The organism is Arthrobacter sp. 2RAF22 (genome assembly GCF_052115325.1).
Classification (GTDB): Bacteria; Actinomycetota; Actinomycetes; order Actinomycetales; family Micrococcaceae; genus Arthrobacter.
On the sequence record NZ_JBFRGL010000003.1, the window covers coordinates 1 to 55,116 of the forward strand.

At 64.9% G+C, this 55,116-nt stretch carries 60 protein-coding genes (1 of these 60 only partly in view); 18 read left to right on the top strand and 42 right to left on the bottom strand.

Features of this window, described 5'->3' with window-relative positions; translation table 11 throughout:
• Positions 1–291: 291 nt before the first annotated feature.
• The 20 genes from AB4068_RS04575 to dacB form a co-directional block, all read right to left on the bottom strand.
• Positions 292–1,740: a DHA2 family efflux MFS transporter permease subunit gene (locus AB4068_RS04575; protein WP_441432786.1), complete on the bottom strand. Its 1,449-nt coding sequence runs from the start codon at positions 1,738–1,740 to the stop codon at positions 292–294.
• A 138-nt stretch (positions 1,741–1,878) separates the two neighbouring features.
• The gene (gene panC / locus AB4068_RS04580) at positions 1,879–2,781 is read right to left on the bottom strand and encodes a pantoate--beta-alanine ligase (RefSeq protein WP_441432787.1); all 903 of its coding nucleotides are present in this window, start codon (positions 2,779–2,781) and stop codon (positions 1,879–1,881) included.
• Between the two features lie 2 nt (positions 2,782–2,783).
• The gene (locus AB4068_RS04585; RefSeq protein ID WP_441432788.1) at positions 2,784–3,734 is read right to left on the bottom strand and encodes a Rossmann-like and DUF2520 domain-containing protein; all 951 of its coding nucleotides are present in this window, start codon (positions 3,732–3,734) and stop codon (positions 2,784–2,786) included.
• Positions 3,727–5,220, bottom strand: coding sequence for a PH domain-containing protein (locus AB4068_RS04590; protein WP_441432789.1), 1,494 nt, complete (start codon positions 5,218–5,220; stop codon positions 3,727–3,729). The genes AB4068_RS04585 and AB4068_RS04590 overlap by 8 nt, the downstream gene beginning before the upstream one ends.
• The gene (locus AB4068_RS04595; protein WP_441432790.1) at positions 5,217–5,729 is read right to left on the bottom strand and encodes a PH domain-containing protein; all 513 of its coding nucleotides are present in this window, start codon (positions 5,727–5,729) and stop codon (positions 5,217–5,219) included. The genes AB4068_RS04590 and AB4068_RS04595 overlap by 4 nt, the downstream gene beginning before the upstream one ends.
• A complete protein-coding gene (locus AB4068_RS04600) occupies positions 5,710–6,231 on the bottom strand; it encodes a DUF3180 domain-containing protein (protein WP_059388929.1) in 522 nt (173 codons plus the stop codon). Before AB4068_RS04600 ends, AB4068_RS04595 begins: the two co-directional genes overlap by 20 nt.
• Positions 6,232–6,234: 3 nt before the next feature.
• Positions 6,235–6,774: a 2-amino-4-hydroxy-6-hydroxymethyldihydropteridine diphosphokinase gene (folK, locus tag AB4068_RS04605; protein WP_284990225.1), complete on the bottom strand. Its 540-nt coding sequence runs from the start codon at positions 6,772–6,774 to the stop codon at positions 6,235–6,237.
• The gene (gene folB, locus AB4068_RS04610) at positions 6,771–7,130 is read right to left on the bottom strand and encodes a dihydroneopterin aldolase (protein WP_059388928.1); all 360 of its coding nucleotides are present in this window, start codon (positions 7,128–7,130) and stop codon (positions 6,771–6,773) included. The genes folK and folB overlap by 4 nt, the downstream gene beginning before the upstream one ends.
• 29 nt (positions 7,131–7,159) lie before the next feature.
• Entirely contained in the window at positions 7,160–8,065 is a 906-nt protein-coding gene (gene folP, locus AB4068_RS04615; RefSeq protein ID WP_441432791.1) for a dihydropteroate synthase, read from the bottom strand.
• 8 nt (positions 8,066–8,073) lie between these two features.
• A complete protein-coding gene (folE, locus tag AB4068_RS04620; RefSeq protein WP_284990223.1) occupies positions 8,074–8,742 on the bottom strand; it encodes a GTP cyclohydrolase I FolE in 669 nt (222 codons plus the stop codon).
• Between the two features lie 10 nt (positions 8,743–8,752).
• On the bottom strand, positions 8,753–10,822 hold the full coding sequence (ftsH, locus tag AB4068_RS04625) for an ATP-dependent zinc metalloprotease FtsH (protein ID WP_441432792.1): 2,070 nt from the start codon (positions 10,820–10,822) through the stop codon (positions 8,753–8,755).
• A gap of 238 nt (positions 10,823–11,060) precedes the next feature.
• Positions 11,061–11,591, bottom strand: a complete 531-nt coding sequence (locus tag AB4068_RS04630) for a hypothetical protein (protein ID WP_307054118.1) — start codon at positions 11,589–11,591, stop codon at positions 11,061–11,063.
• Positions 11,591–12,112 (bottom strand): hypothetical protein, encoded by a 522-nt coding sequence (locus AB4068_RS04635; protein ID WP_441432793.1) that lies wholly within the window; start codon positions 12,110–12,112, stop codon positions 11,591–11,593. The genes AB4068_RS04630 and AB4068_RS04635 overlap by 1 nt, the downstream gene beginning before the upstream one ends.
• Before the next feature lie 176 nt (positions 12,113–12,288).
• On the bottom strand, positions 12,289–12,858 hold the full coding sequence (locus AB4068_RS04640) for a signal peptidase I (protein WP_441432794.1): 570 nt from the start codon (positions 12,856–12,858) through the stop codon (positions 12,289–12,291).
• Complete coding sequence (locus AB4068_RS04645; RefSeq protein ID WP_172465591.1) at positions 12,855–13,430, bottom strand: SipW-dependent-type signal peptide-containing protein; 576 nt, start codon at positions 13,428–13,430, stop codon at positions 12,855–12,857. Before AB4068_RS04645 ends, AB4068_RS04640 begins: the two co-directional genes overlap by 4 nt.
• A 66-nt stretch (positions 13,431–13,496) precedes the next feature.
• On the bottom strand, positions 13,497–14,081 hold the full coding sequence (locus AB4068_RS04650) for a SipW-dependent-type signal peptide-containing protein (protein ID WP_059388925.1): 585 nt from the start codon (positions 14,079–14,081) through the stop codon (positions 13,497–13,499).
• A 187-nt stretch (positions 14,082–14,268) separates the two neighbouring features.
• On the bottom strand, positions 14,269–14,820 hold the full coding sequence (gene hpt / locus AB4068_RS04655) for a hypoxanthine phosphoribosyltransferase (protein WP_059388924.1): 552 nt from the start codon (positions 14,818–14,820) through the stop codon (positions 14,269–14,271).
• Between the two features lie 31 nt (positions 14,821–14,851).
• Entirely contained in the window at positions 14,852–15,889 is a 1,038-nt protein-coding gene (gene tilS / locus AB4068_RS04660; RefSeq protein WP_441432795.1) for a tRNA lysidine(34) synthetase TilS, read from the bottom strand.
• A gap of 122 nt (positions 15,890–16,011) precedes the next feature.
• A complete protein-coding gene (locus AB4068_RS04665; protein ID WP_253257327.1) occupies positions 16,012–17,115 on the bottom strand; it encodes a zinc-dependent metalloprotease in 1,104 nt (367 codons plus the stop codon).
• Positions 17,116–17,192: 77 nt separating this feature from the next.
• On the bottom strand, positions 17,193–18,557 hold the full coding sequence (gene dacB, locus AB4068_RS04670) for a D-alanyl-D-alanine carboxypeptidase/D-alanyl-D-alanine endopeptidase (protein ID WP_441432857.1): 1,365 nt from the start codon (positions 18,555–18,557) through the stop codon (positions 17,193–17,195).
• Between the two features lie 313 nt (positions 18,558–18,870).
• Between dacB and AB4068_RS04675 the strand changes: the two genes are divergently transcribed.
• The 3 genes from AB4068_RS04675 (at position 18,871) to AB4068_RS04685 (ending at position 21,187) form a co-directional block, all read left to right on the top strand.
• Positions 18,871–19,395: an inorganic diphosphatase gene (locus tag AB4068_RS04675; RefSeq protein ID WP_441432796.1), complete on the top strand. Its 525-nt coding sequence runs from the start codon at positions 18,871–18,873 to the stop codon at positions 19,393–19,395.
• 42 nt (positions 19,396–19,437) lie between these two features.
• Positions 19,438–20,037: a hypothetical protein gene (locus AB4068_RS04680; protein ID WP_441432797.1), complete on the top strand. Its 600-nt coding sequence runs from the start codon at positions 19,438–19,440 to the stop codon at positions 20,035–20,037.
• 67 nt (positions 20,038–20,104) lie between these two features.
• On the top strand, positions 20,105–21,187 hold the full coding sequence (locus tag AB4068_RS04685) for an FUSC family protein (RefSeq protein WP_284990217.1): 1,083 nt from the start codon (positions 20,105–20,107) through the stop codon (positions 21,185–21,187).
• Positions 21,188–21,264: 77 nt separating this feature from the next.
• Here the strand turns inward: AB4068_RS04685 and AB4068_RS04690 are convergent, their stop codons facing one another.
• Both AB4068_RS04690 and serS read right to left on the bottom strand, forming a co-directional pair.
• Positions 21,265–22,110, bottom strand: coding sequence for an HAD family hydrolase (locus tag AB4068_RS04690; RefSeq protein ID WP_059388920.1), 846 nt, complete (start codon positions 22,108–22,110; stop codon positions 21,265–21,267).
• 302 nt (positions 22,111–22,412) lie between these two features.
• Entirely contained in the window at positions 22,413–23,693 is a 1,281-nt protein-coding gene (gene serS / locus AB4068_RS04695) for a serine--tRNA ligase (RefSeq protein ID WP_441432798.1), read from the bottom strand.
• A gap of 111 nt (positions 23,694–23,804) precedes the next feature.
• Here serS and AB4068_RS04700 point away from each other — a divergent pair, with 111 nt between their 5' ends.
• The gene (locus AB4068_RS04700) at positions 23,805–24,851 is read left to right on the top strand and encodes a diacylglycerol/lipid kinase family protein (protein WP_307054123.1); all 1,047 of its coding nucleotides are present in this window, start codon (positions 23,805–23,807) and stop codon (positions 24,849–24,851) included.
• A 45-nt stretch (positions 24,852–24,896) separates the two neighbouring features.
• Here AB4068_RS04700 and AB4068_RS04705 read toward each other — a convergent pair whose 3' ends face one another.
• From AB4068_RS04705 to AB4068_RS04715, 3 genes are all read right to left on the bottom strand, one after another.
• The gene (locus AB4068_RS04705; protein WP_078107002.1) at positions 24,897–25,115 is read right to left on the bottom strand and encodes a hypothetical protein; all 219 of its coding nucleotides are present in this window, start codon (positions 25,113–25,115) and stop codon (positions 24,897–24,899) included.
• A 129-nt stretch (positions 25,116–25,244) separates the two neighbouring features.
• Positions 25,245–26,192 (bottom strand): prephenate dehydratase, encoded by a 948-nt coding sequence (gene pheA, locus AB4068_RS04710; RefSeq protein ID WP_306964385.1) that lies wholly within the window; start codon positions 26,190–26,192, stop codon positions 25,245–25,247.
• A gap of 31 nt (positions 26,193–26,223) precedes the next feature.
• The gene (locus AB4068_RS04715; protein ID WP_059388916.1) at positions 26,224–26,550 is read right to left on the bottom strand and encodes a rhodanese-like domain-containing protein; all 327 of its coding nucleotides are present in this window, start codon (positions 26,548–26,550) and stop codon (positions 26,224–26,226) included.
• 83 nt (positions 26,551–26,633) lie between these two features.
• Here AB4068_RS04715 and AB4068_RS04720 point away from each other — a divergent pair, with 83 nt between their 5' ends.
• The 3 genes from AB4068_RS04720 to AB4068_RS04730 are packed head-to-tail and all read left to right on the top strand — an operon-like array spanning position 26,634 to position 30,356.
• Positions 26,634–27,377 (top strand): Type 1 glutamine amidotransferase-like domain-containing protein, encoded by a 744-nt coding sequence (locus AB4068_RS04720; RefSeq protein WP_441432799.1) that lies wholly within the window; start codon positions 26,634–26,636, stop codon positions 27,375–27,377.
• Complete coding sequence (locus AB4068_RS04725; protein WP_441432800.1) at positions 27,370–28,827, top strand: amidase; 1,458 nt, start codon at positions 27,370–27,372, stop codon at positions 28,825–28,827. The genes AB4068_RS04720 and AB4068_RS04725 overlap by 8 nt, the downstream gene beginning before the upstream one ends.
• A gap of 50 nt (positions 28,828–28,877) precedes the next feature.
• Positions 28,878–30,356 (top strand): peptide MFS transporter, encoded by a 1,479-nt coding sequence (locus tag AB4068_RS04730; RefSeq protein WP_370872292.1) that lies wholly within the window; start codon positions 28,878–28,880, stop codon positions 30,354–30,356.
• A gap of 82 nt (positions 30,357–30,438) precedes the next feature.
• Here the strand turns inward: AB4068_RS04730 and AB4068_RS04735 are convergent, their stop codons facing one another.
• Positions 30,439–31,035: a DUF4190 domain-containing protein gene (locus tag AB4068_RS04735; protein WP_441432801.1), complete on the bottom strand. Its 597-nt coding sequence runs from the start codon at positions 31,033–31,035 to the stop codon at positions 30,439–30,441.
• 208 nt (positions 31,036–31,243) lie between these two features.
• On the opposite strand from AB4068_RS04735, the gene pgm reads away from it, so the two are divergent.
• Positions 31,244–32,908: a phosphoglucomutase (alpha-D-glucose-1,6-bisphosphate-dependent) gene (gene pgm, locus AB4068_RS04740; protein WP_332603473.1), complete on the top strand. Its 1,665-nt coding sequence runs from the start codon at positions 31,244–31,246 to the stop codon at positions 32,906–32,908.
• A 6-nt stretch (positions 32,909–32,914) separates the two neighbouring features.
• On the opposite strand, the gene AB4068_RS04745 is transcribed toward pgm, so the two are convergent.
• Both AB4068_RS04745 and AB4068_RS04750 read right to left on the bottom strand, forming a co-directional pair.
• A complete protein-coding gene (locus AB4068_RS04745; RefSeq protein ID WP_441432802.1) occupies positions 32,915–33,415 on the bottom strand; it encodes a 2'-5' RNA ligase family protein in 501 nt (166 codons plus the stop codon).
• A 200-nt stretch (positions 33,416–33,615) separates the two neighbouring features.
• The gene (locus AB4068_RS04750) at positions 33,616–34,221 is read right to left on the bottom strand and encodes a malonic semialdehyde reductase (protein WP_441432803.1); all 606 of its coding nucleotides are present in this window, start codon (positions 34,219–34,221) and stop codon (positions 33,616–33,618) included.
• 188 nt (positions 34,222–34,409) lie between these two features.
• On the opposite strand from AB4068_RS04750, the gene AB4068_RS04755 reads away from it, so the two are divergent.
• Positions 34,410–35,762 (top strand): uracil-xanthine permease family protein, encoded by a 1,353-nt coding sequence (locus AB4068_RS04755; RefSeq protein WP_441432804.1) that lies wholly within the window; start codon positions 34,410–34,412, stop codon positions 35,760–35,762.
• 83 nt (positions 35,763–35,845) lie between these two features.
• Here AB4068_RS04755 and AB4068_RS04760 read toward each other — a convergent pair whose 3' ends face one another.
• Together AB4068_RS04760 and AB4068_RS04765 are read right to left on the bottom strand one after the other, a co-directional pair.
• Entirely contained in the window at positions 35,846–36,310 is a 465-nt protein-coding gene (locus tag AB4068_RS04760) for a GatB/YqeY domain-containing protein (protein WP_284990207.1), read from the bottom strand.
• A gap of 186 nt (positions 36,311–36,496) precedes the next feature.
• Positions 36,497–37,639 carry a glycerate kinase gene (locus AB4068_RS04765; protein ID WP_441432805.1) on the bottom strand — a complete coding sequence of 381 codons (1,143 nt, stop codon included), beginning with the start codon at positions 37,637–37,639 and terminating at the stop codon, positions 36,497–36,499.
• 132 nt (positions 37,640–37,771) lie between these two features.
• On the opposite strand from AB4068_RS04765, the gene AB4068_RS04770 reads away from it, so the two are divergent.
• Positions 37,772–38,122, top strand: coding sequence for a YciI family protein (locus tag AB4068_RS04770; protein ID WP_284750952.1), 351 nt, complete (start codon positions 37,772–37,774; stop codon positions 38,120–38,122).
• A 7-nt stretch (positions 38,123–38,129) separates the two neighbouring features.
• Positions 38,130–39,401 (top strand): RNA polymerase sigma factor, encoded by a 1,272-nt coding sequence (locus tag AB4068_RS04775; protein ID WP_441432806.1) that lies wholly within the window; start codon positions 38,130–38,132, stop codon positions 39,399–39,401.
• Here the strand turns inward: AB4068_RS04775 and AB4068_RS04780 are convergent.
• The 4 genes from AB4068_RS04780 to hxlB form a co-directional block, all read right to left on the bottom strand.
• Positions 39,343–40,128, bottom strand: a complete 786-nt coding sequence (locus AB4068_RS04780; RefSeq protein ID WP_441432807.1) for a glycerophosphodiester phosphodiesterase family protein — start codon at positions 40,126–40,128, stop codon at positions 39,343–39,345. The genes AB4068_RS04775 and AB4068_RS04780 overlap by 59 nt on opposite strands.
• Before the next feature lie 38 nt (positions 40,129–40,166).
• Positions 40,167–40,322, bottom strand: a complete 156-nt coding sequence (locus tag AB4068_RS04785; RefSeq protein ID WP_441432808.1) for a hypothetical protein — start codon at positions 40,320–40,322, stop codon at positions 40,167–40,169.
• A gap of 386 nt (positions 40,323–40,708) precedes the next feature.
• Positions 40,709–41,332: a 3-hexulose-6-phosphate synthase gene (hxlA, locus tag AB4068_RS04790; RefSeq protein ID WP_059388908.1), complete on the bottom strand. Its 624-nt coding sequence runs from the start codon at positions 41,330–41,332 to the stop codon at positions 40,709–40,711.
• A 54-nt stretch (positions 41,333–41,386) separates the two neighbouring features.
• Positions 41,387–42,007, bottom strand: coding sequence for a 6-phospho-3-hexuloisomerase (gene hxlB / locus AB4068_RS04795; protein ID WP_441432809.1), 621 nt, complete (start codon positions 42,005–42,007; stop codon positions 41,387–41,389).
• Between the two features lie 139 nt (positions 42,008–42,146).
• Here hxlB and AB4068_RS04800 point away from each other — a divergent pair, with 139 nt between their 5' ends.
• Entirely contained in the window at positions 42,147–43,421 is a 1,275-nt protein-coding gene (locus AB4068_RS04800; protein WP_059388906.1) for a helix-turn-helix transcriptional regulator, read from the top strand.
• A 29-nt stretch (positions 43,422–43,450) separates the two neighbouring features.
• Here the strand turns inward: AB4068_RS04800 and AB4068_RS04805 are convergent, their stop codons facing one another.
• The 4 genes from AB4068_RS04805 to AB4068_RS04820 all read right to left on the bottom strand — a co-directional run bounded on the left by AB4068_RS04805 (position 43,451) and on the right by AB4068_RS04820 (position 46,676).
• A complete protein-coding gene (locus tag AB4068_RS04805; protein ID WP_307054134.1) occupies positions 43,451–44,260 on the bottom strand; it encodes an HAD family hydrolase in 810 nt (269 codons plus the stop codon).
• A gap of 47 nt (positions 44,261–44,307) precedes the next feature.
• The gene (locus AB4068_RS04810; RefSeq protein WP_441432810.1) at positions 44,308–44,832 is read right to left on the bottom strand and encodes a YbhB/YbcL family Raf kinase inhibitor-like protein; all 525 of its coding nucleotides are present in this window, start codon (positions 44,830–44,832) and stop codon (positions 44,308–44,310) included.
• Positions 44,829–45,797: a carbohydrate kinase family protein gene (locus AB4068_RS04815; protein ID WP_332603480.1), complete on the bottom strand. Its 969-nt coding sequence runs from the start codon at positions 45,795–45,797 to the stop codon at positions 44,829–44,831. Before AB4068_RS04815 ends, AB4068_RS04810 begins: the two co-directional genes overlap by 4 nt.
• A gap of 69 nt (positions 45,798–45,866) precedes the next feature.
• A complete protein-coding gene (locus AB4068_RS04820; protein ID WP_284988606.1) occupies positions 45,867–46,676 on the bottom strand; it encodes an alpha/beta hydrolase in 810 nt (269 codons plus the stop codon).
• Positions 46,677–46,789: 113 nt separating this feature from the next.
• On the opposite strand from AB4068_RS04820, the gene AB4068_RS04825 reads away from it, so the two are divergent.
• From AB4068_RS04825 to AB4068_RS04840, 4 genes are all read left to right on the top strand, one after another.
• Positions 46,790–47,134 (top strand): hypothetical protein, encoded by a 345-nt coding sequence (locus AB4068_RS04825; RefSeq protein ID WP_441432811.1) that lies wholly within the window; start codon positions 46,790–46,792, stop codon positions 47,132–47,134.
• Positions 47,135–47,188: 54 nt separating this feature from the next.
• On the top strand, positions 47,189–48,292 hold the full coding sequence (locus tag AB4068_RS04830; protein ID WP_059388901.1) for a GTP pyrophosphokinase: 1,104 nt from the start codon (positions 47,189–47,191) through the stop codon (positions 48,290–48,292).
• Between the two features lie 6 nt (positions 48,293–48,298).
• Complete coding sequence (locus AB4068_RS04835) at positions 48,299–49,798, top strand: SulP family inorganic anion transporter (protein WP_441432812.1); 1,500 nt, start codon at positions 48,299–48,301, stop codon at positions 49,796–49,798.
• A gap of 237 nt (positions 49,799–50,035) precedes the next feature.
• A complete protein-coding gene (locus tag AB4068_RS04840) occupies positions 50,036–51,022 on the top strand; it encodes a bile acid:sodium symporter family protein (RefSeq protein ID WP_441432813.1) in 987 nt (328 codons plus the stop codon).
• A gap of 3 nt (positions 51,023–51,025) precedes the next feature.
• Here the strand turns inward: AB4068_RS04840 and AB4068_RS04845 are convergent, their stop codons facing one another.
• The 4 genes from AB4068_RS04845 to AB4068_RS04860 form a co-directional block, all read right to left on the bottom strand.
• Positions 51,026–51,646 (bottom strand): LacI family DNA-binding transcriptional regulator, encoded by a 621-nt coding sequence (locus AB4068_RS04845; RefSeq protein ID WP_059388898.1) that lies wholly within the window; start codon positions 51,644–51,646, stop codon positions 51,026–51,028.
• Positions 51,647–51,649: 3 nt separating this feature from the next.
• On the bottom strand, positions 51,650–52,384 hold the full coding sequence (locus AB4068_RS04850; protein WP_441432858.1) for a LysR family transcriptional regulator substrate-binding protein: 735 nt from the start codon (positions 52,382–52,384) through the stop codon (positions 51,650–51,652).
• Between the two features lie 69 nt (positions 52,385–52,453).
• The gene (locus AB4068_RS04855) at positions 52,454–53,518 is read right to left on the bottom strand and encodes a sulfate/molybdate ABC transporter ATP-binding protein (protein WP_441432814.1); all 1,065 of its coding nucleotides are present in this window, start codon (positions 53,516–53,518) and stop codon (positions 52,454–52,456) included.
• A complete protein-coding gene (locus AB4068_RS04860; RefSeq protein ID WP_284988591.1) occupies positions 53,515–54,318 on the bottom strand; it encodes an ABC transporter permease in 804 nt (267 codons plus the stop codon). The genes AB4068_RS04855 and AB4068_RS04860 overlap by 4 nt, the downstream gene beginning before the upstream one ends.
• Positions 54,319–54,451: 133 nt before the next feature.
• On the opposite strand from AB4068_RS04860, the gene AB4068_RS04865 reads away from it, so the two are divergent.
• A complete protein-coding gene (locus tag AB4068_RS04865; protein WP_059388896.1) occupies positions 54,452–54,901 on the top strand; it encodes a DUF5997 family protein in 450 nt (149 codons plus the stop codon).
• A 150-nt stretch (positions 54,902–55,051) separates the two neighbouring features.
• Positions 55,052–55,116 carry the beginning of a hypothetical protein gene (locus tag AB4068_RS04870; RefSeq protein WP_284988590.1) on the top strand. The gene runs 553 nt beyond the window's last position, so the window shows 65 of its 618 coding nt (coding positions 1–65); its start codon is at positions 55,052–55,054; its stop codon lies off the right edge, out of view.

Consider the following 55,116-nt stretch of genomic DNA (forward strand, 5'->3'; position numbering starts at 1 on the left):
CCGTGACACCCGGAAACCACACCGGAACGCAAGAAAGCGAACCAAGAATTTGGTTTCCATTTGAAAGGGGGTCGGTCGCAATCTTTCCGCATCAGCGGCGGCGACTCGATCTACTTTACACACCCCCAAGACCCCACGCAAATCACCCCCACAGCACCATCCTGCGCTTCAAAACCCGCTACAACACGGCAATTCCGCGCCCAGTGCCACCTGAGTGAAAGCCTTTAGGGCCGCCAGCCAAAAACATGCCGTGCGTCACAGACAACGCGCCGCACCAGCAAACAAAGCGGACTAGTGCGCGGCTGCGCCCTCGGTTTTGCGCATCATGGTGGACAGCACTACGGCAACCACCGCAATCAAAGTGGCCGTCAGGAATGCGGCCTGCATCCCGGCAACAAAGCCGGACGCAGCCGAGACCACCGCGAAGATCGAAACCAGGAGCGCAGTCCCCGCGGCACCCGCCACCTGCTGCAGTGTGCTCATGATGGCCGAGCCGTGCGAATAGAGGTGCGGCGGAAGCGGGTTGAGGCCAGTGGTGAACGCCGGCGTGAACAGCAAAGCCAACCCCAGGCTAAGCACTGCGTAAAGGACCACGACCCACCACAGGGGGCTGCTCGCGTTGAGCATTGAGAACTGCCACAGCGTGAGCACCAGCAGGATGGAACCCGTGACAGTCAGTGGAAGCGGGCCTATCCTGTCGAACAACCTGCCGACCACCGGACCGAGCAGGCCCATCGCCAAGCCGCCCGGAAGGAGCGCCAGGCCGGTCTCCATTGGCTGCAGGTGGAGAACGTTTTGCAGGTAGAGCGGTAGCAGGATCACTCCGCCGAACAGGGCCATCATGGCAACCACCATGAGCAGGACCGAGACCGTGAACATGCGGAAGTTGAATGCCCTGAGGTCCAGCAGGGGCGCGTCGGACTTCTGCAATTTGAGCTGGCGGAAGACGAACGCCACCATGCACAGGACGCCGATCACGAGTGCAGCGATCGGAACGGCGGTTGCTCCGGAGTGGCCGCCGATCTGGCTCAGTCCATAGACCAGCCCACCGAAGGCAGGAACGGTCAGGACTACCGAGACGAAGTCCAACCTGACGTTGCCGCGTTCACCGACGTTGGTCAGGAACTTGGCGCCAATGCCCATCGCCAACAAGGCCACCGGCAGTACGAAGACGAACATGACTCGCCACGAGAAGTGGTCGAGGATGATCCCGGAAACCGTGGGACCCAAGGCCGGCGCAACCGAGATGGCAATGGTCACGTTGCCCATCACGGCACCCCGGCGGGACAGAGGCACCAAGGTCAAGATGGTCGTCATCAGCAGCGGCAGCATAATTGCCGTGCCGCCCGCTTGGACGATGCGCGCCAACAAGAGCACTCCAAAACCCGGGGCCAGTGCCGCGAGCAGGGTACCGCCGCTGAACAGTCCGATGGCCAGGAGGAACGCAGCTCGAGTGGTGAGCCTCTGGAGGATGAAGCCGGTGGTGGGGATGACCACGGCCATGGTCAGCATGAATCCAGTGGAGAGCCACTGGACAGTAGGCGCGTCGACATTGAGGTCCGTCATGAGCCGCTGCAAGGCGACGTTCATGATGGTCTCGTTGAGGATCACTACGAAGGTGGCCACAAGGAGCGTGACGATGACGGTGACAGACTCGCGCGACATCCTGTCGCTGGCTTGCTGTGTCCCTGTTTCCGGCATGGGGTTGCCGTGCGCGTCGGATGTGACGTCGGTAGACATGAGGATCCCTCAGCTTTGGGTGCGATGGTTTCCGGCGCTCGTCACCGGTGAAGATTGCAACAGTCTAAGCCTCAACGGCATTCCCGTCAGCAGCTTAATCCAAACGTTTGCGTACTGGCATCCGGAAGTTAAGAGAGTTCAGGAACCCAGCGGCAGGTTGTCGATCAACCGCACGGGCCCGACCTTCGCCGCAATGATCGCAAGCCCTTCGCCCCGGAAGGGAGTTTCCTTGCAGTTTTCGGCGAGCGGTTCCAGCGTGCGGGGATCGACGACGTCGAAATAGTCCAGCTTCACGAGGGGCTGCGATTCAACGAGCGCGACGGCGGAGTCCAGCTCGAGCGGCTCGTTCGCCAGGGCACGGGACTCGAGCAGGCGGAGGGCGCGGGACAGCACCAAGGCCGCTTCACGCTCTTGTTCGGAAAGGAAACGATTCCTGCTGGAAAGGGCCAGCCCGTCCGCGTTGCGCACAGTAGGTACGGCCACGATGTCCACCGGAAAGCTGAGATCTGCCACCATCCGCTTCACGAGCGCCAACTGCTGGGCATCTTTCTGGCCGAAGTACGCGCGGTACGCGGCAGCACCGCCGTCGGCGGCTGGACCGCCCGGCAGTCCGTAGTGCAACAGTTTGGCGACCACCGTTAGGGCGCCGTCGAAGTGGCCGGGGCGCGAGGCGCCCTCCCATTTCTCGCCCAGCGGTCCCGAAGTCACCCGGACCAGCGGCTCCCCACCGGGGTAAACCTCTTCTACGGAAGGGGCGAAGACGAGATCCACGCCCTCGGCGTCAAGGAGAGCCATGTCGGCATCAAGCGTGCGCGGGTAGCGTTCGAGGTCCGCGGCCTCGCCGAATTGCAGAGGGTTCACGAAGATGGAGGCCACCACTACGTCGTTCTGTTCGACGGCGGTGCGGGCCAGAGCCGCGTGACCCGTGTGCAGCCCTCCCATCGTCGGGACGAGGCCCTGCGAGCTCCCGCGCTTTTCCGCGAGCAACCGCGCGCTTTCTGCCCGCAATTCCGCTGCAGTGGTCACAAGTTTGATGGCCATTCTCAGTTTCCTTCCTGCGTCCCGGCAGCGTCGTTGCCTGGACGGTCTTCACCGTTGTCCGGCGTACCCGAGGCGTCCAAGGCGTTGTTGATGTCGCCAAGCTGGCCCTCTTTGAGCAGTCCGCGATTGACAGCCCGGCGGGCCGTGGCGCGGGCCATGGCCCGGTAGGCGACGAGGACATCGCCGCCGGCACCGCCGTCGTACTCCTTGAGGGCCTCCGCGTGGGCGGCGACGGTCCCCACATCCCCGCGGGCCACGGGCCCGGTCAGTGCCGATTCGCCTGAGGCCAGGGCGTTCTCCAAGGTGGCGCGGAGCAAGGGGCCGAGCATGCGTTCCGGCGCGTCGACGCCGATATCCCGGAGCAATTGGGAGGACTGGGCCACAAGGGTGACCATATGGTTCGAGCTGTGCGCGAGGGCCGCGTGGTAAAGCGTGCGATCGGCCTCGGCAATGGCCACCGGTTCAGCGCCCATCTCCACCACGAGGGCTTGGGCGATGGGCAGCATCGCGGCGTCGGCAGTGACCCCGAACGTGCAGTCCATGAGCCGGGTGAGGTCCAGGCTCATGCCCGTGAACGTCATGGCCGGGTGGAGGGCGAGCGGAATGGCGCCTGCGGCGCGGACCGGTTTCAGTATTCCGACGCCGAAGCGGCCGGACGTGTGCGCCACGAGCTGTCCTGGCTGCCATGCGCCGAGCTTGGCCAGTCCTGACACGAGTTCGCCGAGCGCATCGTCCGGAACGGCAAGGAGCACCAACTCGGACCGCTCCACGATCTCCTGGATTTCGAGGATCGGGACCCCCGGCAGCAGCGACTCGGCCCGCTCCCGGCTCGCCTCCGACACTGCGGAAACCCCGACGACGGCGTGCTCGGCCCCGCGCAGGGCCGCACCCAGTACGGCACCCACCTTGCCGGCGCCAATGATTCCTACGCCGAGTCGTCCTGGCCTAGCCATGGTCGGGTTCCTCCTGGGTTGATGCACGCCGCATGGCAGGCGTGGCGGGCGGGGCCGGCATGGCGGCGGACGGAAGTTGCGCCAACCATTGCTCGGAACTCTGCAGTTTGCGGGCTTTCCGCGCCCGGGCCGCCTGCTGGTCGAACAAGCCGACTGCTTCCTCGGTGGCTGCCTGGATGAGGCGGGGCGCTACCGGTCCCGGAGTCGTATGCAACACGAGGTCGGCGACGCCGAAGAGCCGGGCCAACGGACCTTGGTGGAGGGCGATCGACTGCGTTCGTTGATGCGGGACCATCACCAACTTCCGCCACAAGCGACCGGAGCGCAGCAGCAGGGCCGTGTCCGTTGAAAGGAAGCCGTTGCGTCGCCAGCCCAACGGGGAAAGAATCCAGGCACGCTTGGGGGTAGTGACAAAGCCGGCGCCTGAATCCAGTCCGGTCAACCCGGCGGTGAACACCCGTTCAGGATCGGCGGTACCAGGATCGGGCAAGACGAGCGAGAGCATCATCATCACTTCAGGCTTCCGGCCGACCGGAAGCAACAGGGTCCGGTGCTCGCCTTCGCTGCGGTGGTGTTCACCGTAGCCGGCAACGTTCACGTGGATCCTGTACCAGCCGAGAATCCGCCACAGCGGCGGCTGCGTGACCTTGAGGGCCTGAATGCGGCCGGGAGGCACGGTTTGGGCCCGGGTGTCCAGGAGCCCGTAGCGCACACGGATCCCGTCCGGGGAAATTGCCGCCGTAAAGTTGTAGCCCGTGTTGAACGATCGCCAGTAGGCGGTTCCCAAGCCGAGGATTGCCGGAATCAAGTAGAGGATGAAGGCCCGGGACTCGGTCAGCACTGACACCAACACGGACGCGATGGCGCTGAGCACAATGAAGAGGCTCTGCTCGCTCAGGATCAGCGAACCGACAAGCCGTCCAGGCGGCACGTAGAGCACCACCTGCTCGGGGGCCTCGGGCACCTCGACCGTTTCGCTCCCGTCAGCAATGCCGGCGGCCCGGCCCAGGATCGTGGCACGGAGCTGTTTGGCCTGGGAGAGCCTGAGGTAAGAGAGCCGCACGGCCGAATGGCCGGCGTCGGCCACCTCGAACTTCAGCTCCGCGAGCCCGAAAATACGGGCAAGCAGGGGCTGCACGATGTCGATGGCCTGGACCCGGTCAAGCCGCGCCTGGCGCTGCTGCTTGAACAGGAAGCCGGTGTTGACCCTTACGTAGCCTTCGGCAAGCTGGTACCTGGTGAAGTACCAGCTGAGGACGAAAGAACCCAAAGCCAGTAACAGCACGACGCCGCCCCCGGCCAGGAGCCAGAGCGTCCGTTCGTTGAAGTTGTCGCCTATGGTCCCGCGGCCTTGGAGGGCCCGTTCGAAGGTATCGCGGCCGAAGAAATAGACGATCGCCGCCAGTGCCACCCATCCCCGCACGAAGGGCGACGCCGGGTGGACGCGGTGCCAGTCGCCGTCGACGACGGTGTGTTCATGGGTCACAGCCCGGCCAGCCTCGCTTCGCCGCGGGCCGAAAGCTGCTCGCGCAGCCGTGCGCCTTCAGCGGCGGGAAGTCCGGGAAGGTGGGCGTTGGTTCCGGCTGAAGCGGTGTGGAGTTTGAGGGTGCACAGCCCGAGGACCCGCTCGACAGGTCCAACCGCAACGTCGACGTATTGCATCCGGCCGTAGGGAACCACCATGGTCCGCTGGAAGAAGATGCCGCGGCGGATCAGCAGGTCGTCGTCACGTTCCGCATAGCCGATGGCCCTCACTTGCCTCGGAATCAACACAAGCCGCCACAGGCCAACCAGCAGAAAGGCCGCGGGAACGGCGACGGCGAGCCACAGCGGTGGCCACTTCCACCATCCCAGTTCAACGAAAAGCAAGGGCAAGCTGAACAGGCCGATCGTGATCACGTGGCCAATGGCCCACCCGAAAATCCGCACGGTCACGTATTTCCGCGAAACGCGCAGCCACTGGATGCCAGGAGGATCAATCGCCGCGGTATGCATATTCGCCTTCGCCCTTGGCCTCGCCACGACGTGGATCCCTGACGCCGGGGCCGCCTTCCAGGTCTTCCGGAGGGATTCGGCAGAACCGCTCCACCACGAGGCCCACGATGGCCATGATGAGCCCGCCGCCGCCCATGATGAGCGCGAGCCACAAGATGCCTTGGTCGCTCCGGAAGCTCCAGAGCCGGAGTTGCTCAATCACGATTCCCACATGCCAGCCCAGCAGCACCGCGCCGGCATAGGCGCAGGCCTGGGCCAGGATCAGGGTTCGCGCCGCCAAGATGGGGTTGAGCATGGTCTTTTTCTTGCCGTTGCGCCACCGCAGGACGCGGATGCCCATGATCAAGGTCAGCACGGCGATGAAGCCCATGGTTATCAACGCGGAAGGAGGAAGAACCGGCGTCGCCATGCTGTAGCGCGTAGTGAGCACGGTGGTCAGCCAGCCGATGGCGGCAAGAACGACGGCGATGATCGCCAACAAGAGCGGTCGCATGGCCTTCATGGACTATTCCACCGCTCCCGCGGCAGCGACGCTGCCGGATCCATCGAAACCGTCGAAAGGCCGAAGCCCGGGAAAGTCCTCGGCTTTGGCGGCCAGCTCGGCGACGCTCTCACCGTTGAGCCGCGCAGCAGGGTCCAGGAGGGCCCACGGATAGAGCACGAAGGCCCGCTCCGCAGCCCGCGGATGCGGCAGGGTCAGTGTTTCGTCGTCGCTTCTGAACTCGCCATAGACGATGATGTCCACGTCCAATGTGCGGGGGCCCCAGCGGACCTCGCGGACCCGGTGGTGCATTTGTTCGACGTCGTGGCAGTGTTGCAACAGTTCCAGCGGCGTAAGCGTGGTCTCAATGGCGATCACCATGTTGAGGAAATCCGGTTGCCCCACAGGCCCGCCCACGGCTTTCGTCTGTACCACCGGGGAGACTCCGAGCAGGCGGATTTCCGGGCGGTCAACGAGGTCGGCGACCGCGGTGGAGAGGGTGTCGTTCCGCTCACCCAGGTTGCTGCCCAAGGCCAGGATGGCTTTCGTGAAACGGGAGGTCATGCACGCTCCCTGTGGACACTGACGGTGACGTCACCGAAGGGTACCTCGATGGGGGCCTTGGGTTTGTGGACCGTGACATCGACGGCGGCAACGTTGAAGCCAGCCAGGATCCCCTCGGCGATCCGTACGGCGAGAGCCTCGATCAGGTTGAGGGGTTCGCCCGTAATGAGGGATGTGATGTACTCGGCCACTTCGCCGTAGTGCGCCGTGAACTGCAGGTCATCGGTTTCCGCTGCCTTGCTGAAATCGGTGTACAGCACCGCGTCGACGACGAACGGCTGTCCGTCCCGGCGCTCGAAGTCGAAGACGCCGTGATGCCCGACGGCGGTCACGCCGGTCAGTGTGATCCTGTCCAAACCGGTTCCTCCCCCTTTGTCCACGAAGCTTAGTGTCTGATGCGTGCGGCAACCTTGACGGCGTCAAGGCTGGGGCCGACGTCGTGGACGCGCACGGCCCAGGCGCCGTTCGCGGCACTGATAGCCGTGATGGCAGCGGTTGCATGATCGCGCTCCGCCGGTGCCGCCGCCTTGCCGGCCACCGTCAGGAGCGTCCCGAGGAAACGCTTGCGGGAAGCTCCAATCAGGACCTTGTGGCCAAGTTCATCCAGCTTGCCGATGTACTTGAGGAGTTGCCAGTTCTGGTCCTCGTCCTTGGAGAAGCCCAGGCCTGGATCCACAATGATTTGCTCCGGTGTGACGCCTGCCGCGTAGAGCTTGTCGCGGACGCCCTTGAGCTCTTCGATGACTTCGTCAACCACATTGCCGTAGTCGGCAAGGCTGTTCATGGTCTCGGCGTCGCCCCGGCGATGGGTCAGGACATAGGGCACTTTGGTGCGTGCAACGAGTTCGGCCATCTCAGGTTCGAGGCTCAGCCCTGAGACATCGTTGATGATCGCGGCTCCTGCCTCCACGGCCGCGGCGGCCGTCGACGCATGTGTCGTGTCGATGCTGACGAGCGCTCCCGCCTTCACGAGTGCCTGAATCACCGGCAAGACCCGGCGCTGTTCTTCTTCCGGGGAGACGGGCTCGGCGCCCGGGCGGGTCGATTCGCCGCCGACGTCGATGATGTCCGCTCCCGCGTACAACATGCGCAATGCGTGGGCGATGGCGGTGTCCGCCGTGGGGTGCTTTCCGCCGTCGCTGAATGAATCCGGCGTGACGTTCAAAATTCCCATGACGAGCGTGCGGTCGGCCGGCAGGTCCGCGAAGCGGGCAGCTGGACGGGGTTTGCGGAGAATGGGCAGGGGGCTGGTAGCCGGGCCCGTTCCTGGTGCTGCTGCGAGGGAATCCATGGTCTTTGTTACCTTCCGAGTATGAGGCTCATGGCTTCGGCGCGGGTGGCCGGGTCATGAAGTTGCCCGCGCACTGCGCTGGTGACGGTCTTGGCGCCGGGCTTGCGGATGCCACGCATGGACATGCACATGTGTTCGCATTCGACGACGACGATCGCGCCCCTGGGCTTGAGGTGGGTCACGAGCGCTTCGACGATCTGGGTGGTCAGGCGTTCCTGCACTTGGGGGCGGCGGGCATAAATGTCGACGAGGCGGGCCAGCTTGCTCAGCCCCGTCACTTTGCCGTCGTGGGAAGGGATGTATCCAACGTGCGCGACGCCATGGAACGGCACCAAATGGTGCTCGCACGTGGAATAGAACGGGATGTCCTTGACCAGCACAAGTTCCTCATGGTCGAGGTCGAACGTGGTGGACAGGACATGTTCGGGATCCTGGTGCAGGCCCGCGAACACCTCGGCGTAAGCCTTGGCTACGCGCTTCGGCGTATCCACCAGTCCGCCACGGTCCGGGTCCTCGCCCACCGCAATGAGGATCTCGCGGACGGCCGCCTCGATGCGGGGGCGGTCGACCTTATATGAGTGGTGGCCGTGGCCGTGGCCACCTGATTTTCCCCCGGAGGCGTCGCCAAAGTCGTCACTGGCGGCACCGCTGAAGTCGTCGTCGTCGATGTGAGTCACAGCAGAAAGCTTAGCCTTGATGCGAAACGTCGGTGCCCGCGTCAGGTCCTTGACCAGTGAATGACTCCTGGCTGCCGACTCCCTGCGGGTGCGGGGGCTGGGCGTCCAAAGGCTCTTCGAGACGAGCTGCCTTGGCTTGTTCCTGGGCTTCGCGCTCGGCCTTCTCCGCACGGGATTCCACCGGAGGGATGGTCTGGACCGGACGGGACTCCTTGGAGAGCCATACCTCGCGGAAATCACGCTTGCGGATGTCGCGGAAGATGTGGGCGATCTCGGCCTGGTTCAGCGTTTCGCGCTCAAGCAGCTCAAGGGCCAACTGGTCCAGGACGTCGCGGTTCTCGGTCAGGATGGCATAGGCCTCGTCGTGGGCCTGATCGATCAGGCGGCGCACTTCCTCGTCAACGATGTACGCCACCGAGTCCGAGTAGTTGCGTTCCTGTGCCATGTCCCGGCCGAGGAACGGCTCGCCGCCGCCGGCGCCAAGCTTCACGGCGCCGATGCGCTCGCTCATGCCGAACTGGGTGACCATCTTGCGCGCAGTTCCAGTGGCCTTTTCGATATCGTTCGAGGCGCCCGTGGAGGGGTCGTGGAAGACGATTTCCTCTGCAACGCGGCCACCCATGGCATAGGCCATCTGGTCGAGGAGTTCGTTGCGCGTGATCGAATATTTGTCGTCCTCGGGAACGACCATCGTGTAGCCGAGTGCGCGGCCTCGGGGCAGGATAGTGATCTTCGTGACAGGGGCTGAATTGCGCAATGCCGCTGCCACCAGGGCGTGGCCGCCTTCGTGGTAGGCGGTGATCTTCCGCTCCATTTCCTTCATGACGCGGCTGCGCTTCTGCGGGCCGGCCATGACGCGGTCGATTGCCTCGTCCAGGGCGCGGTCGTCAATCAGGTTGGCATTGGACCTGGCCGTCAGGAGTGCGGCCTCGTTGAGCACGTTGGCAAGGTCGGCACCCGTGTAGCCCGGGGTCTTCTTCGCGACGCCTTTGAGGTCGACGCCGTGGGCCATCGGCTTGCCCTTGGCGTGGACGTTCAGGATCTGTTCACGACCAATCAGGTCCGGTGCCTCAACAGTGATCTGGCGATCGAAGCGGCCCGGACGGAGCAGGGCAGGGTCCAGGACGTCCGGACGGTTGGTTGCCGCGATCAGGATGACGTTGGTCTTGACGTCGAAGCCGTCCATTTCGACGAGGAGCTGGTTAAGGGTCTGCTCGCGCTCGTCGTTGCCGCCGCCGATACCGGCGCCACGGTGACGTCCGACGGCGTCGATCTCGTCAACGAAAATGATGGCGGGCGCATTGGACTTGGCTTGCTCGAAAAGGTCCCGGACGCGCGAAGCACCGACGCCTACGAACATTTCGACGAAGTCCGAGCCCGAGATGGAGAAGAACGGGACGCCGGCCTCGCCTGCGACGGCGCGGGCCAGGAGGGTCTTGCCGGTGCCCGGAGGGCCGTACAACAGCACGCCCTTGGGGATCTTCGCGCCGACGGCCTGGAACTTCGCCGGTTCTGCGAGGAATTCCTTGATCTCCTGGAGCTCTTCGACGGCTTCGTCCGCACCGGCAACGTCAGAGAAGGTAACCTGCGGCATGTCCTTGTTGACCAGCTTGGCCTTCGACTTCCCGAACTGCATCACCTTGGAACCGCCGCCTTGCATGCGGGAGAGCAGGAACCAGAAAAGCACACCCAGCAGGAGGACGGGGATGAGGAGGGAGAACAGTCCGGAGAACCAGTTGTTCTCGACGGGCTGGTCCGTGAAGCCACTGGACGGCTGGGCGTTGGTGACGGCCTTGACGACATCCCCGGCTCGCGCGGTGACGTAGAAGAACTGGACGTTCTTGCCTTTGTCCTGGCCATCGATGACGAGGTTGTCTTTCAGCGTCAGGTCAACGCGGTTCTCGGCATCGTAGATTTTGGCCTGGTCCACCTTGCCGCTCTGCGAGAGGATCGCGAGGCCCTTGTCGGTGTCGATACGGGTGGATCCGCCGGGGGCAAGGGTTGCAAATGCCACCAGGAGCAAGCCGACTACGACAACAATCCAGATGCCCGGGCCCTTGAAGAAACTCTTAGCTTTCATCTGTTCGGGGGCTCCGCCCCGTCCCTCCTGGTAGTGCTGCACGGCGCAGCTTCTGCGCGCGTGTGGTGCTGCGTCAGTTTCTAGCTTTACACCGTTCGGAGTGATTCACGCACAGTGAGAGGCAAAAGTTCCCTCTAGGCGTACATGAACACGGAATTCCGGAAGTTCCCGGGGGAAATCCACCGTTCTTTCAGGATCCCCGCGCAACGGGTCGAACGCAATCGTCGAACGGTTGCAACTACTGCACGGTACAGACCGGGTTGGCGCCCGCCAGTCCCATGGATGCGTTTGCCGTGGCCAAGGAGGAGACCCACCCCGAGCCGTCCTTCGTCTGCAGATAGACACCGTAGGAGCCCCCCAGCAAACCGCCGAGCACGCCCGACTTGAATTGCGTCGTGTACACGCCTCCGACAGGGCCCGTCGTGGAGAGGTTGGTTCCCAGCACCACGCCTGTCAGATTCGGGAGAAGTCCCCCGTTGGCTACGTAGTAGTTCACGTTGGCGGGCGCCGCATACGCGGTTCCCGCCGGGAATCGCCAGTTGACGGTGATCACGGGGCTGGTCCCGGCGACCCCGGGGCTGAGCGTACACGGGCCGATCATGACCGGCGGGGGAATCGTGAGCGCGTTCAATGTACCGGAGCCAACTTCGGAGGCGGACCAGCTCGCGTCCGTGGTCCCCGTTCCGCCCGGGACCACAAACAGTGCGGCCGCGACCCCGGCCACCGTGAGCAGCGATCGCAGGCGATGCGGCTTCGAAGGTGTTGCCATCAGTCCCCACCCGGATCACGGGCGGGCGCGATTCCGTCGGCAGCCGCACGGGCGCCGGCGAGCTTGGACGCGAGAGCCCCGGCCAGGACAGTCCCAAGGCCCAGAAGGGCAAAGATGCCCAGGCGGAAGCCGGTATCCGCGAGAGCGGTGCCGGGAAAGTCGTGTGGCCCGGCTGGCTCGCCGGCGGCGTCCACCCTGGCCGTAATTCTGGTTGAAAGCCCCTGCACGCTGTTACCCGCCGACGGCGAAAGCGTCACCTCAAGCAGCAGTTCGACGCCGGCCGGAATTCCGCCGTCGGGATTTGCAAGACTGGTCGCACCACCCAAGGAGGAAAGCGTCGTTGTCGGGATGACGGTGTTTTCACCGGACCGGCAGACCTCCGCCGCCCAGGCGGTGGTGCAGCTGCGGACACCTACCGTGACGACTCGTGCCGACTCATCCGATGCGGCAAGCTCCATAAGTGGGCCGTCCGCAAGCAGCCGCATCCTCAAATCGTGCAGGGTCACGGCCCTGGCAGTCACCCCGATACTCCATCGGCTCGTAGATCCGGGCGCAAGGACGGCCGGCGGATTGCTCCCCCCGTGTGTCAGGATCAGGTCCGGCCCGTCTGTCGCCGCCGACGCCGGAGCGGAGCAGAGCAGACCCAGCGATACCAAGGCGACCGTCGCCGCGTAACGCCTGAGGCTCCCGTGTCCGATCATCGCCTCGCCTTGATTCGGGCCCGCGGGGCCCTCTCGGGGCGGGGCCACAGCGCCCAGGTCACCAACGCGGACACGGCAACCGTAGTGCCGCCAAGCACCCAGGGGCTCGATGCTCCCGCAACAACGTAGGCAATACCCGGCACCGAATAGAGCACCGTGCGGACTTTGGAGACGGTGTACGGTGCGGGATCCTCCACGGGATTGGCGTCGCCTTTGAGCGTGAGGACGGCCGTGGCGCCGTCGACCATCCGGGAGGATGCGACCCGGTGGGTGACGGGCAATTGTCCCGGCCGGTCCACGGTGACAACGTCGCCTGTCCGCACTTCCGACGCCGGGACCTCGCGGACTATGGCCAAGGATCCAGCAGGGATCCCGGGAGACATCGAGCCGGTCTTGAACATGATGAGCGTGATGTGGAAAAAGACGGCGGCCAACGTCAGGAGGATGCAGATGGCGCCGCCGATCGCCGCGAGGTTAAGCAACGTCTCGCGCACGACGTCGGCGAGGCGCCTGCGGTTGTCGGCCGTCCGTCGTCGGGACCCCACCGGCTCAAGCACCGTCCTCATGAGTCGGACGTTCCCTTGATTTCCCAGGTTGCCGTCACGCTGGCCCCCTGCAGGGAGTTGTCCGCGGAGGCAAGCATCGTGACCTCGAAGCACATCTGGGTGGGGCTCAGCGAGTTCGCAGCCACCGCTGTGGCGGCACCGGCCGTGGTGAGTGGCACCGTCGACGCCGAGGTCCCGACAAGGTAGCTCGCCCCGGCCGTGAACTGGCTCGAGTCGCACGATCCGGACGAGTACCTGACCACGCGATAGGCCAGGGCAGCGGCCAGGGCGGCGTTGTTGTTGCTGGCTCCTTGGAGCGTCAAGGTTCCGGAAAGCGACCCCGCAGTAGTCCGGATCCAGATGGGAGCGTAGTTGACGGTGCTTGGTGACATTCCTGCAGCACTGAATGCCATGGTGGCAGCGGATCCCGACGTGGGATGTGCCAGCCATGCACCTCCTGAGTTGACGGAGGATTCGATCTGGAACGAGCTGGCGGTGAATGTTCCTGCCGCGAACTCGGAATCGTTCCAGGCAGCGAGGGTCAGCGTGCATCCGGCACCGAGGACAAGGCCCCCGGCCAAGATGGCGCGCACACGGAGGAAGCGCTGGCGGCCCCGCTCAGGCCGACGAGTCGCCCTGCGTCCGGTCATCGCGGCTGGTCAGGAGGTGGATGCCGCAGCGAACTGCCACGTGGCCGTGCCGTTTTGCCCTTGGACCAAGCCGGCGGCCGCAGTCACTTTGAAGCAGAGGAAGACCGCGTCACCGGGATCGCTCGCGGGGCTGCCGGGGCTGAGGGTGAACGTGACTCCGCTCAGCGCTCCATTGAGAGCGGTACCCGCCTGCACCAATTCGGTTCCCGTGGTGCTGCTGGAGCATCCGAAGGACGTGGGCTGGACAAGTTCATAACTCAGGTTCGCGACCGACCCGGTGGCGGTGGCTGTATTCACCGTGACAGTGGAGCCTGTAGTGGTGTTGGCCGCCAGCCGCACCGCGAAGGGCGCGTAGACGGTGTCCCCCGGCGCCAGATTGGTCGGGTTGAGGGTGAATGGCAAGGTGGCGCCAGGGGAGGCAGCGTGGTCCGTGTACGACGCGCCGTCTGTGCTTCCTTGAAGATTGAAAGTGCCCGCCGTGAATGTTCCGGTGGCGAACTCGGAATCGTTCCACGCGGCCAACACAACCGCCGCGCCGACCCCCAGGACCAATCCGCCGGCCAAAAGCGCCCGCATCTTTCCGCGCTTTGACATTGAAACTGAACTTGTACTCAAAATGCCCCCCACAGGTCAAGTCAAACGACTAATGAGCTGAACGCTAACACGCAAATCGCCCATTATCGGCAGCCCTCCCCTAATGAGTTAAAAAGAGAAGTCGGCCTCCCAATGGGGCGGCCGACTTCTCTGGCTTTCATTTGCGTCTAGGACGCGAAATGAAAGGCTATTCGTAAACGTGCGGGGCGAGGGTTCCCACAAAGTCCAGGTTGCGGTATTTCTCGGCGTAATCGAGACCGTATCCGACGACGAATTCGTTGGGAATGTCATAGCCGACGTACTTGACGTCGATCTCGACCTTGGCGGCCGTGGGCTTGCGGAAAGCGGTGCAGATTTCCACCGAGGCGGTGCCTCGCGATTCGAGGTTGGTCTTGAGCCAGGAGAGGGTCAGGCCGGAATCGATAATGTCTTCGACAATCAGGACATCCTTGCCCATGAGGTCGGTATCAAGGTCCTTGAGGATGCGCACGACGCCGGAGGACTGGGTACCGGAGCCGTACGAGGACACCGCCATCCAGTCCATGCTGACATGGCTGTGCAGCGCACGCGCGAGGTCTGCCATGACCATGACGGCACCCTTGAGCACGCCGACGATCAGCAGCTCGCGGCCCTCGTAGTCCTTGTCAATCTGTGCAGCAAGTTCGGCGATCCGTTGCTGGATCTGCTCCTTGGTGTAGAGAACGTGTTTGAGGTCTGCCTGGACGTCGTTTGAATCCACCAATGGCTCCTGTGTTGATGCGTGGGTGCGGCTACTGTTGGGGCGATCTTTGATGCCGGAATACTAGCTTCCCACAGCCGCCGCCTTCGCGGGGAACGGCAGTTCCTCCGGCTGCGGCCTCCCGCTCCAATTCGCTCAGGGATACGCGGTACACGCTGACGCTACCGGGAAGCTGCACGGGGCCCGCGGATCCCTGGCGACGCAGCAAGCCTTCGGCGGCCTGAAGCCGCCCGTAGCCGGGCTGTTGGCCCCCGACGTCGGCCGCCGCCTTGGCGATCACGCGGAACCTCAGCGCGGGGGACAATTCCCTCAAGCGGTCTTCCGGGAGCCAGACCCCGTCGTCGCTCCGGTTCACGAGGCCCGCATAGCTCTCAGCGGCAAGGTGCTCCAGGAAGTCGGCATCCTGTTGCAGGATCGCTGCGGTGCGGGCGAGTGATTCGGCCACGCCGGGCCCCAGCTTGTCCTCAAGCAAGGGCATCACCTCAACCCTGGTCCGCGAGCGGGCGAAGGCGGGGTCAGCGTTACTGGGATCGTGCCAGGTTTCGAGTTCCTCTACCTCGCAGATTTCGAGCGTTTCGGCGCGGCGAAGCCCGAGGAAGGGACGAAGGAGCTTGCCGCGGGCGGGCCGCATCCCGGCGAGGGAACGCGTTCCCGAGCCCCGGGCCAGGCCCAGCAGCACCTGTTCGGCTTGGTCGTCCAGCGTGTGCCCGAGCAGGATTGTCCCGCAATCAAGTTCGGTGGCGGCTGCTTCGAGGGCCGCGTGCCGGGCGTCCCGGGCTGCCGCCTCGGGACCGAACCCGGTAGCTGTCACTTCCACGGTCCGCAGCTGGACGGGCGAGAGTCCCAGCCCTTCAAGGATCGCCACGGTCCGTGCCGCGACGTCAGCCGAGCCTTCCTGCAGTTGATGGTCAACCACGACGGCGGCTACGCTCACGGGGCGTCCGTGAACGTGGCCACGCCGGGCAAAATAGGCTGCCACTGAGGCAAGCGCCAAGGAATCCGGCCCCCCGCTGCAAGCCACCAGGATTCGCTCGGGATAGCCCGCGGAGGCCAGCGCGTCCTGCAACATATTCCGTGCTTTGCCGACGACCGGCGCCAAACGCCCGGGACGCCGTCGTCCACTGCTTGGAGCGCTTCCAGTGCTTGGTGGGTTTCTACTGCTTGCGCCCTGGCCCGATGTGGTGCCTGCGGTCACAGCCCCATCCGCTCAAGCCACAGCTTGGAGTCGTGGATCTCGGTCTCCGTAGGCAGTTTGTCGGCCGATTCCCAGACCCGGTTGAGGCCCTCCATGCCCGCCACCGCAACCACTTCGCGGACAAACTTGGCTCCGTCGCTGTACTGGCGCATCTTGGCATCCAGGCCGAGGATGTTGCGGATGAACTTCTCGATCACGCCCCGGTCCTTGCCCCGTGCGTTGAAGCGCTGCCTGATGGTCTTCACTGAAGGGACAAGGGTGGAATCGACGGCGTCCATCACCACGTTGGCGTGGCCTTCAAGCAAGCTCATGACAGCAGTGAGATGCGAGAGCGAGGCCTTTTCCTCAGGGTTCTGGAGCAGGTCCAAGATGGCCCCGCGGCCGGGTGTGGCGCCGGTGGAGCGGTCGCGCAGGGAGCGCGCGGCGGCAGTGGCGCGATCCATGATGGAGTCCACATTGCCGATGAGATTGGCGCTGAGGCGCTCGATTTCCTCGAGCATGTGGGTCCGGAGCCAGGGCGCCGCGGCGAACTGCACCCGGTGGGTCTGCTCGTGAAGGCAGACCCAGAGCCGGAAATCGTCTGGATCGACGTTGAGCTCGCGCTCCACGGAGATGATGTTCGGAGCCACCAGCAGGAGCCGGCCCGCAGGTGGTGCTTTCGAGTCCGGGGCGAGCGCGGCGAAGGGATCGTATTGGCCCAGGACTTTGCTCGACAAGAAGGCAAGCACAGCCCCGAGCTGGCTGCCGGTGATGGCGCCGCTCGCGGCCGCCGCTGCCGGTGTCATCGCCGGACCCCGCCGGGAATCCAGCATTTGTTTAAGGGCCGGTTGGAGCATCACGGCAAAACTCTGGGTATTGGCCTTCGCCCACGACGCCCGGTCAACCACGAGCACATGGGAATCGCGGAGATCGCGTGCGGCTTCCAAACCGGTGATGTCATGCACATGCGGTACCGAGATGTCCGCACTGAAACGCAGGCTGTCCACGGCTTTGCCGATCTGGGCCGGACTCAGTACGGGACCGGGGGGAGCGAGCCGGGCGGCCGTGGAGGCGGCCAGCTCCCAGTTGATGAGGGACTGGGCTTGCTGCTGAGACTCCATACGAACCATCAGAACACAACAGTCTGAATCTGCACCCTTAAGTTCGCTCAGCGGCGAACGCCAGGCAGCGGCAAAGGTCAGCCGGCGCGGCAACCGCATGACGCGAGGGCCGTCGCGGACCTGTCCAGCGCCACTTTGTTCCCCGCCGCGCCCGGCGTCAGCCCGTTGCCGATAAAGGAAAAGACCAGGAGGCGGCCGTTCGCGTCCACCACGTAGCCGCTCAGAGCGATCACCGAATTCAAGGTGCCGGTCTTGGCCCGCACCAATCCAGCCCCTTGGGAGGTGGTGGCGTCTGCGTAGCGGTCGCCGAGCGTCCCGGTCAGCCCGGCAACGGGGAACCCGGCGAGGGCGGCACGGAGGCGAGTGTCCGGTCCGGAGGTAATCGCCCGCACCACATCCGCGAACTGCCGCGCGGACACCTGGTTGCCCAAGGCAAGGCCGGACACGTCCGCCAAGTGCATGGAGTCCGTGGCGATCCCCAGTTCCGCCACCTGGGCGCTCACGGCCGCCGTCGCGCCGTCGTTGGATCCCGGCTTTCCAGCGGACAGCGCGGCCATCCGGCCGAATACCTCGGCGAGGTAGTTGTCCGAGGTTTCCAGCATCAAGTCCACCTGCTCGCGGACGGTCGCAGAAGCCACGCTGGCAAGGACGTCCTGCTTCCCTGCCGGAGCGGCGGCGCGTTCCACACCGGGGACCACCGTGAATCCGGCAGCGGCGCCCGCGGCTTGGAGTTTCCCGGCGAAAGCCTCGGCGGCGGTGAGCGCGGCGTCCTGCGGACGCGGACCGGTGGTTGCTCCCGGGCTTGTCCGGGCCGAGTTCAGGGCGAGCGGAAAGATCGGCGCGGTTTCACCGGCAGCGACGTCGTCGAGGCTCCACGCCGGATTCAAAGCCGGACCGGTGAACAGTCCATCGTCCAACTGGACTGTGACCGGCCCCTTCATGCCGCGGTCCTGAAGCGCTTTCGCCGCATCCGCCGCGAGGGTCTCCAGGCCGGCATGGCCAAGCACTTCGCTTGGCTGGGACGGGCCGTCGCCGAGCAGGACGTCACCCCCGGCGCTCAAGATGATCGTCGACGGCGAAGGTCCCGTCAGGACCCGCGTGTTGAAGCGGGTCTCCGGGCCGATCGCCCGCAGCGCAGCGACTGCCGTCAGCAGCTTCATGTTGGACGCCGGCACCCGGTTCTTGGCGCCGTCGCGATCGTAAAGCGGAAGTCCGGTCAACGCATCCTCAACGACGCCGGTGAAGTCTCCCCCGCCGTCGGGCGTCAGGAGGGCGTTGAGCTGGCTGGTGACATCGGCCGGCAGCGGGACCGGGGCGGAAGCGTCCAAAGGGGCAACGATCTGGGTGCGGCTCAGTTGCTTGGGGACCTGTTGCCAGGCCGGCACCTGGGGCGCGGGCGCAGCGGCTACCCCGAAGAAGCCGGGTGCGACTCCGAGGCCCATCGGCACGGCCAAGGCCGCGATGACCGCGGCCAACAAAACAAGGGGCAGAAAGCCGACGACACCCTTCGGTTCCGGCCTCGCGGGCGTCCCGGGTCTGGGCTTCCGGGGCCTGAGAACGGGATTTTCCTGCTGTTCCGGAGACTGGTTGTCAGCCCCCGCCTCGTCAACGCCCTTCATGCAGCTTTAGTCCTCAAAGTCTTGAATGTCCCCACCGTTTCAAGAAACTTGGGCCTCTCGCTATATCCTCAATAGTAGTCGGCGGCGTCGGCTGCTCTGTTGCCGCGCCCATGCCAATACCGTCAAGGAGCATTCCATGAAGCACGACGTCACGATCGAGATCCCCAAGGGGTCGCGCGTCAAGTACGAAGTTGACCACGAGACCGGCCGCGTCCGCCTGGACCGCGTCCTGTTCACCTCCATGCAGTACCCCACGCACTACGGGTTCTTCGAGAACACCCTTGGCGAGGATGGCGACCCGCTGGACGCACTGGTCCTCCTGCAGGACTTCGACCTTTACCCCGGCGTCATCGTTGAATCCCGCCCCATCGGCGTTTTCAACATGACCGACGATGGCGGCGGAGACGCAAAGGTCCTCTGCGTTCCGGCCGACCCGCGCTTCGACCACATCCAGGAAATCTCCGATGTCAGCGAATTCCTGATCAAGGAAATCGAGCACTTCTTCACCCGTTACAAGGACCTTGAGCCGGGTAAGTGGGTCAAGGCTGAAGGCTGGGCCGACCGCGCCGCCGTCGTTAATGGGTGGGTACCCGACGCGGAACGGATCGGCCCACAATCGCCGGGCACCCGCCGTCGTAACGAGAAGTTGGCTCTGGATTAACCGCTTGAAAGTCAGCTACCTGCCGGTAATGTTTGATCCACAATGTTCACCCTGACCATCAACCAACGCGACAGCCGCGGCGACGGAGACCTCGTACCGCAGCTGCTCAAAGACCTGCGCCACGTCCCGGCGTGCTTGGACTTTGACCGCTCGGTGGAGGACGAAGTCCAGGGCATCGTGGAACTCCCCCATCAGGCCGTGGATTCAGCGCTCATCGCCTTGAGGAGCGGACAGTGGTACGTGGGAATCGGCGTGGGACCGGTCAACGAACCCCTGCCGCAGCAAATCAAAGACGCCTCCGGACACGGCCTGGTCTACGCACGCCGCGCCGTGGACCGCTTGCGGAACGGCAAAGAGCGGGTCCCTGTGGCAGTCGAGGGGCCGATCGCTGCCCTCGCTGCCGAATCGGAGGCCGTGCTGCGGCTCCTGGGGCACATTGTGCAGCATCGGAGCGTTGCCGAGTGGCGCGTCCTGGACCTGCTGACGCCCGGCGTGCGTGGGCAGCAGAAGGCCGTGGCCCAGGAACTGGGGATCAGCACCCAAGCCGTGAGCAAGGCCCTGGCACGCGCCCAATGGGTGGAGGAGCACGCCGCCCGGCCGGCCGCGGCGCGCTTGCTGCAGTTGATCCTCGACGTTTACTGATTGCGTCAGCCCGCGTTCATCCATATTGTCCTCGACACGTCCGTTCTTCCCGGCCTACCTTGAGTCCATGATCTCCAAGCCAAAGCTTGGGCGGCTTCTTCCCGCTCTCAGGCAGGCCGTCACAGGCCACCGACTCCTGTTTGCCGCAAAGACGGCCGTCGCGGCGGGGGTGGCTTGGTACCTCGCGCCGCTCATGCCTGGGACAGCCGCCGCCTATCCCTATTACGCTCCCTTGGGCGTCCTGGTCAGCATGCACCCCACTGTTGCGGCTTCCGCCAAGCATGGGCTGCAAAGCCTGCTGGGACTCGGATTGGGCATTGCCATGGCCTTCGCCGTGACCACGGTCACCACCCCAAACGCACTGGCGGTGGCCGTCGTCGTCGGCCTGGGCGTGGTTATCGGCGGCCTGCCAAGGCTTGGAAGCGCCTCCGAATGGGTTCCCATGGCGGCGCTGTTCGTGCTGGTCCTGGGTTATTCGAATGCGCAGGGATTCTCTTTCGCGTACGTCCTGCAAATGGCTATGGGCGTGGCCGTCGGATTCGCGGTGAACTGGCTGGTCTTCCCTCCCCTTCATCTTGAAGGCATCGATCCCGCCATCGACGGACACCAACGGGCATTGTCCAAGCAACTCAAGGACATGGCCAGCGCCATGACGGAATCCTGGCCACCGGACCATGAGGAATGGGCGAGCCGCAGCGGCGAGCTCGCACGTACCGCGACCGACGTGCGGGCAGCTGTCCAAGCGGCGAAGTTGAGCGCAAAAGCGAACCCGCGGTCCCGCCGTCGAGCCCGCCGGCTGCCCGCCGACCTGGCCGGTTTGCGAACGCTGGAACGGCTGACCTTTCACGTCCAGGACATCACGGACGTCCTGGCAAGCGTCATCTGGGAAGAGGACGCGGGAACGGTCATTCCGGAGGGTGTCCCGCCAAACCTGGCTGAGGCGCTCGACGACGTAGCAACAGCGATCCGGCAATGGAGGCACGGAGATTCCGGAGACTTCCGGGATGCCCTGGACGAAGCCCGGGACAGTGTGGCAGCACTAAGTGACACCGTTACGGAAGCAGCCGCCGGCCAGGAGTCCGTGAACGCCACCGCATCGGTCGCCATGAGCCTCCGCCGGATCATCACTGTGGTCTCCGACGACGCCTGAGCTAGCGATGGGGTGAACTGGCGTAGCCCCGCAGCGCGGGGCTACTTCAGTTGCGCAGGTTCAGTTGAGCAGGGCTATTACAGCAGGCGACGCAGGATGAGGGCCGCACCGTCGTCGTACACCGAAGCGGTGACCTCGTCCGCGACGGCGATGACTTCCTCAGGCGCCTGGCCCATGGCGACACCGCGCCCGGCCCAGCTGAGCATTTCGATATCATTGCGGCCGTCCCCCACTGCCACCGTGTGGCGCGGGTGCGTGCCAAGCCGCCGGCGCAACTGCTCCAAAGCGCTGGCCTTGGTGACCCCGGCGGCGGCGATATCCAGCCAGGCCGTCCAGCCCACCGAATAGGTGACCCCGGACAGCCCGATCTTGCGAATGGCTGTGGAAAATTCTTCGGCCGTGTTTTCGCTGCTGAACACCACGACACGCACCGCAGTGGCATCGAGCATGGTCTGGAAATCGACGCCGATGGCCTCAACGCCGAAGCTGGCGTCCTGGAACCGCTCCGTGGAGAGGAAGTTCCCGTCCTCGTCCTCAAGCGCGTATTTGGCGGACGGAAGCTGCTCGCGAAGAGCCATCAACGCCGGGGCGGGATCGAACGTGGCCTTGTGAATGATCTCGTAGCCTGCGTCCAGCTGGGGGTCGAGCCGCAATGTGACACCGCCGTTGCAGCACACGGCATATCCCCGTTCCAGCCCTATCTGCTCAATGATGGGCAACGTGGCGTTCAACGAACGGCCCGTGGCGATCAGGACGTCGTGGCCGTGGGCTACAACCGCCCTTGCGGCGTCGCGGACACCAGGTGACATGTGGCCATCGTGATCCACGAGGGTTCCGTCGACGTCCAACGCCACCATGAGTTTGTGATTCACATTCCGCTGGTCATCGATGCCAGCGACTGAGGTACCAGTCAATATAGTCATGCCTCCAGTGAAGCAGACCCCACCGCCGCCAGCTAGGACGCAGGCCACAGCAAGGGATTAACACGCGGTGAATACTCCCACGTTGTCCACAGTGTGAATATTAACTTGAGGCCTTGCCGCGAGGCCRTAGTCCGGCGCGCAGAAGCTTCTGCCGAAGACGGCCCGGCTGTACGACTCCCCCACTGATTCGGCCTTCGTGTGGGCCAAGCTCGCGATGCGGAGTGCTCTGTGTTTGGTGGCATCAGCCACGATCCCGTCCAGTGCCCCCGGTTGTGGAGGACCGCTCCACCCCGCCCACTGAGCTACAGAACAGGCAGGACCTCAAGGCCTCCGATGTACTTCTGGAGGGCCTTGGGGACGTTGACCGAGCCATCCGGGTTCTGGTGGTGCTCCAGGATGGCCACGATCCAGCGGGTGGTGGCCAGCGTGCCGTTCAGGGTGGCCACGGCGCGCGTGCCCTTCACTACGCCGTCCTCGTTGACCGCGCGCTCACGGATGTTCAGGCGGCGGGCCTGGAAGGTGGTGCAGTTGGACGTCGACGTGAGTTCGCGGTACGCGTTCTGCGTGGGAACCCAGGCTTCGCAGTCGAACTTCCGGGCCGCGGACATGCCGAGATCGCCCGCCGCGGTGTCGATCACGCGGTACGGGAGCTCAACCTTGGCCAGCATTTCCTCTTCCCAAGCCAGGAGCCGCTCGTGCTCGGCAGCGGCCTCTTCAACCGTGGTGTAGATGAACATCTCCACTTTGTTGAACTGGTGGACGCGGATGATGCCGCGGGTGTCCTTGCCGTGCGAACCCGCTTCGCGGCGGTAGCAGGAACTCTGCCCCGCGTAGCGGATAGGCCCGGCCGACAGGTCCAGGATCTCGTCCGCGTGGTAACCCGCGAGGGCCACTTCCGAGGTTCCCACGAGGTAAAGGTCGTCTTCGGCGAGACGGTAGATCTCGGCGTCGTGCTTTACATCGAACCCGGTGCCCTGCATGGTCTCCGGACGCACCAAAGTCGGGGTGATCATCGGCACGAAGCCGGCCTCGATGGCTTGGTCCATGGCCATCTGCAGCAGGGCCATCTCCAAGCGGGCGCCGACGCCGCGGAGGAAGTAGAAGCGCGCGCCTGAGACCTTGGCGCCGCGTTCCATGTCGATCGCGCCAATGAGTTCGCCGATTTCCAGGTGGTCCTTCGGCTCGAACTCCGGGAATTCGCGCGGGGTGCCGACCGTCTTGACCACGACGAAGTCGTCCTCGCCGCCCTCAGGCACGCCGTCCACAATCAGGTTGGGAATGACCCGCAGCAGCTCTTCCTGCTTGGCCTGGGCTGCGTCGGCTTCGGCGGAGGCAGCCTTGACGGAATTGGCCAGTTCCTTGACCTCGGCCAGCAGCGCCTGTTTTTCGTCGCCCTTGGCCTGTGCCACCTTCTTGCCGAAGGCGTTCTGCTCCGCACGGAGGTTTTCGTAGCGGATCAGGGCCGCGCGGCGGTCCGAATCGGCGGAAATGATCGCGTCCACCACGGACTCGTCGGCGCCGCGGGCGCGCTGGCTGGCACGGAACTTGTCCGGGTTTTCGCTGAGGTCTTTTACGTCGATCACCAGACAAGAGTATCGAATGAGCGCGCAGCTCCGCGGCCAATGCCCGACGGCGGCCGGCACCCCCTTCCGCCGTGCACCGCCGCGCCTGCAGCGGGATAGGGTTGAAGCACCATGAGCAACTGGATCCTGTACGTGATTCTGGCTGGGGGCGTGGTCTTCGCCGTCTCCAGTTGGTGGGGCGTGCGCCGGCTCAGGGCCAGGCATACCCGCAGCGCTGTGCATGAAGACGCACACAAGCCGGAAGCCGGCCTGCAAAGGGTGGCCGTGGTCCTTAACCCGGTCAAGGCGAAAGCCGAGGACGCGCGGAGGATCATCCGGGAAGCCTGCCATCTTGCGGGCTGGGACGAACCCCGTTTCTTCGAAACCACCGCAGACGATCCCGGCCATTCGCAAACCAAGGCGGCACTCGCGTATAAGCCCGACGTCATACTCGTCGGCGGCGGCGACGGCACCGTGCGCGTCGTGGCTGAGGCCCTCGCGCACACCAACGTCGCGATGGGCTTGATTCCCCTGGGAACCGGAAACCTGCTGGCACGCAACGTGAACCTGGATGTCAACGATCTGCGGGGCAGCGTCCGCACAGCGCTCTTCGGCCACCAGCGCTACATCGACACCGCCCGAATGGCGATCCACAACGAGCTGACAGGCGCCTCTTCCGAGCATGCATTCCTGGTGATCGCCGGCATGGGACTCGATGCCGAGGTTGTGGGCGATACCAACGACGGGCTCAAGAAGGCAGTCGGCTGGCTGGCCTACACCGAGGCGGGTGTCCGCCACCTGCCCGGCCGGCGCAAAAAGGTCACCATTGCCATGGACGACGAGCCCGAGCAATCCCGGAAAATCCGAAGCGTCTTGTTCGCCAACTGCGGCCTGATTCCGGGCGGCATCGACTTCATCCCCGGTGCGATGATCGACGACGGCGTGCTGGACGTTGTGGTCATGAGCCCCCGTAGTGCCATCGGCTGGCTCGCGGTGTACGCCAAGATCCTGTTCAAGCACAACCGGAACCTGCCGGTCATGAATTACTACCGTTCGGGCAAAGTGGTCATCAGCAGCAGCGAACCGATGGCCACGCAACTTGACGGTGATCCCTCGGGCGAGGCGACGAAGGTCACCGTCAAGGTGGAGCCGCGTTCTCTCCTCGTGCGCGTCCAATAACCGGTACTCGTGCAACTACCGGTGCGCGCGCGACGGCGCAACGCGCTATTTGGCGTTCTTCGCCGCTTCCGTTGCTTTGTGTTCTGCCAAGGCTTTGGCGGCTGCGCGCGCTTCCGATTGCTCGCGAATCATCGCCTGTTCTTCCTCAAAGCGCAGCCGATCGGCCCGGTCGGCGTCGTCGCCGTCCCAGTCCTGGTTGTCCGCCTTGGGCTTGGGATTGACGATCATTCCCTGGCCGCTGGTGTCATTGCTATTTCCTGACATGGCCCGCTCCCTCCGTTAGGGGCATGCGTCCATCAATTGTGGATCAAGCAAGCATACGCACAGTTTTATCCACGCGATAGGGGTTGAAGAGTCAATTATCCAACGCTTTGCGAAGCGGATTCGGGCCGGTCAAGCGCCCGGTTCCCCACCCAAAATGGCCCGAACCCAGGCATGCGCGGATGCGAACGCGGCGTCGGAGGTATGCGGAGCCACGAAGGCTTTCTGCTCGTCCGCCCGCGCATAAGACCCCAGGAAGCGGGTGGCCGGGCTGATCCGGTGCAGGCCTGCCAAGGCGTCGGCTACCCGGGCGTCCGACGCGTGGCCGTCGGCGTCGATACTGAAGAAATAGTGACCCAAATACTGGCCTGTGGGCCGGGACTCGATACGGCTGAGGTTGACTCCGCGGGTGGCAAACTGGTCCAGGATTTCCATCAGGGCGCCCGGGCGGTCTTCGGGCAGGGGCACGACGACGGTGGTCTTGTCGGCACCCGTGCGTTCAGTCAGTGCGCCGGGACGGCTGACCAGGACGAAGCGCGTAACCGCGCCGGGGTTGTCTCCAATGTTCTCCGCAAGGATATTCAGTCCCGGCCGCTCGGCCGCGACAAGGGGTGCGCAGATGGCGGCGTCATAGTGCACATCACCCTCGAGAAGCCCGACGGCGGCCGCTGCCGTAGAGGATCCCGGCACATATTCCGCATTTGGGATATTTTCGTCGACCCACAGCCGGCACTGGGCCCAGGCATGGCCATGGGTGGAGACCCGGCGGATGTCCGAGATCTTCACTCCGGGCCGGGCAACCAGCACGAACGTGATGGGAACGAGGGCTTCGCGGATGATCCGCAGCTCGGTTCCGGTGGCAATAGCATCCAGGGTGGCGGTCACTCCACCTTCCACCGAGTTCTCGATCGGCACCATGGCCGCATCCGCCTCGCCTTGGCGAACCCTCTCCAAAGCCGTGTTCACATTGGTGCAAGGGACCCTGTTGGCATCGGCCGCTCCGGGGACCTGCAAGAGGGCAGCCTCGGTAAAGGTGCCTTCAGGACCGAGGAACGTGTAGGTGAGCACGGATCCCGACATGTATATATTCCTTAGGTGTTATGCGTTGGGGCTACAGGACGACCGGCTTGAGGCCGTTCTCAGATACCATCGGGCGGCCGGTCTCGAACCACATGTCCATGCCTCCGGCTATATTGGTGGCGGTGTAACCCTGCCCCACCAGCCACTGGACCGCCCGGTAGGACCGTCCGCCCGTACGGCAGATGACATACAAGTCATCGTCAGGATCAAGCTCGTCAAGGCGCGCCGGGATCTGGTCAAGCGGAATATGCAGCGCACCCTCGGCGTGGCCCGCTACCCATTCGTAATCCTCCCGGACATCCAGGATTTTCGCGTCGGCCGGAACATCGCCGACAGGCACGGTCTCGAAATCGCTCACGTGGGTCCCTTCCAGTTGATTCAGATCTCCAATCCAGCCTACCGTTGCAGGGACCGAGACCGCTCAAGGCAAAAGGAGGCGCCATGGCTGCCGACGGGCCCACCATCCTGGCAACCTCCGGTGGCTATAAGTCCGGGCATCGCACCAGGATGGAGTTCGACCTCCTGGTTCACCACGCCGTCGAACTCTCCGGGGTCAGCGGACGTGCGCCGCGAGTGGCGCATATTGGGACGGCCTCCGGAGACCAGCGTTGGTTCGCCGCGGAATTGGACCAGGCCGCCCGGATTTCGGGCTTCGATTTCAGCCACCTGAACCTTTTCACGATGCCCAACTACGGCGATCCCGAGGCCTACCTTTTGGAACAAGACGTGGTGTGGGTCAACGGTGGTTCCGTGGTCAATCTTCTGGCCGTATGGCGCGCCCACGGACTGGACAGCATCTTGAGGCGCGTCTGGGAACACGGTGTGGTGCTGGCAGGGGTGTCCGCGGGCTCGATTTGTTGGTTCCAGGGCGGCACTACGGATTCGTACGGCCCTGAATTGCGCGCTGTGACCAACGGACTGGACTTCCTCCCCTACGCCAACGGCGTCCATTATGACTCCGAGCCGGGCCGCCGCCCCCTGGTCCACCAGTTGGTGGCGGAGGGCGTGCTGGGCGAAACGCACTGCACCGACGACGGCGTCGGGCTGGTTTACAGGGGCACGGAACTTGTGGACGTGGTTGCCGAGGTCAGGGGCAAGGCTGCCTATCGCGTCACCGCGACTTCCAGCGAACCGGCCGATAGCGTTGCCGTGGAAGAGCGCTTGGAGGCCCGCTTCCTTGGCTGACATCCACGAGCTCGGCGCGGCCGGGTTGCGCCAAGCCTTGGCCGCCGGCGAGCTCTCGGCAACCGAGGTGGCGGAGCACTTCCTCGCGAGGATCGGACAGCTGAACCATACGCTGGGCGCCTTCGTCACGGTGACGGCGGACCAGGCCATGCTCGACGCCGGGGCCGCGGACGCAGCTTACGTCCGCCGACGCAGCGGTGGCCCCGGGCTTCCCCTCCTGCACGGCGTGCCGCTGGCTTTCAAAGACCTCACGGATGTTGCCGGAGTAGTGACCACCCATGGCAGCGGTGCCCTGGACCGGAAGCCCGCCCCGGAGGACGGAGCCCTTGCCGCAACGCTCAAAGGTGCGGGTGCCATCTCACTGGGCAAGACTCAGGTTCCGGAATTCGGACTTACGGCCTACAGCGAAAACCGCATCGCACCGCCGTCGCGCAATCCATATGCACTGAGCCGCAGCTCCGGCGGCTCTTCCGGAGGCAGTGCTGCCGCGGTTGCGGCGGGCTTGGTTCCCTTCGCGCCCGGGAGCGACGGCGGCGGCTCCATACGTATTCCCGCTGCGGCATGTGGACTGCTGGGGTTGAAGCCGGGCCGCGGCCTGGTGCCGGCCGGCGAGAGCGTCGGGGACGCGGCACGCCTTGTGGTGGCCGGCCCCTTGACTCGCTCCGCGGAGGATGCTGCTCTCATGATGGATGCCCTGGTGCCACCCGGAATCCGTCCGGAAGGTGGCTACCTTGCGGGCCTTGAGGAACCGCCCGCCGCATTGCGCATCGGCGCGAGCCTGGATAGCCCGTGGTCCACCACTTTCCCGTTCACCCCGGAGCGGGAAGCCCTTGATGCCTTCGCCAAAGGCATCGCACTGCTGACGGACGCGGGCCATTCAGTGCTGGATGCCGAGGTCCGCTATGACAATCGCTATCCGGAAGCGTTCACCACCGCCTGGACTGCCGGCGTTGGGAGCGCCCGGATCCTGCCGCAGCGCGAAGCCCTGCTGACCCCGCTGACCCGGACCTTCCGGCGTCGGGCGCAACAGCGGAGCGCAGCCAAGGTCAACGAAGCGCTCGGTTTCCTGCGGCAGTTCACGCACGACACCGTCACCCAGTACGCGCAGTGGGACCTCGTCCTGACGCCGTCGCTGGCACAGACGGCACGGCCCGTGGGCTGGTTCACCGGCACAATGCCCGGAGGCGAGCAATGGCCGGCCCCCGACTGGCCAGGCGACGCGGACGACGACTACCGCAAGCAATGCGAGTTTGCGCCCTGGTCCTCCATGGTGAACGTGTGCGGCCTGCCGGCGATCACCGTGCCCGTTCATTGGACCGGCCCGACGCCTGGAACGGGGCTTCCGATGGGCATCCAACTCATCGGAAAACCGGGATCCGAGCTGCTGCTCCTGCGGCTCGCGAGGCAGCTTGAGAGGCAGCAAAAAATGGCGCCCCACCCCGGCAAATAGTTGCTCTAGGCATCTAAATGATGTGACAAATGCGCTCAGTCAATGTCACCATGGATCAGATGAGCACAACTCTAGACACGCGGACGCCCGCCAAAAACGCGGGCGATACGTCATTTTTCGGCCACCCAAAGATGCTGGCCAGCCTCTTCTCCGTAGAAATGTGGGAACGATTCTCCTTCTACGGCATGCAGGGCATCCTGCTTTACTACATGTACTTCACCGCGGACCATGGCGGACTCTCGATCGACAAATCGCTCGCCGCCGGACTGGTTGGCGCGTACGGCGGAGGCGTGTACCTCTCCACGATCCTGGGCGCCTGGTTGGCGGACCGGCTTTTCGGCTCCGAACGGGTACTTTTCGGTTCCGCCATCATGATCATGACCGGCCACATCGCACTTGCGCTCCTGCCCGGGATCCCGGGCCTGGTGGCGGGCCTCGTGCTGGTGGGTATCGGATCCGGCGGCCTCAAGGCGAACGCAACAGCGCTGGTCGGCACCCTCTATGGGGAGAAGGACGAACGCCGTGACGCCGGCTTCTCCATCTTCTACATGGGCATCAACCTCGGCGCCCTCATCGGACCGCTCGTGACCGGCTGGCTGCAGGAAAGCAACGGCTTCCACTGGGGCTTCGGCGCAGCCGCAATCGGCATGGCGATCGGCCTGGTCATATACGCACTGGGCCGCAACAAGCTCCCGGAAGAAGCACACCGCGTTCCAAACGCCCTTCCGTCAGCACAGCGGAGCCGTTATGGGCTCATCTTCCTCGGCATCGCCGTCGTGATCGCCGTGCTGCTGATAACCGGCGTGGTGAATCCCGGCAACCTGGCCAAGAGCATGGCATACGCCGCCATTGTCGCCTCGGTCATCTATTTCACGCTGATCTTCAGAAGCAAGAAGGTCACGCCGTTTGAGCGCAAGCGTGTTGTCGCATTCATTCCGCTGTACATCGCGTCTGCAGCGTTCTGGGCACTCTTCCAGCAGCAGTTCACGTTCATTGCCGTGTACTCGGAGGAAAAACTGGACCGCAACCTCTTCGGATGGGAAATGCCGGCGGCCTGGGTACAGTCCATCAACCCTGTATTCATCATCGTCTTCGCAGGCGTCATGGCTGCCCTCTGGACAAAACTTGGTCCGAAGCAGCCGGGATCCCCCATCAAGTTCGCTGCCGGACTCTTCGTCATGGGACTGGCATTCCTGGCCTTCATCCCCTTGTCCGGCGCTGGAAAGACCCCGCTGCTTGCGCTCGTGGGAATCCTGTTCCTCTTCACCTTGGCGGAACTGTTCCTGTCCCCCATCGGCCTGTCCGTGAGCACCAAGCTGGCCCCCAAGGCCTTCCACACCCAGATGGTGGCCCTGTTCTTCCTCTCGGTGTCTCTCGGCACCGCGTTGGCGGGCATCCTGGCCGGCCTGTACAACCCTGACAACGAATTGCCGTACTTCCTGGGCGTCGGCGGCACGGCGGTTGTGATCGCTGCTGCCTTGGCGGCTGGCTCGCCCGCCATCAAGAAATTGATGGGCGGCGTCCGCTAGTCACGTGACCGAGCTGGAGCGCGACGGCGGCCGGTGCGTTCGGCGGGTTTCCCGCCAGGCGCACCGGCCGCCGTCGTTGTCGCTAGTAGTTGTAGTTGTAACGCGAAGCCGTGGCGGCAAAAATCGCGACAAAGACCCAGAAGATGGTTACGGCAACAATCCCCAGGTATCCCAGTACAAGGCCCGCGATGGCCATGCCCTTGCCGGCTGGTTCCTTCCTGAGGGCCATGTGGCCGAGGATCACCGCGGCAATCTGGGGCAGGACGAAGAAGCCAAGGCCCACGAACACCGCGATCCCGCAGCACATGCTCGCAATGCTCAGGCCCTTCGGCTCGACCGGCATGCCGTAGTAGGCGGGCTGGCCATAGGGACTGGCCGGCTGCCCGTACCCAGGCGGCCCTTGGGGAGGTTGTTGACCGTACGGCGAAGCGGGCTGGCCATAGGTGCTGGCGGGCTGCTGGCCATAGGGCGGCTGGCCGTACTGAGCCGGACCACCCTGGGGCTGTTGCGGCTGTGGCTGGCCGTAGGGGCCGGGAGCCGCCGGCGAGGCAAACGGCTGCTCGCCGTACGGGTTCTCACCGGCCTGGGGTGCGGGCGGAATGTACGACGGTGGCTCGTAGCCCTTGGGCGGTTCGTCACCCTCGGGAGCGTTCTCGGGTTTAGCTGGCTGGTCGGTCATGGAATATCCCCCTTGCGAGTCTTTGTGCCCAGCCTACCGCCGAGCGAAGGCGCACATAAGCTCGCAGAGCCCCGGCTCCGCAACGCCATGCCGCACTCCGGTAAACGGGCAGTGAATCTTCGTCGATCATGCGGAAATACGAAGTCACAGGCCCCGCAATAGTCGGTTTTCTCTTCTAGCGCACCGGGCGGTCTGGCATGCTGGGTCAATGGCTAGCCGTGCGGGCACTGTTGCCCTTCCCCAGGACCTTGTAGACATCACCGCTCTTCTTGACGCGTACTACGACGTGACGCCGGATCTTAGTGATCCCGCACAACGCGTTGCCTTCGGCACCTCCGGGCATCGGGGGTCGAGCCTCAAGGCCTCATTCAATGAAGGGCATATCCTCGCCATCACCCAGGCGATCGTGGAATACCGCGCCGGGCAAGGCATCACCGGCCCACTCTTCCTGGCCAAGGACACCCACGGGCTCAGCGAACCGGCGCAGAATTCCGCCCTTGAGGTCCTCGCCGCCAACGGTGTCAACGTACTGATCGACGCGCGCCACGGCTACACGCCCACCCCCGCCCTGAGCCACGCGATCCTGAAATACAACAACGAAGCCGGCCCCGGGCAGCCCCAGGCAGACGGCATCGTGGTCACCCCGAGCCACAACCCTCCGGCCGACGGCGGTTTCAAGTACAACCCCCCGCACGGCGGCCCTGCAGACACCGACGCCACCGGCTGGATCGCCAACCGCGCCAACGAGCTCCTGGAAAACGGGCTGCGCGGCGTCAAGCGGATTCCGTTGAACGACGCCCTCAAAGCGGATGGCACGGGCAAGTTCGATTTCCTGAGCAGCTACGTGGACGATCTCCCTTCCGTCCTGGACCTCGATGCGATCCGCACCGCCGGCGTACGCATCGGCGCGGACCCCATGGGCGGCGCATCCGTGGACTACTGGGGTGAAATCGGCGAACGCCACCAGCTCGACCTGACCGTGGTCAACCCCACCGTGGACCCGCAGTGGGCTTTCATGACCCTCGACTGGGATGAGAAGATCCGCATGGACTGCTCCTCGCCGTCGGCCATGGCCTCACTCATCAAGCGCATGTCGGATAGTGCTTCGGCCGGAACGGGCGCCTTCGACGTTGCCACCGGAAACGACGCCGACGCCGACCGCCACGGCATCGTGACGCCCGACGGCGGCTTGATGAACCCGAACCACTACCTCGCCGTCGCGATCGACTACCTATACCGCAACCGCACAGGCTGGAACCCGGAGTCCGTCGTCGGCAAGACCCTTGTCTCCTCCTCCATCATCGATCGCGTTGCCGCGGGGCTGGGCCGCAAGCTCGTGGAAGTTCCCGTGGGCTTCAAGTGGTTCGTCCCCGGCCTGCTCTCGGGCGAGGGTGCCTTCGGCGGCGAAGAATCCGCGGGCGCCTCCTTCAACAAGCGCGACGGAAGCGTCTGGACCACCGACAAGGACGGCATCCTGTTGGCCCTCTTGGCATCGGAGATCACGGCCGTCACCGGCAAGTCGCCGTCGCAGCTCTACAAGGGCCTCACGGACCAGTTCGGCGCGCCCGTCTATGCCCGGATCGACGCCGCTGCGACGCGGGAGCAGAAGGCCAAGCTCGGCAAGCTCTCCGCCGCGGATGTCACAGCCACCACGCTGGCGGGCGAGGACATCACCGCCAAGTTGACCGAGGCTCCCGGCAACGGCGCCTCGATCGGCGGCCTCAAGGTTGTCACAGAGAACGCCTGGTTCGCGGCCCGTCCGTCGGGAACCGAGGACGTCTACAAGATCTACGCCGAGTCCTTCAAGGGAGCCGAGCACCTCAAGCAGGTCCAAGAAGAGGCCAAGGCACTCGTGGACGGCGTGATCTCCTAGACCTCGCTAGTTTGGCTCCGCCGGGAGGCGCCACACTTTCAGGATCCGCCGGATCGTGTGGTTGCCTTCCGGCGCCATGTCCACCAGCGCGATCTGATCGAGCACGACGGCGTCACCCGGCTTGGGGCGCTTGCCGTCGTGATGCGAAATGTGCGGACGGTAGTTCTCCATGACGTATCGCGGGGTTGCCGCGCGCCCACCGACACTCTCCATGGCTTCGAACAGTTCCTCGTGCAGGCCCTGCAAAAGGGGATGGTGTTCCACCAGGCTGACCGGGATGGACCCTTGGTGACCGAATCCGGCGTCGGGCCCCACCGTCAATTCAGCCCCGAGGGCGCCCATCGCGGGGGCCGTCACAAGCTCGCTGAGGCGCGCGGCGACGTCGACACCATCGGAGGGCTCGACGTCGAACCCCAACAGGGTGATGTGCAGCGGCCAGTCACTGCGTGGGAAGACGAGCCCGTCAGCCACGGCTTCGACGAACGCCACGAGAATGAGGTTCCGCATAAGGAAATTTTGCCACCGCGACGCCCTCCCACAGCGACGATCAATCCCAAAGGTGAGCGAGGGTTGCTCGAAAAGGCGCTAAAGGTGAGCGAGCGTCGCTCGAGGACAAACGCCCGCTCAGATATACCGCCTTAAGCGCGAACGCTCGCTCACAAGAGTGAGCGAGCGTCGGCGGAAAAGGCCCTAAAGGTGAGCGAGGGTTAGACGGTACGGACGACGTCCTCGTACGCGAACTTCGGCTTGGCTTCGCCGAAGGCGTCCGGACCCGGCTGGCCGATGTTGACCACGAGGAAGCTCTTCTGGTCACCGACGGGGAAGAATTCGGCGTCGATCGCAGCGAAGTCGGCACCGGTCATGGGGCCGGCGGCGAAGCCGAGGGAGCGGACGGCGAGGATGAAGTAGCCGGCCTGCAGGTGGGCGTTGTTGTTGCCCGTAGTTGCGGTGAACTCGGGGTTGGCGTCGTACATGGCCTTCGGGGCAGAGTAGACCGGGAGGAACTTGTCCCACTGCTCGTGCCAGGCGGTGTCGTAGGAGAGCACGGCGACCAGCGGAGCAGAGGCGGTCTTGGCCTTGTTGCCCGGAGAGAGGGTCTCGACGAGCTTGGCGCGGGCCTCGTCCGAACGGACGTAGGTGACGCGCAGCGGCTGGGAGTTGAACGCTGTCGGGCCGAACTTGGTCAGTTCGTAGATGGCCTGTGCTTGCTCCTCCGAGACCTCACCGGCAAAGGAGTTGGCAGTGCGGGCTTCGGCAAAGATGGCGTCGACTGCTGCGGCGTCAATCACTGCTTCTTCGTGGGCGATCGTCATTCGCGTACCTTTCGCTGTGCCCGCAGCCATCGACGGCCGGGCGCTTATGCTTTCCATGGTTGCAACTTCAACTTCCCTCCGCCTCTTCCCGTGAAGCCACGTGACGTTCCACACAGCGGAATCGGCAGGCCGTACGGGCGGTAAGGTTGCACCCGGACAATCACAACTTTCAGGGAAGGCTCCCGCAGATGAGCATGCTCGGAACCAAATGGAAGCTGCACGGCAACGGCAAGACGATCCGGCCGGGACACGTGGTGGCACCCGAGGAGCGGCTGGCATGGCCGCTGACCATCGGCGTCGGCATGCAGCACGTCGTCGCGATGTTCGGAGCCACCTTCCTTGTGCCCATCATCACGGGCATGCCACCGGCCACCACACTGCTCTTTTCCGGCATCGGCACCCTGTTGTTCCTGGTCATTACCAAGGGGCGCGTACCGAGCTACCTCGGTTCGAGCTTTGCCTTCATCGCCCCCATCCTGGCGTCCCAGCAGCAGTTCGGCGTTCCCGGCGCGCTCGGCGGAGTGGTGCTTGCCGGCGTCGTACTGGCGCTCGTCGGCGCGGTGGTGCAGAAGTTCGGCGCTGAGTGGATCAACCGGACCATGCCACCTATTGTCACGGGCGCGATCGTCGCCCTGATCGGCCTCAACTTGGCGCCAGCCGCAAAAGCCAACTTCGATAAGGCCCCCGTCACCGCCCTCGTGACGCTGGTGACGATCATCCTCGTGAGCGTCCTCTTCCGCGGCATTCTGGGCCGCCTGAGCATCCTGGTGGGCGTGGTGGTGGGCTACCTCACCGCCATGACGCGCAGCGAAGTGGACTATTCCAAGATGGACGCGGCGTCGTGGATCGGCCTGCCGCACTTCCAGACTCCGGAGTTCCACCTCGGCGTCGTGGGCTTGTTCGTGCCGGTCGTCCTGGTGCTGGTGGCCGAGAACGTAGGGCACGTGAAGTCCGTGGCCGCGATGACGGGACGCAACCTCGACGACGTCTCCGGGCGAGCGTTGATGGCCGACGGCGTCGCGACGGTCCTCGCCGGGTTCGGCGGCGGCTCCGGCACCACCACCTACGCGGAGAACATCGGCGTCATGGCGGCGACGAAGGTCTATTCAACGGCGGCCTACTGGGTTGCCGGTGCCTTCGCCATCCTCTTGAGCTTCTCGCCCAAGTTCGGCGAACTCATTGCCACCGTCCCCCCCGGCGTGCTGGGCGGTGCCGCGACCATGCTCTACGGGATGATCGGCGTCCTGGGCGTGAAGATCTGGGTGCAGAACAAGGTCAACTTCTCCAACCCGATCAACCTGACCACAGCCGCCGTCGCACTGATTATCGGGATCGCGGACTATACGTGGACCATCGGCGAATTGAAGTTCACGGGCATCGCGCTGGGTTCGGCCGCTGCCCTGGCGGTCTATCACGGCATGAAGGGCCTGGCCCGTTGGCGCGGGACGGTTGCCGAGCCGGAGATGGAGACGGCGGGACTGCCGCCGGCGGCCAAAGCGGCGATGAACGCCGCCGCAAAGAGGAATGGGAAGAAGCGGTAAGGGGCCGCCCAGCGCAATTCATGCATTCGGCGGGGAGGGCAACCCTCTCCGCCGAACACAGCTCTCTAGCCGAACACCGGTAGCTATGAGAGGCGCCTACGCACAATATCGCTGACCGCCTTGCCGTCGAAGCGGCCGGCGACCTTTTCGGTGACCGGTTTCATGACATAGCCCATGTGCATCAGGGACAGCTCCACGCCTTCGGCCTTGAGTGAGGCGATGACCTCGTCAACGATGGACTCGACCTCGGCGGCGGTCAGTGGTTCCGGCAGGTAGGCCTCGATGACCTCGGCATCCGCAATCTCCGTGGCGGCCCGCTCGGACTCTCCGGCCTCCTCGTAGAGGCGGGCGACCTCGTGATATTGCGCGGCCTCTTTCTGCAACATGGCGGTGATCTGGGCGTCGTCCAAGTGGATCGGCGCCTGTCCGGCCTTCTCACGGGTATCGATCTCGCTCAGGACGTTGCGCGTGGCGTTCAGGGCTACGCGGTTGCCATCCTTCATATGGCTGACGACGTCTGCGTGCAGCCGCTCTTTCAAGGTGGACATGGTGTGCTCCTCGATTCGATGGTGCCGTGCTGGCCGGCTGCCAGCCCGGCAGGCGGTGACGGCGTCCCGGGCGGGGTCGTCGCATCGTGGATGCATGGCAGAAGTCAGAGCCATGCTTTGTAGGTTAATTATCTGCCCGGACGACGCCGAGTAACCCCGCTGGCATGTCCCTGGGTGGACGGGAGCCTAGACCCCTTCCAGCACCTGGCTCGTGGCCCACGCGAGGTACTTGGCTGCGTTCGCCACGGCGTCGGCAATATCCGGCACGCCGTCCCGACGCTGTGCGACGTCGAGCAACTGCGCCGCGGCCACCACGCCGTGGCCGGCCAGTTCTTCCGGTGTCACCAGGATCCGGCCCGCCACCACAATCACCGGAATTCCATGCCCTTGGGCGGAATCCGCGAGAGCGATGGGTGCCTTGCCGGTCAGCGACTGCGAGTCCATGGATCCTTCGCCGGTGATCACCAGGTCAGAGCCGGCGAGCTGTTCGGGAAGCCCAGTCAGGCCCGCCACCAGGGCGAACCCGCCTTCCAGCGTCGCTTGGGCGAAGGCCAGGAACGACGCCGGGAATCCTCCAGCCGCTCCGGCCCCGGGAACATTGACGTCGTGACCGCCCGCTTCCCGAAGCAGCGACGCCCAGTTGCGCAGGCCGGCGTCAAGCAGCTCCACCGCGTCCTCGTCCGCCCCCTTCTGAGGGCCGAAAACGTGCGCGGCGCCGTCGCTGCCATAGAGCGGGTTCCGGACGTCGACGGCGATCCGGAACCTCACCGCGGTCAGCCGCGGATCCAGCCCGGAGACGTCGAGGGATACGACGTCGGCGAGCGAGCCTCCGCCGAGTGGAACCACGTTCCCGGCCGCGTCCAGGGGCTTCAGCCCGAGCGCACGCAAGGCGCCGCTGCCGCCGTCGGACATCGCGGAACCACCCACGCCGAGCACGATCTCGGTGGCTCCGGCGTCAAGGGCGGCGGCGATGAGCTGGCCGCAACCGTAGCTGTGGGCGCGCAGGGCGTTTTCCGGAGTCGGCTCCATGTGTGCCAGTCCGGAGGCTTGCGCCGTTTCGATCACCGCAGTGGCTCCGCCAAAGGCATTTTGCCGGATGGCCCACGCAGCGCCTACCGGCTTGAGGATGGGACCGACGACCGCATTGATCCGCTCTTCGTAGCCCGCCGCCACGGCTGCTTCCAGTGTTCCTTCGCCACCGTCGGCGATCGGAAACTGCGTCACCACGGCGTCCGGATAGACGCGCAATGCCCCCTCGGCCATCGCTGAGGCTGCTTCGGCGGCGGTGAGGGAGCCTTTGAACTTGTCCGGGGCAATCAGGATGCGCATGTTCCCATCCTGCCAGCGGGGCTAAGCTTTTCGCAGATTCGTGCGCGGAGATGTCGAAAACAGCCGGCGCCGTTCGTATAGAGGGTGAGACGCGGGCACGGTGCCGGCGCCACATCCCAAGGAGGAACAGTCATGCCACGTTATCTGCTCAGCATCTACCAGCCCGACGGCCCAGCCCCGGAGCCCGAAGTCCTCAACAAAATCATGGCCGATCTTGACGTCCTGAACCAGGAAATGCGCGACGCCGGCGCCTGGGTTTTCACGGGTGGCCTGCACCCCGCCAGTACCTCCACAGTGGTGCGTGTGAACGACGGCGAGGTTCTCACCACGGACGGCCCCTTCGCTGAGGCCAAGGAACACGTGGGCGGCCTGTGGGTGATCGAAGCCCCGGACCTGGACGTGGCACTTGGCTGGGGACGCAAAGCCGCCCAAGCCACCACGCTGCCTATCGAGGTCCGGCCGTTCGCGGGCTACCGGGAATAGTTTCCCCGTGGTCCATATTTCGGAGATCGCACGAATATTCCGTGAAGAGTATGGAAGATCCGTGGCGGTCCTGGTCCGCGTTCTGGGCAGCATCGACGCCGCCGAGGACGCAGTCCAGGACGCCTTCACCGAGGCCGTGGCGCGCTGGCCCGACGACGGCCTGCCGCCGAGCCCAGCGGGCTGGATCATCACCACCGCCCGCAACCGGGCCATCGACCGGTTCCGCCGCGAGGCCTCCGGTAGGGAGAAACTCGTCCAGGCCGCGATCCTGCACGGTGATGAACACAGCGATGAACCCGAAGAGGTGGATACCGTGGAGGACAACCAGCTCCGGCTGATCTTCACCTGTTGCCACCCCGCCATCAACCGGGCCGCGCAGGTGGCCCTGACACTCAAGCTCCTGGGCGGGCTCACCACGGCGGAGATCGCCCACGCTTTCCTGGTCCCCGAGGCAACCATGGCCCAGCGCCTGGTGCGGGCGAAAGGGAAGATCCGCGACGCCCGCATCCCCTACCGGGTACCGAGCGGCGCCGAGCTTCCTGAGCGTTTGAAGTCGGTGCTGGCCGTGGTCTACTTGGTCTTCAATGAGGGCTACGCTGCGAGTTCAGGGGCTGGGCTGGTGCGCGAACACCTCTGCCACGAGGCTGTTCGCCTTGGCCGGCTCATCATGGAACTCATGCCTGATGAGCCCGAAGCCAAAGGCCTGTTGGCCCTCATGCTTCTGCTCAATGCCCGCAGTGAGGCCCGGACGACTCCCGACGGCGGCCTGGTGCTCCTCGCCGACCAGGACCGCAGCGTCTGGGACAAGGACCAAACTGCGGAAGGGCAATTATTGGTGCGGCAATGCCTGAAGCGGAACCAGCCCGGACCGTACCAATTGCAAGCCGCCATCAACGCGGTCCACAGCGACGCCGCACAGCCCGCAAGCACGGACTGGCGGCAGATCCTGGCATTGTACGGACAGCTCCTGGCCATGGAGCCGACGCCGGTGGTCGCCTTGAACAGGGCCGTTGCCCTCGCGGAGGTGGAGGGACCCGCCTCGGGTCTTGCCGCCGTCGACGTCCTTGAACTGGGCAACTACTATCTTTTCCACGCAGTGCGGGCGGATCTGCTCCGGCGCCTGGGACGCAACAATGAAGCTGTCTCCGCCTACCGGGAAGCGCAGGAGCGCACGGACAACGACGCCGAGCGAGACTTCCTGGCGTCACGCATCCGGGCGCTCACCACCACTGGCCCCGGACCTGCAGCACCGACTTCAGACCATCCGCTCGGTCGGTGACGATCCCGTCCACGCCCATATCAAGCAACCTGGCCATCTCGGCCGGATCATTGACCGTCCAGACGTGAACCTGCAGCCCAAGCCGATGCGCCCGCCGCAGGAAACCGGGGGTCACAACGGCCAGGGGTCCGTAGCGGACCGGCACTTGGAGGGCATCGACGTCGTGCAGGATCTTCCGCAGCCAGCGCTCGGGAAGAAGCGGTCCCAAGAGGGTGAAGGCGGCGTTGCAGGCAACGCCAGCCGAGGACGCCGTGCGACGGCGGAGCAGGCGCAGGACGGCCCGACGCCGGCGATCTGAGAAGCTCGCAATCAGCACCCGGTCGTGGGCGTCAAGTTGTTCAATGACTCCAGCGAGGGGTTTGACGGTATGCCAATCCTTGACATCAATGTTCAGCCGCGCCTCGGGAAATTCCTTCAGGACATCGGCCAAGTGGGGAATTGCTTCGCGGCCACCGATCCGGGCCTTGGCGATCTCGGCGGCACTGAGACTGGAGATGGAGCCATGGGCATCCGTGACACGGTCAAGGGTGTCGTCGTGGAAAAGGAGCACCACGCCGTCGGCAGTGGCGCGGGCATCGGTTTCAAGATGCGTGAAGCCGAGCTCAAGCGCCGCCCTGAATGCCGCGGCCGAGTTCTCAAGGCCATCCGGCGAAAATCCGCGGTGCGCGAACGCAAGCGGAGCGGATTGTCCGTCCGGGCGGCTGAAGAAAGGCAAATTCGGGCTCACACGGGTAGCGTAACCCGGCTGCGCCTCCCGCGAGCCCGTCAGGATTCCTGCCGGACGATCTCCACGCCGTCGCCGCAGTGCACCAGCGTGCGGCCGCGGCCGCCGTCGAGGTTTACCCAGACCACGCTGTGGTCACTCGACACGGCGTCCACCTGGCCGGGGTTCTCAAACCCCGGCGCAAGCTTGACGCTCACGCGGTCTCCGCGGCGCAATTGCTTCCAATGTTCAGCCGGCACTGCGCGGCGAACGGGGGCCTCGGGCCACCCTGTCGTCTTTCTCTTGGCCATCATGTCCCCTGTGATCGGCATCGAATACGACAAGAGACTACGGGGAGTAGTTGAACGGCAGTTGGACTGAAGCTGTGTAATGGGTGAGCGGTCCCAACCAACTAGCAATCGTTGTCGTTTAGAGGCCTGAAAACGACGAAAATTGCGTGGGCCCACGCCGCCAGAGTTCCCTGGCCGTGGGGCCCCACTGGCGAGGGACCCTGCCTGAGCTTGCGAAGGCTGGGAGCCGGTGGGGACTTGCGAGGCGAGGGTGGCGGTGGGGACCAGTTGGGACCGCCGGCTGGGAGGTGGGCCTAGATGATGGCGGCGCGCAGTTGCTTCGCGGCCAGTGCGGGGTCGTCGGCACCGTAGATGGAACCGCCGACGACGGCGACATCCGCTCCGGCGCGCTGGACGGCTCCGATCGTGGACAGGTTCACGCCACCGGCCACCGAGAACGGCACGCGGGCTTCCTCACCGGCGCTCAGGAGCACATCCAGGTTGTAGCCCGGCTTTGCCTGCTCGTCGAGGCCGGCGTGGAACTCGATGAACTTGGCACCGAGGGCCCTGGCTTCCTTGGCACGGGTTACTTTGTCCGCAACACCGATCAGGTCAACCACGATGCCCTTGTTGTGGGCCTTGGCGGCCTTGACTGCACCCGCGATGGTGGAGTCGTCTGCGCCGCCAAGCACGGAGACCAAGTCTGCGCCCGCCTTGAAGGCGATGTCGGCTTCAAGTTCACCGGCATCCATGGTCTTGAGGTCGGCAAACACGACCTTGTCCGGGTGGGCATCCTTGATGGCCGTCACCGCGGACAGGCCTTCGCTTTTCACGAGGGGGGTGCCGAGCTCGATGATGTCCACGTATTCGGCGACCTTGCCGGCGATCTCGAGGGCGGCTTCGGTGGTGAGGACGTCGATAGCGACTTGCAGCTTCATGGAGGGATCTCTTTCTGTCGTTTGTTGTGGTGTTGGTGCGGTGAAAATCAGGGGCTATTCGAGGTTGGCGTGGCGGAGCCAGAGTTCCTCGGCCGGGGTTGCATCGTTGTCCCACAGGGCCTGGAAGACGGCTTCGGCAGCGAGGAAGAGCACCTGCTCGAACAGGCTGCCGGAGTATTGACGCGACAGCGTGGAACCGTGGTCTGTCTTCTGCGCCGCCGGAATGATGACGACGACGTCGGCCAGTTCCGCAAGCGGGGACCCGGCATTCGTGGTGTACACGGCGATCCTGGCGCCGGCTTTGGAGGCAGTCTCGGCGGCGCGCACGACGCCGGAGGTCGTCCCGGAGCCCGAGGCGAGCAAGAGGAGGTCGCCCGAGCGGATGGCCGGTGTGGTGGTGTCCCCCGCGATGTGCACGTCGAAGCCGAGGTGCATCAGCCGCATCGCAGCCATCCGCAGGACGAGGCCGCTGCGGCCGGCTCCTGCAACGAAGATCCGGCCGGTGGCCGAGTTCCCGGCAGTCTGGACTTCCGTGGCCAGGCTGGACAATTGCCGAAGGTCCACTTCAGCTGCCGTTTCCGCGATCTCGCTGCCCACGAGGGCCAGGCTTAGCTCGACATCCGGGCTTGGGTCGACGTCCGATACGGCCTGGACGGCCTCTGCGGTGGTGGTCATGCGTTGCCTCCTGCTCAGGTGAATGCTCGGTTTGAATCAATCCTTCAGGACTGAACGGGTAGGCGTAACGCTGAACAAGGGCGGTATTAGCTACCCGTTTGGGTAGTAGGCGGACGGCGCGAAGCGCTAAAGTGGCGGGATGACCTCAAGCCGATGGACCCTTCTCGAGGCAGTCGCTGAACTGGCCAACGCACCGCTCACGAACATCGCCGAGAGGCTCCGTGAAGCGACGCTTCCGTACGTAGGCAGCAGCGCGCTGGTGATCTTCACCGAAGATTGCACCGGCCGGCCCCAGAAGAAAGCCGGGGCAGAGGGCATCATCAGCCGCGTCTCCATTCCCGAGTTGGATCAACTGCGGACCCGGGTCACGGAAGGCGAGGTGTGGCACGGGGAAGCGGCCATCGCCGGCGAGCAACGGCCTGTTCTTGCATTGACGTCCGAGAGCAATGCGCTGCTGACCCTCACTGAGCCGGCCCTGCCCGAAGAACCGTTGGAGCGCGCGTCGACCCTGCGGATGCTTGACTACCTATGGCAGCTCACAGCGCGGCGCATCCAGGAGAAGGTGGCGGACGCGCCGCCGTCGTACCTTTTGGAATCCCGCGCGGCGTCAGCCGAGCGGCTCCGCGTCACGGCCGAACTCGTGGACAGGCATTCGACCACCCTGGAGACACTTTTGGCGGCGTTGCGATCGAGCGCCCTGGACGATGCCACTGCCAGAAAAACCGTCACCGACCTGGCCGCTACCTCGCTGGTCAGTCTCCGGACGCTCAGCGACCGCACCACAGACCTCGTCGAAGAGCCGGTGGCCAAGGCGTTCGAACGGCTGCGGGAAGACCTGCGGCCGCTCATGCACTTCAGCGGGCTCGACATCCAGTTCATCGAGCCACCGGTCAACGGCCGTGCCTTGCCCGGCGAAGTTGCCCACGCCTCCAGGGCGATCGTGCGGGGACTGGTGCTCGCCATCGTGGAGCAGCCCGCAGTCAGGCGCGTGCGGGTGCAGTGGGACTGTGACGGCGTGAACCTCCTCATCAACGTGCGCGACGACGGCCTAGGCGAACTGACGTCGGATTCGCCCAACATTGCCCGGCTCAACAACAGGGTGGCAGCGCTGGACGGCCGAATGAACATCGAGGTCATGGCCGGCTGGGGAGCCGACGTGCAGGTGGTCCTGCCACTGGACCCTCCATCAGCCCCGGCGGGCGACATCGGTGGATGGGGCCTGGCCGAGCGAGAAATGGAAGTTCTTCAACTGTTGGCGGCCGGGCAGCGCAACCGGGCCATCTCCGCCAAGCTGCACATCAGCGAAAACACCGTTAAATTCCATGTCAGGAATATTTTCAGGAAACTCGGCGTGGGTTCACGAACAGAGGCCATTGCCTTGGCGCACAGCCACGGACTGCGGGCGCCGAACTAGCGGTGCACAGCGGCCCGGTGCGGGGCCGACTAAACCCGCAGGGAAGCGAGCTTTGCCTCGAGGATCTGGGCCACGCCGTCGTCGTCGAAATGGGGCGCCTGCTGTCCTGCTGCGCTGATCGCCTCCGGATGGCCGCTGGCCATCGCGTAACCGTCGCCGGCCCAGCGCAGCATCTCGACGTCGTTGGGCATGTCACCGAATGCCACCACCTCGGCGGCCTCGATGCCTCGGGATGCCGCATATACGGCGAGTGTGACGGCTTTGTTGATACCGGGCGCCGACATTTCCAGGAGTGCGGTCCGCGGCGCCGAGTGGGTGGTCTCCACGAGATGCGCGACGGCGGGCTGCACCCTTGCGAGGAAATCATCCGGAGTGCCGCTGCGCGTTACGGCAAGGAACTTCACGACGGCGTCGTCCGCGGTCAGCGTTTCGTCCAGCCACGCGGGCGTGAACTCGGCCAGGAGCTCGCTGGTCTCGTTCTCGATGAACCCGGGCTCCAGGTGGAATCCCGTGAGTGTTTCGGCAGCGAACAAGGCGTCGGGCCGGAGCTGCTTGATGATCCGGCGGGCCTCCAGTACAGACGCGATGCTCAAGGCATTGGCCGAAATCAGCTTGTCAGCTTCAAGGTCCCACACCACTGCACCGTTGGAGCAAATAACGATGCCGCTATGGCCGATCTGTTCGCGGAGGGGGTAGAGCCAGCGCGGTGGCCGACCCGTCACGAACACCACCTCGATGCCCGCGTCGCGGCAGGCATGGAATGCGCGGATGGTGCGGCTGCTGATCTTGCCGTCATGCCCAAGGATGGTGCCGTCAATGTCACTTGCTACGAGCCGCATTATGTCAGTCTACGTGGGGGCGGCCGCCGTCGACTTAGCCCCTGGAGCTAGCGCCGCTCGAAATGGCCCGTGATGACGGCCCGGGCCAGCGTGTGAGAAGCCAGCTTGCGGACGAGGGCTTCCGTGGAGGCACCAGCGTCGAGCCCCAGTTCAGCGACGTCGACCGCGTGCACGGCCACGATGTACCGGTGCGGACCGTGCCCGGGCGGCGGCGCCGCACCCAGGTAACCGGGGAACCCGGCGTCGTTCTTGAGTTGAACCGCTCCGGCCGGCAAGTGCGCACCACCCGGAACGCCGGCACCGGCAGGCAACGAGTTCGTAGTGGCGGGGATGTTGACCACTGCCCAGTGCCAGTAGCCGCCCGCCCTCGGAGCATCGGGGTCGAAGACGGTGACGACGTAACCCTTGGTGCCCTCGGGGGCTCCGCTCCAGCCCAGCTGCGGGGATTCGTCCTTGCCGCCGGTCACGCCGAAGCGCTTGCTGGTCTGGGCCGGGCTGAGAGCGTCGCCGTCCTTCAGCGAGCCGCTGGTGACATCGAACGATGGGACTTGTGGAAGGTCGGCGTAGCTCATGGCTGCCTCTCGACGCTTGCACCGGCTTCCGGGACGCCCAAGGCGTTGAGTTCGGCACGCGTCGGCGGATTCGCGCCCGGCCGGGAGACCGTGATTGCCGCTGCGCGCGCGGCATGGCTGAGGAGTCCTTCGAGCACTTCGGCGGGCATGGCGTGCAGTTCGTCGCGGTTTTGGGCCCCTGCCAGCCCGTGGTCAACGATCCCGGAGAGCAGTGCGGCCATGAAGGAATCGCCCGCACCCACGGTATCCGCCACCTCTACCTTTGGGGCGTCCACCTGGGCCTCGCCCGCGGCTGTGACACCCCAGGGTCCGTCCGCGCCTCGCGTGACCACCACGACGGCGGGCCCCCCGCTGCCGCCCAGGCCCAGCCAGCGCCGAGCCGATTCCAAGACATCGACGCCCGGATAGAGCCACTCAAGGTCCTCGTCGGATGCCTTGACCACGTCGGCAAGCGCCACGAAACGCTCCACCTGGGCCCGCGCAAATTCTCGATCCTTGATGATGCTGGGCCGGCAGTTCGGATCGAAGCTAACAGTCGCATTCGGATGGGCATGCTCGACGGCGGCAAGGACATCCGCTGCGCCCGGCTCCAACATCGTGGCAATCGAGCCGGTATGCAGGAGCGAGGTCCCCTGAAGCATGAACGGCAAGCGCGCGGCGAGGCCGGGAAGCTCCCAGGCGAGGTCGAAGGTGTAGCTTGCAGCGCCGTCGTCGTCGATCAAGGCCGTGGCCACGCTGGTAGGGCTCTCGTCCGGCGGCAGCGGAACCATGACGGAACTGGAGCGCAAGTGGGCTGCGATCGAGTCGCCGTAAGCATCCTTGCCGAAGCGGCCGATGAACTGGACAGCGTGGTCCAGCCTGGCCAGGCCCACGGCAACGTTGAGCGGACTTCCGCCCACGTGGGCATCGATTCCCGAGGAACGCTGGACGACATCAACCAGCGCTTCACCTATGACTGTCAGCATGGGACAACTCTGCCACGCGGATGTGGTGTGCGTCTCTCGATGACAGCCGGTGACTTTGCCGGCAAACCGTCACGCGAGCAGCCGCTGCACCAACTCCCGGCACTTCTTGTACGCAACGGCCCTGGGATCGATCAGGTCGAAATGGTCGCCAGGCACCTTGAGGAACTGGGCCGCGCCCCCGGAAGCGGTGGCTGCGGCAACATAAGCCTCGGACTGGCTGCACGGGACATCCTCGTCCGATGCAGCATGGACCGCGAAGACCGGTACGGGGATGGGCAGCGACCTCATGGGGTCCGCATAGATATGCCGTTTGGGGTATCTTACCGAGTCGCCACCCATGAGGTTGTCGACGGCGCCGTTGCTCAGGTTGAGCCGCTCGGCGTCGGCAAGGTTCAGCAGGCCAGACTGGCTCACGACGCCGGTGAGCCGCACTGCCGCACCGTTGTCATGCCGATGGAGCTGGCGGTCGGCGTCCGGGGCGCCGATTTTGGAGAGTTTTTCCCGCCCGGCCGCCCAAACCGCGAGATGGCCGCCTGCGGAGTGTCCCAGTGCCACCACTTTGTTCAGATTAAGTTCATGTTTGCCGGCAATCTCGCCCAAGTGGTCGATCCCATCGAGGACATCTTCGAACGTATGCGGCCAGCCGCCACCGTTTCCGGCCCTCCGGTATTCAAGGTTCCAGGCGGCAATTCCATGTGCAGCGAGATCCCGGGCAATCGGCTCACCGAGTTCGGCGCCGTATTGGGAGCGCCAATAGCCTCCGTGGATCACCACCACCACTCCATCGGGTCTGTTGCGGTGTGGTTGTAGCGAATCGGGTACGAACAGCTCGCCCCATTGGCTGGAGTGCTGGCCGTAGTAGTACTTGTGCCGCTTCATCGTGTCCTCCTTTGTGCCGAGCCTATCGCGGAGGAGCGCCGCGGAGCGGGAACGATGGCCTGAGGATCCACGCGGAGCCTTCCTGTAGCCACTGCCCGAGCGTACCCTCAGGGGTGAAGCGCTACCCTCGCTTCACTCCCGCGTTTTTGCGGGAAATGCTTCTTTACCCGGACGTGATTTCAATGATCCGTCGTATCTCCGCGTCGGTTCTTGTGGCTTTGACCTTGAGCGTGCTGGCTGTGGCTGCGCCGGCTTCGGCGGCAAACCCGCCTGGAACTGGAAAGCCTAACCAGTCCTGCCAATCCCTCGAACCGAACACACCCGGCAATGCCGCCAACAGCCCAGGATCGCCATTCAACGAGCCGGGCATCAACAGCATCAACGGCGGAGTGGGTGGACAGAACTACTCCCCCACCTCCCAATACGATGTTGCATGCTTCCAGGTGGCGCACCGGTAGCGCCAGAGGGCCCGGCTCAGCTCCACTGTCGGACCTCCCCCGTAAGCTGGAGGCATGGCTAGCAATTGGGACAGCTTGGATCCTCAGCTGCGCGAATCAGTACAGGCGAACGTGGAGCTTTACGAACGCGTCCGGCCTGCCCTGAAACTTGTCACCCGCGATGTCCTGTTGACCTTGCGGGACATGCTCAAGAACAGCGAGTCCGTGCCCCTCTTCGTCACGGGACGCACCAAGACGGTCGAATCTTTCCGGGAGAAGATTTCCCGCACCGAGGTGCCCCTGGAGGGGGGTCCGCGGGTGCTGAAGTTCCCGGATCCCTTCCGGACCTTGAACGACATGGTGGGGCTGCGCGTCATCACCAAGCTCCCGGCCGAGAACGCCGCAGTTGCGAACTTGATCAAGCGCCAGCGCCAGCTTTTCGATTGCCGCGGAGACCTTGAGAAGGACATCGGCTCCATCGAGTCCGGCACCTACGGATATTCCAGCCGCCACCTCATCCTCCGCACCATCCAAAACGAGTCCGTGAAGGCCTACCAACAGGTCTTCAATCCGGACATTCCGCCCAATGGCAGCTACTTCTTCGAATGCCAGATACGTACGGTTTTTGCGCATGCCTGGAGCGAGATCGAACACGACATCCGCTTCAAGGCCGAGGATCCGCGCGCTTGGACACCGCATTTCGACCGCCAGTTCACTGCTACAGCCGCAATGCTGGAAACCGTGGAAAGCGCCTTCGCCGACCTCCACGAACGCTACGAGGAAGTCCGCGGCTACTGGGATCTCGACGGCGAAGGCTCCATGCCCCTCACGCCCAACCGGGTGCGTGACGTCTGGCGGACGCTGCTTCCCCACGTTGACCGTAAAGTTGATGACGACTGGGGTTGGGCTGCGGAGCTTCTCGCGGCCCACGGACTGAACAAGACCGTGGAACTCGCCGGTCTCCTCAGCGCCAACCGGATCACCGAGGTCCGCAAAGCCCTGGATCACCGTTACTCCCCTGGACCGGACCGCCTCCTGGATGACCTCCTGCTCTGGCAGTACGGCACTGAACACATCGACCTCACCGCCGAGGCGCCCGACGTCGTCCCCCACCCCCGGCGGGACAGCCTCCAGCGGCGTCTCAAGCAGATTGAGCGGTACCGCCTGACCAACAGCTAAGGACCCATGACACCCGAGCAGCTCCAGTCCCTCCGTTTCACACTGCGCTCTCCCCGCAGGCTCAAGACGGAAGCATTGGCCGGGTTGGTGGTGGCGCTTGCGCTCATTCCGGAGGCCATTGCGTTCTCCGTGATCGCCGGCGTGGATCCGCGCATCGGCCTCTTCGCGTCCTTCACGATGGGGGTCACCACGGCGATCGTGGGTGGCCGGCCGGCTATGATCTCGGCAGCCACCGGCGCCGTCGCCCTCGTGATCGCCCCCGTCATGAAGGATCACGGGCTGAACTACCTGATTGCCACGGTCATCCTGGCCGGGGTCTTCCAAATCGTCCTGGCGGTCCTGGGGGTCACGCGGCTCATGCGCTTCATTCCGCGCTCGGTGATGATCGGATTCGTGAATGCCTTGGCCATTCTGGTGTTCATGGCGCAGCTGCCTGAACTCATCGGCGTCCCCTGGATGGTGTACCCGATTGTGGCCGTCGGGCTGCTGATAGTGTTCGGCCTGCCCAAAATAACGACAGCGGTGCCCGCGCCTTTGGTGGCCGTCGTCGCCCTCACGATCGTCACGACGCTGGCCGGCGTCCGCGTCCCCACGGTGCACGACAAGGGCGAACTTCCCAATAGCCTTCCCGGTTTCTTTCTGCCCAACGTGCCTTTGACCTGGGAAACCTTCCAGACCATTGCCCCGTTCGCTTTGTCCATGGCGCTGGTTGGCCTCCTGGAGTCCCTCTTGACGGCCAAGCTCGTGGATGACATCACGGATACCCGCTCCAACAAGGCCCGGGTGTCCTGGGGCCAAGGCATCGCCAACATCGTCACCGGATTCCTGGGTGGCTTGGGCGGCTGCGCCGTGATTGGGCAGACCATGATCAACGTGAAGGGTTCGGGCGCCCGCAGCCGGCTCTCGACCTTCCTGGCCGGAGGGTTCCTGCTGGTCCTCGTGGTGGCGCTCGGGGACGTGGTGGGCATGATTCCCATGGCCGCTTTGGTGGCTGTGATGATCTTCGTTTCCCTCATCACCTTTGACTGGCATTCGATCCGGCCGGCGACCCTCAAGCGACTCCCGAAGTCCGAGACCGGCGTCATGCTCGTGACGGTGGCCGTGGTGGTGGCGACGCACAACCTGGCTATTGGGGTGGGAGCCGGTGTCGTCACGGCCATGGTGCTGTTTGCCCGCCGAGTGGCCCATTTCGCCACGCTGGAGCGGAGTGAACTTGAGCTCAACGGCCGGACCGTGGCGAGCTACACGGTGGATGGCGAGTTGTTCTTCGCTTCCTCCAACGATCTCTACACGCAGTTCGACTATGCGAAGGATTCCTCGGAGGGAATCGACCACGTGGTCATCGATCTTCACGCCTCGCACATCTGGGACGCTTCCACCGTTGCCGTATTGGATTCCGTGACCGAGAAATACCGCAGGCACGGCCGCGAGGTGGAGCTGGTTGGCCTCAACGCGGCGAGCGTCCGGATGCGCGAACGGCTTGCAGGCAAGCTCAACGCAGGCTAACGTCCACCGGCACACCCAACGATCGCGCCCCCAACTGATCCCCACCGCCACCCTAGCCTCGCAAGCTCGGCCAGGGAACCCTGGCGGCGTGGGCCCACGCATTTGTTGTCGTTACGAGCCCTCAAAACGACAACAAATGCGAGCTAGTTGGGCTGGGAAACGACGGTCATCTGACATATTGGCCCGATCCGGGTCACGGATTGGGCGCACGTTCAACCACAGTGCCACGATAGAACGATGCTTGAGGCAACAACCAACCCCGCAGAAGCCCCCGTCCTGAATCCGGCACTGGCCGCGGAAGCCAAAATCGCCAGGATCGCGGTCACGGTCTTTCCCGTCCTCGTGGTTCTCGCCGGAGTGGCCGGTTTCCTGCTTCCCGACGCCTTCAAACCACTGGCACCAAGCGTTCCGTTCTTGCTGGGCATCATCATGTTCTGCATGGGCCTGACCCTTACCCCTCCGGACTTCGCATCGGTGGCGAAGCGCCCTTGGGCTGTGGTTCTGGGCATCGTCGCCCACTACATCATCATGCCGGGTGCTGGTTGGCTGATCGCGGTCGCGCTCAACCTGGAACCCCAGCTGGCAGTGGGCTTGATCCTGGTGGGCTGCGCGCCGTCGGGCACGGCCTCCAACGTGATGGCTTTCCTGGCGAAGGGTGACGTTGCGCTGTCGGTGGCCGTCGCCTCCGTTTCCACCCTCATTGCCCCGATCGTGACCCCTTTGTTGGTGTTTTTCCTCGCGGGTTCCTTCCTGAACATCGATGCCGGCTCCATGGTCCTGGACATCGTCAAGACGGTCCTCCTCCCGGTCATCGGAGGGCTGGCGGCCCGACTCTTCCTCAAGAAGCTCGTGCGCAAGGTGCTGCCGGCACTTCCCTGGGCATCCGCCGTCGTGATCTCACTGATCGTCGCCGTGGTGGTGGCGGGTAGCGCCGGCAAGATCGTTGCCGCGGGCGGCATCGTCTTCCTCGCGGTGGTTCTCCACAATGGCTTCGGCCTCGGCCTGGGCTACCTGGCGGGCAAGCTGGGCCGCCTCGATGGCAAGGCACGCCGGGCCCTCGCATTCGAGGTGGGCATGCAGAATTCCGGTCTTGCCGCCACTCTTGCGACCGCGCACTTCACGCCCCTGGCAGCGTTGCCGTCGGCCGTATTCTCCCTGTGGCACAACGTTTCCGGTGCCATCGTCGCGGCCTGGCTGGCCCGGAAGCCGCTCAAGGAGGGCTGACAGCTACGGCGTCTTGAACTCCCAAGGCGCCGCCTTGGTGGTTCCCGCGCCGATGGTGCGTCCTGCGAGCCGGTCAAGGAGCAGTGTGATGGCTCCTTCGAGCGCTTCCGGTTCCGGAGTCCCGCCCGCGGATCCGGGGGCCAGGACATCGAACCCGGCAGGCTGCATCGTGTCCGAAATGATGACCTGGGCTACTCCGCGCCTGGCCAACTCCCCCACCGTGAGGTCAAGAAGGGTGCCGGGCGGGAGAGCCCCGATGATGGCGCCGTCGGCACCGCCGGAGAGCATGAACCGCCGCCACCCTTCGCCGATGAGGATCACGGGCAAGTAGCCGTGCTGAGGCAAAATGCGTGCGGCGGCCGTTGCCAAGGCCCGGTCCCACGGCCATTCCAAGTCTCCGATGGCGATCGCCACGAGGTCGGTCTTGCCGCGGCGCATTCCGCGGGCCGCTTGGTTTGGTACGTAACCCAGTTCCTTGGCCGCGGCCTGGACGCGCTCTTGTGTTGCTTCGCTGATGCGGGTGGTGCCACCGAGGCGCCCGGACAAGACGTAGGACACGGTGGTGAGGGAAACGCCGGCGCTCTTGGCGACGTCCCGGATGGTCGGCTTCGCTCCAAGTCCCATGGCCTAGCGCTTTCCTTTCTTGCGGGAGCCCTTGCCCCGGCCCTTGTCCGGGTTCGGGGCATAGCGCTGAGCGACTGCCGGCTTTTTCGCGCCGGTGCCGCGGCGGTCCGGCTTGGGTGCCTTCTTGGGCTTCTCCTGCTGCGCCGAAGGCTGCCTCGAGCTCTGGGCGGTTCGCCCCCGGACGATGCCAATGAATTCCTCGATGACCTCGCTTGAGGAGTCGCTCGGCCAGGCCAGGGCGATCTGCGTCCCTTCGGCCCCGGTCAGGCGCCGCGCTACCGTGTCCTTGACGTTGAAATGCCGGGCCACCGACATCGGTAGGATCACGAGACCGGCGCCCGAGGCCACCACCTGCATGGCCATCTCCGGCCCGCCCATCGCGGCGACATCCAGGAAGTTCTCCTCCGCGAGGTCCTCCAACGCCACCTCTTCGAACACCGAGATTTCGTGGCCCTTCGGGGCCACCACCACAGCCTGCTCTTCGTAGAGCGGGATGACGTGGAGTCCGTCGCGATCCACCGGCAGGCGGACAAAGCTGAGCTCCGCGGAACCGTCGCGCAGGACCTCTAGCTGCGCACCGTCGTCGGACATGAACGAGTGCAGCGGAACGTCGGGCATGCGCTCTTCCCAGCGCCGGATCCATTTCCCGGGCGTCACGCCGGCGACGTAGGCGAAAGTCAGCCCCTGGGGGCCGCTTGTTTCGGCGTCGGAGGCGTCGGGGACGCCGACGGCGGGCAGGGATTCTTGATCGGATGGCACCAGTTCACAGTACCGCGCGGGCGGCAGCCAACGCAGCGCCCGCGCAAGCTACGCCGCGTACACCTGGACCGCCGTGGCCTTCACCACGAAGAAGACGCGCGAGCCAGGCTCCAGTCCCAGCTCGGCGGACGCAGAGGGCGTGATGTCCGCCGCCAGATCGCCGGCCCGGACCCTGATATGGTCCCCATGCGGTTCAAGATCAGTGATCGCAACCGGGAACGAGTTGCGCGGGCTGCCGTGGGCGGCGTCCAGGAAGATGGAAACGGCCGACGGCGGGAAAGCGGCGACGCCGGGCTCGCCCGGTTCCGCTTCGTCGTCGAGGTGTCCCGCGACATGAAGATCGGGAAGCTCCGCGGTGGCGAGCGTCCTGAGTCCGTCCTCCGTGACGGTGCCGGACATGAGGTTCACTCCGGCCAGACCAGCGGCGAACTGGCTTCGTGGACGTCGGAAGACCTCGCGGGTGGCGCCTTCTTCCACAATCCTGCCCTTGTCCATGACGATTACGCGGTCCGCGAGCATGAGCGCATCCAGGACGTCGTGGGTAATGATCAGGGCCCGACGCCCGGACAGGACGCGTTTCAGGAGCCGGCGCAAGTGCGGAGCGGCGTGGATGTCCAGGGCGGACATGGGTTCGTCAAGGAGCAGCAATTCGGGACTGGCCGCCAACGCGCGGGCCACCGCAACACGCTGGGCTTGTCCCCCGGACAGCTGCCCGGGCTTCCTCCCGGCGAACTCCATGACGTCGACTTCGGCAAGCCAGTACCGCGCGGTTTCGCGTGATTCCGCCCGGGAAGCGCCTGCACTGCGCGGGCCGAAAGCCACGTTGTCGAGGACGCTCAGGTGCGGGAAAAGCAACGGTTCCTGGGCCAACAGTGCCGTACCGCGAAGGTGTGGAGGGGTCCATACCCTGCTGCCGCCGTCGAGGTCGAAAAGAACCTGGTCGCCTAGGCGGGCACAGCCGGCATCCGGCCGCACGAGTCCCGCCGCGACGGACAGAAGCGTCGACTTTCCGGCCCCGTTGGGGCCGAGGATCGCCACGGTTTCCGCTTGCCCAACGCTCAATGACACGTCGAGGTTTCGGGCCCGAACGGTGGCGTCGATGTGGAAACTCACGCGGCGGCCTCCGCGGGAATGTCTGCGCGGTGGGGACGCCGGTAAGACAGTCCGACGACGATCACCGCCACGGCGACAAGCACGAGTGAAAGGGCGACGGCGGCGTCCGCGTCGGTCTCGCGCTGCAGGTAGATTTCGAGAGGCAATGTCCGAGTGACACCTTGCAGGCTCCCCGCGAAAGTCAGCGTGGCCCCGAACTCGCCCAGGCTGCGGGCAAAGGACAATACCGCCCCCGACGCAAGACCGGGAAGGACCATGGGTACGGTCACGCGGCGCAGGATGGTGGTGGGGCGGGCGCCGAGCGTCGCGGCAACGGCTTCGTATCGGTTGCCGGCCGTCCGCAAGGCACCCTCGAGGCTCACCACCAGGAACGGCAAGGCGACGAACGTCTGGGCCAGGACCACCGCCGTCGTCGAAAAGGCGATCTGGATGCCCGCGAGCTCAAGGCTCTTGCCCAAGAGACCCTGCCGCCCGAACGTGTAGAGCAGCGCGATGCCGCCCACTACCGGCGGCAACACCAGGGGCAGGAGGACGAAGGCACGGAGGAGCCGCTGCCCGCGGAAGGGCCGGCGGGCAAGGACAAGTGCCAAGGGGATTCCGAAAACGACGCAGAGCGCGGTGCTCGCTGCTGAAGTGCGGAGGCTGAGGCCCAACGCCGTGAGCGAGGAATCGGAGGTCACCAGCGGGATGAATTGCGCCCAATTGACCTTTGCGACCATGGCGGCCAGCGGCAACAGGACGAACAAGCCGCCCACTACCGCAAGGCCATACACCCACCGTGGAATCCCGCTGAAGTTCATCTGCGCCTACGGTACGCCGGGGCTTGCGTCACCAGGACTTTCCGGGCGCCCCCGGCGACTCGTATGTGCGGCATGGATTCATCCTAGAACAGCGGCTGTGCCACTTCGCTGCGGGGGCGGATACCCTTGAACCATGACCTCTGCAAACTCCCAGTCCATGAAGCCGGCCACCGTTGCCAAGAAACTTGGCATCTACCTGCCTGCAACACCCCAGGAGTTCCAGGATTCGGAAATCACCCGCGCCGATTTCGCCGAGCTCCAGGCCAACGCCCCGGAGTGGCTCGCCGAGCTCCGCCGGACGGGTCCGCACCCGCGTCCCGTGGTGGCACAGAAGCTGAATGTCTCCATCAGCGGCCTCGCCCGCGGCGGAATCACCGAGCCCCTGACGACGGCGGAAATCACCGAACTGCTGGCAGCTCCCCCGCAGTGGCTCGTCGTCGAGCGCGCCACGCACGCAGCCGTGCGCTCCGAGGCAAAGCGCATCAAGGAAGAAGCTGCCAAAAAAGAAGCCACGAAGGACGCCAAGACGAACGCCGCTGCCAAGCGGGACGCGCCCAAGGCATCCAAGCGGGACCACGCTTAAGCTCCAGCCGGACTTCCGCAGCAAGGCAGGGCACCCGGGCCAGGGTGCCCTGCCTTGCTGCCCTTAAGCCCGATTCGGGCTCTCGCCTCCGGGCCTTCCTCGGCGCATACTGATTTCAAAGGGGTGCGCATTCGCGTGGAGGTGGTCCGATTGCCCGCCACAACTGGAATCCAGCTGACGGTCTGGGAGATCGGGCTGTGGGCGGTCTTGCTCAC

Coding starts and splice junctions, on each gene's coding strand:
- AB4068_RS04700 (WP_307054123.1), top strand. CDS start 23,805: ATGAGCAACTGGATCCTGTACGTGATTCTGGCTGGGGGCGTGGTCTTC.
- AB4068_RS04650 (WP_059388925.1), bottom strand. CDS start 14,081: ATGTCAAAGCGCGGAAAGATGCGGGCGCTTTTGGCCGGCGGATTGGTC.
- folP (WP_441432791.1), bottom strand. CDS start 8,065: ATGGATTCCCTCGCAGCAGCACCAGGAACGGGCCCGGCTACCAGCCCC.
- AB4068_RS04800 (WP_059388906.1), top strand. CDS start 42,147: ATGACCTCAAGCCGATGGACCCTTCTCGAGGCAGTCGCTGAACTGGCC.
- AB4068_RS04680 (WP_441432797.1), top strand. CDS start 19,438: ATGTTCACCCTGACCATCAACCAACGCGACAGCCGCGGCGACGGAGAC.
- AB4068_RS04675 (WP_441432796.1), top strand. CDS start 18,871: ATGAAGCACGACGTCACGATCGAGATCCCCAAGGGGTCGCGCGTCAAG.
- AB4068_RS04575 (WP_441432786.1), bottom strand. CDS start 1,740: ATGTCTACCGACGTCACATCCGACGCGCACGGCAACCCCATGCCGGAA.
- folK (WP_284990225.1), bottom strand. CDS start 6,774: ATGACCTCCCGTTTCACGAAAGCCATCCTGGCCTTGGGCAGCAACCTG.
- AB4068_RS04770 (WP_284750952.1), top strand. CDS start 37,772: ATGCCACGTTATCTGCTCAGCATCTACCAGCCCGACGGCCCAGCCCCG.
- AB4068_RS04845 (WP_059388898.1), bottom strand. CDS start 51,646: ATGGGACTTGGAGCGAAGCCGACCATCCGGGACGTCGCCAAGAGCGCC.
- AB4068_RS04705 (WP_078107002.1), bottom strand. CDS start 25,115: ATGTCAGGAAATAGCAATGACACCAGCGGCCAGGGAATGATCGTCAAT.
- AB4068_RS04820 (WP_284988606.1), bottom strand. CDS start 46,676: ATGAAGCGGCACAAGTACTACTACGGCCAGCACTCCAGCCAATGGGGC.
- AB4068_RS04730 (WP_370872292.1), top strand. CDS start 28,878: ATGGATCAGATGAGCACAACTCTAGACACGCGGACGCCCGCCAAAAAC.
- dacB (WP_441432857.1), bottom strand. CDS start 18,557: ATGGGCCTCGGAGTCGCACCCGGCTTCTTCGGGGTAGCCGCTGCGCCC.
- AB4068_RS04685 (WP_284990217.1), top strand. CDS start 20,105: ATGATCTCCAAGCCAAAGCTTGGGCGGCTTCTTCCCGCTCTCAGGCAG.
- AB4068_RS04755 (WP_441432804.1), top strand. CDS start 34,410: ATGAGCATGCTCGGAACCAAATGGAAGCTGCACGGCAACGGCAAGACG.
- AB4068_RS04735 (WP_441432801.1), bottom strand. CDS start 31,035: ATGACCGACCAGCCAGCTAAACCCGAGAACGCTCCCGAGGGTGACGAA.
- AB4068_RS04840 (WP_441432813.1), top strand. CDS start 50,036: ATGCTTGAGGCAACAACCAACCCCGCAGAAGCCCCCGTCCTGAATCCG.
- hxlA (WP_059388908.1), bottom strand. CDS start 41,332: ATGAAGCTGCAAGTCGCTATCGACGTCCTCACCACCGAAGCCGCCCTC.
- AB4068_RS04810 (WP_441432810.1), bottom strand. CDS start 44,832: ATGAGCTACGCCGACCTTCCACAAGTCCCATCGTTCGATGTCACCAGC.
- AB4068_RS04805 (WP_307054134.1), bottom strand. CDS start 44,260: ATGCGGCTCGTAGCAAGTGACATTGACGGCACCATCCTTGGGCATGAC.
- AB4068_RS04760 (WP_284990207.1), bottom strand. CDS start 36,310: ATGTCCACCTTGAAAGAGCGGCTGCACGCAGACGTCGTCAGCCATATG.
- AB4068_RS04600 (WP_059388929.1), bottom strand. CDS start 6,231: ATGAAGGCCATGCGACCGCTCTTGTTGGCGATCATCGCCGTCGTTCTT.
- tilS (WP_441432795.1), bottom strand. CDS start 15,889: ATGTTGCAGGACGCGCTGGCCTCCGCGGGCTATCCCGAGCGAATCCTG.
- AB4068_RS04745 (WP_441432802.1), bottom strand. CDS start 33,415: ATGCGGAACCTCATTCTCGTGGCGTTCGTCGAAGCCGTGGCTGACGGG.
- AB4068_RS04630 (WP_307054118.1), bottom strand. CDS start 11,591: ATGGCAACACCTTCGAAGCCGCATCGCCTGCGATCGCTGCTCACGGTG.
- AB4068_RS04815 (WP_332603480.1), bottom strand. CDS start 45,797: ATGCTGACAGTCATAGGTGAAGCGCTGGTTGATGTCGTCCAGCGTTCC.
- AB4068_RS04830 (WP_059388901.1), top strand. CDS start 47,189: ATGGCTAGCAATTGGGACAGCTTGGATCCTCAGCTGCGCGAATCAGTA.
- AB4068_RS04865 (WP_059388896.1), top strand. CDS start 54,452: ATGACCTCTGCAAACTCCCAGTCCATGAAGCCGGCCACCGTTGCCAAG.
- ftsH (WP_441432792.1), bottom strand. CDS start 10,822: ATGAAAGCTAAGAGTTTCTTCAAGGGCCCGGGCATCTGGATTGTTGTC.
- panC (WP_441432787.1), bottom strand. CDS start 2,781: ATGGCCATCAAACTTGTGACCACTGCAGCGGAATTGCGGGCAGAAAGC.
- pheA (WP_306964385.1), bottom strand. CDS start 26,192: ATGTCGGGATCCGTGCTCACCTACACGTTCCTCGGTCCTGAAGGCACC.
- pgm (WP_332603473.1), top strand. CDS start 31,244: ATGGCTAGCCGTGCGGGCACTGTTGCCCTTCCCCAGGACCTTGTAGAC.
- hxlB (WP_441432809.1), bottom strand. CDS start 42,007: ATGACCACCACCGCAGAGGCCGTCCAGGCCGTATCGGACGTCGACCCA.
- AB4068_RS04750 (WP_441432803.1), bottom strand. CDS start 34,221: ATGACGATCGCCCACGAAGAAGCAGTGATTGACGCCGCAGCAGTCGAC.
- AB4068_RS04595 (WP_441432790.1), bottom strand. CDS start 5,729: ATGCATACCGCGGCGATTGATCCTCCTGGCATCCAGTGGCTGCGCGTT.
- AB4068_RS04835 (WP_441432812.1), top strand. CDS start 48,299: ATGACACCCGAGCAGCTCCAGTCCCTCCGTTTCACACTGCGCTCTCCC.
- AB4068_RS04720 (WP_441432799.1), top strand. CDS start 26,634: ATGGCTGCCGACGGGCCCACCATCCTGGCAACCTCCGGTGGCTATAAG.
- AB4068_RS04765 (WP_441432805.1), bottom strand. CDS start 37,639: ATGCGCATCCTGATTGCCCCGGACAAGTTCAAAGGCTCCCTCACCGCC.
- AB4068_RS04640 (WP_441432794.1), bottom strand. CDS start 12,858: ATGAGGACGGTGCTTGAGCCGGTGGGGTCCCGACGACGGACGGCCGAC.
- AB4068_RS04860 (WP_284988591.1), bottom strand. CDS start 54,318: ATGAACTTCAGCGGGATTCCACGGTGGGTGTATGGCCTTGCGGTAGTG.
- AB4068_RS04585 (WP_441432788.1), bottom strand. CDS start 3,734: ATGGCTAGGCCAGGACGACTCGGCGTAGGAATCATTGGCGCCGGCAAG.
- AB4068_RS04690 (WP_059388920.1), bottom strand. CDS start 22,110: ATGACTATATTGACTGGTACCTCAGTCGCTGGCATCGATGACCAGCGG.
- AB4068_RS04665 (WP_253257327.1), bottom strand. CDS start 17,115: ATGGAGTCTCAGCAGCAAGCCCAGTCCCTCATCAACTGGGAGCTGGCC.